Origin of the sequence: Arminella tubonensis, from assembly GCF_003240585.1 — a bacterium.
GTDB lineage: Bacteria > Pseudomonadota > Alphaproteobacteria > Rhizobiales > Rhizobiaceae > Rhizobium > Rhizobium tubonense.
The window spans coordinates 1-54,619 of the sequence record NZ_PCDP01000061.1 but is presented as its reverse complement, the minus strand read 5'-3'; the positions used below and the strand labels follow the sequence as shown (position 1 = coordinate 54,619).

General features: G+C 61.0%; 61 protein-coding genes and 2 tRNA genes (1 of these 63 cut by a window edge). 36 read left to right on the top strand and 27 right to left on the bottom strand.

Annotated elements, in window-relative coordinates; genetic code table 11:
- From CPY51_RS26960 to CPY51_RS26940, 5 genes are all read right to left on the bottom strand, one after another.
- On the bottom strand, positions 1-24 hold the start of the coding sequence (locus CPY51_RS26960; protein WP_111163301.1) for a DUF2442 domain-containing protein. Its footprint begins 387 nt before the window's first position; the window shows 24 of its 411 coding nt (coding positions 1-24); it begins with the start codon at positions 22-24; its stop codon lies beyond the left edge, outside the window.
- A complete protein-coding gene (locus tag CPY51_RS26955; protein ID WP_111163300.1) occupies positions 17-256 on the bottom strand; it encodes a DUF4160 domain-containing protein in 240 nt (79 codons plus the stop codon). Before CPY51_RS26955 ends, CPY51_RS26960 begins: the two co-directional genes overlap by 8 nt.
- A gap of 65 nt (positions 257-321) precedes the next feature.
- Complete coding sequence (gene tldD / locus CPY51_RS26950; protein WP_111163359.1) at positions 322-1,737, bottom strand: metalloprotease TldD; 1,416 nt, start codon at positions 1,735-1,737, stop codon at positions 322-324.
- A gap of 74 nt (positions 1,738-1,811) precedes the next feature.
- Complete coding sequence (locus CPY51_RS26945) at positions 1,812-2,516, bottom strand: invasion associated locus B family protein (protein WP_111163299.1); 705 nt, start codon at positions 2,514-2,516, stop codon at positions 1,812-1,814.
- A gap of 123 nt (positions 2,517-2,639) precedes the next feature.
- Entirely contained in the window at positions 2,640-3,251 is a 612-nt protein-coding gene (locus CPY51_RS26940) for an invasion associated locus B family protein (protein ID WP_111163298.1), read from the bottom strand.
- Between the two features lie 363 nt (positions 3,252-3,614).
- Between CPY51_RS26940 and coxB the strand changes: the two genes are divergently transcribed.
- The 9 genes from coxB (at position 3,615) to CPY51_RS26900 (ending at position 10,641) form a co-directional block, all read left to right on the top strand.
- Entirely contained in the window at positions 3,615-4,505 is an 891-nt protein-coding gene (coxB, locus tag CPY51_RS26935) for a cytochrome c oxidase subunit II (protein WP_111163297.1), read from the top strand.
- 17 nt (positions 4,506-4,522) lie between these two features.
- Positions 4,523-6,220 (top strand): cytochrome c oxidase subunit I, encoded by a 1,698-nt coding sequence (ctaD, locus tag CPY51_RS26930; protein ID WP_111163296.1) that lies wholly within the window; start codon positions 4,523-4,525, stop codon positions 6,218-6,220.
- Positions 6,221-6,282: 62 nt separating this feature from the next.
- Positions 6,283-7,239 (top strand): heme o synthase, encoded by a 957-nt coding sequence (locus tag CPY51_RS26925; protein ID WP_111163295.1) that lies wholly within the window; start codon positions 6,283-6,285, stop codon positions 7,237-7,239.
- Positions 7,239-7,373 (top strand): hypothetical protein, encoded by a 135-nt coding sequence (locus CPY51_RS33870; RefSeq protein WP_275540504.1) that lies wholly within the window; start codon positions 7,239-7,241, stop codon positions 7,371-7,373. The genes CPY51_RS26925 and CPY51_RS33870 overlap by 1 nt, the downstream gene beginning before the upstream one ends.
- Positions 7,374-7,385: 12 nt before the next feature.
- Entirely contained in the window at positions 7,386-7,997 is a 612-nt protein-coding gene (locus CPY51_RS26920; RefSeq protein ID WP_111163294.1) for a cytochrome c oxidase assembly protein, read from the top strand.
- A gap of 61 nt (positions 7,998-8,058) precedes the next feature.
- On the top strand, positions 8,059-8,937 hold the full coding sequence (locus CPY51_RS26915) for a cytochrome c oxidase subunit 3 (protein WP_111163293.1): 879 nt from the start codon (positions 8,059-8,061) through the stop codon (positions 8,935-8,937).
- A gap of 72 nt (positions 8,938-9,009) precedes the next feature.
- A complete protein-coding gene (locus tag CPY51_RS26910) occupies positions 9,010-9,504 on the top strand; it encodes a L,D-transpeptidase family protein (protein WP_111163358.1) in 495 nt (164 codons plus the stop codon).
- Positions 9,501-9,884 (top strand): DUF983 domain-containing protein, encoded by a 384-nt coding sequence (locus CPY51_RS26905; protein WP_111163292.1) that lies wholly within the window; start codon positions 9,501-9,503, stop codon positions 9,882-9,884. The genes CPY51_RS26910 and CPY51_RS26905 overlap by 4 nt, the downstream gene beginning before the upstream one ends.
- Positions 9,885-9,891: 7 nt before the next feature.
- Positions 9,892-10,641, top strand: a complete 750-nt coding sequence (locus tag CPY51_RS26900) for an SURF1 family protein (RefSeq protein ID WP_420820744.1) — start codon at positions 9,892-9,894, stop codon at positions 10,639-10,641.
- Between the two features lie 6 nt (positions 10,642-10,647).
- Here CPY51_RS26900 and CPY51_RS26895 read toward each other — a convergent pair whose 3' ends face one another.
- The gene (locus tag CPY51_RS26895; protein ID WP_111163290.1) at positions 10,648-10,941 is read right to left on the bottom strand and encodes a DUF2934 domain-containing protein; all 294 of its coding nucleotides are present in this window, start codon (positions 10,939-10,941) and stop codon (positions 10,648-10,650) included.
- A 236-nt stretch (positions 10,942-11,177) separates the two neighbouring features.
- Here CPY51_RS26895 and ispH point away from each other — a divergent pair, with 236 nt between their 5' ends.
- From ispH to CPY51_RS26875, 4 genes are all read left to right on the top strand, one after another.
- Complete coding sequence (gene ispH / locus CPY51_RS26890) at positions 11,178-12,185, top strand: 4-hydroxy-3-methylbut-2-enyl diphosphate reductase (protein ID WP_111163357.1); 1,008 nt, start codon at positions 11,178-11,180, stop codon at positions 12,183-12,185.
- Positions 12,186-12,235: 50 nt separating this feature from the next.
- The gene (locus CPY51_RS26885) at positions 12,236-13,204 is read left to right on the top strand and encodes a homoserine kinase (protein WP_111163289.1); all 969 of its coding nucleotides are present in this window, start codon (positions 12,236-12,238) and stop codon (positions 13,202-13,204) included.
- Positions 13,201-13,641: a ribonuclease HI gene (gene rnhA, locus CPY51_RS26880; RefSeq protein WP_111163288.1), complete on the top strand. Its 441-nt coding sequence runs from the start codon at positions 13,201-13,203 to the stop codon at positions 13,639-13,641. The genes CPY51_RS26885 and rnhA overlap by 4 nt, the downstream gene beginning before the upstream one ends.
- A 242-nt stretch (positions 13,642-13,883) precedes the next feature.
- Complete coding sequence (locus tag CPY51_RS26875; RefSeq protein ID WP_111163287.1) at positions 13,884-14,192, top strand: Dabb family protein; 309 nt, start codon at positions 13,884-13,886, stop codon at positions 14,190-14,192.
- Between the two features lie 45 nt (positions 14,193-14,237).
- Here the strand turns inward: CPY51_RS26875 and CPY51_RS26870 are convergent, their stop codons facing one another.
- The 3 genes from CPY51_RS26870 to CPY51_RS26860 are packed head-to-tail and all read right to left on the bottom strand — an operon-like array spanning position 14,238 to position 16,794.
- The gene (locus CPY51_RS26870; RefSeq protein WP_111163286.1) at positions 14,238-15,140 is read right to left on the bottom strand and encodes a metal ABC transporter solute-binding protein, Zn/Mn family; all 903 of its coding nucleotides are present in this window, start codon (positions 15,138-15,140) and stop codon (positions 14,238-14,240) included.
- 29 nt (positions 15,141-15,169) lie between these two features.
- Positions 15,170-16,042: a metal ABC transporter permease gene (locus CPY51_RS26865; RefSeq protein ID WP_111163285.1), complete on the bottom strand. Its 873-nt coding sequence runs from the start codon at positions 16,040-16,042 to the stop codon at positions 15,170-15,172.
- Positions 16,039-16,794, bottom strand: a complete 756-nt coding sequence (locus CPY51_RS26860) for a metal ABC transporter ATP-binding protein (RefSeq protein ID WP_111163284.1) — start codon at positions 16,792-16,794, stop codon at positions 16,039-16,041. The genes CPY51_RS26865 and CPY51_RS26860 overlap by 4 nt, the downstream gene beginning before the upstream one ends.
- A gap of 314 nt (positions 16,795-17,108) precedes the next feature.
- On the opposite strand from CPY51_RS26860, the gene CPY51_RS26855 reads away from it, so the two are divergent.
- On the top strand, positions 17,109-17,354 hold the full coding sequence (locus tag CPY51_RS26855) for a type II toxin-antitoxin system ParD family antitoxin (protein ID WP_111163283.1): 246 nt from the start codon (positions 17,109-17,111) through the stop codon (positions 17,352-17,354).
- A gap of 2 nt (positions 17,355-17,356) precedes the next feature.
- Complete coding sequence (locus tag CPY51_RS26850) at positions 17,357-17,665, top strand: type II toxin-antitoxin system RelE/ParE family toxin (protein ID WP_111163282.1); 309 nt, start codon at positions 17,357-17,359, stop codon at positions 17,663-17,665.
- Between the two features lie 5 nt (positions 17,666-17,670).
- Here the strand turns inward: CPY51_RS26850 and CPY51_RS26845 are convergent, their stop codons facing one another.
- Positions 17,671-18,156, bottom strand: a complete 486-nt coding sequence (locus CPY51_RS26845; RefSeq protein WP_111163281.1) for a peroxiredoxin — start codon at positions 18,154-18,156, stop codon at positions 17,671-17,673.
- A gap of 65 nt (positions 18,157-18,221) precedes the next feature.
- Positions 18,222-19,064: a protein-disulfide reductase DsbD domain-containing protein gene (locus CPY51_RS26840; RefSeq protein ID WP_111163356.1), complete on the bottom strand. Its 843-nt coding sequence runs from the start codon at positions 19,062-19,064 to the stop codon at positions 18,222-18,224.
- Positions 19,065-19,206: 142 nt separating this feature from the next.
- Here CPY51_RS26840 and CPY51_RS26835 point away from each other — a divergent pair, with 142 nt between their 5' ends.
- The 3 genes from CPY51_RS26835 (at position 19,207) to CPY51_RS26825 (ending at position 21,294) form a co-directional block, all read left to right on the top strand.
- A complete protein-coding gene (locus tag CPY51_RS26835) occupies positions 19,207-19,812 on the top strand; it encodes a YqgE/AlgH family protein (RefSeq protein ID WP_111163280.1) in 606 nt (201 codons plus the stop codon).
- 113 nt (positions 19,813-19,925) lie between these two features.
- Complete coding sequence (locus tag CPY51_RS26830; protein WP_111163279.1) at positions 19,926-20,117, top strand: CsbD family protein; 192 nt, start codon at positions 19,926-19,928, stop codon at positions 20,115-20,117.
- Between the two features lie 91 nt (positions 20,118-20,208).
- Positions 20,209-21,294, top strand: a complete 1,086-nt coding sequence (locus CPY51_RS26825; RefSeq protein WP_111163278.1) for a zinc-binding metallopeptidase family protein — start codon at positions 20,209-20,211, stop codon at positions 21,292-21,294.
- Positions 21,295-21,425: 131 nt separating this feature from the next.
- On the opposite strand, the gene CPY51_RS26820 is transcribed toward CPY51_RS26825, so the two are convergent.
- From CPY51_RS26820 to thrC, 4 genes are all read right to left on the bottom strand, one after another.
- Complete coding sequence (locus CPY51_RS26820; RefSeq protein WP_111163277.1) at positions 21,426-24,341, bottom strand: sensor domain-containing phosphodiesterase; 2,916 nt, start codon at positions 24,339-24,341, stop codon at positions 21,426-21,428.
- Complete coding sequence (locus tag CPY51_RS26815; protein WP_111163276.1) at positions 24,338-24,949, bottom strand: GNAT family N-acetyltransferase; 612 nt, start codon at positions 24,947-24,949, stop codon at positions 24,338-24,340. The genes CPY51_RS26820 and CPY51_RS26815 overlap by 4 nt, the downstream gene beginning before the upstream one ends.
- 65 nt (positions 24,950-25,014) lie before the next feature.
- Complete coding sequence (locus tag CPY51_RS26810; protein ID WP_111163275.1) at positions 25,015-26,310, bottom strand: M16 family metallopeptidase; 1,296 nt, start codon at positions 26,308-26,310, stop codon at positions 25,015-25,017.
- A gap of 17 nt (positions 26,311-26,327) precedes the next feature.
- Positions 26,328-27,728 carry a threonine synthase gene (gene thrC / locus CPY51_RS26805; RefSeq protein ID WP_111163274.1) on the bottom strand — a complete coding sequence of 467 codons (1,401 nt, stop codon included), beginning with the start codon at positions 27,726-27,728 and terminating at the stop codon, positions 26,328-26,330.
- A 320-nt stretch (positions 27,729-28,048) separates the two neighbouring features.
- Between thrC and CPY51_RS26800 the strand changes: the two genes are divergently transcribed.
- Positions 28,049-28,693: a hypothetical protein gene (locus tag CPY51_RS26800; protein WP_111163273.1), complete on the top strand. Its 645-nt coding sequence runs from the start codon at positions 28,049-28,051 to the stop codon at positions 28,691-28,693.
- Positions 28,694-29,037: 344 nt separating this feature from the next.
- On the opposite strand, the gene CPY51_RS26795 is transcribed toward CPY51_RS26800, so the two are convergent.
- Positions 29,038-29,736 carry an HAD family hydrolase gene (locus CPY51_RS26795; protein ID WP_111163272.1) on the bottom strand — a complete coding sequence of 233 codons (699 nt, stop codon included), beginning with the start codon at positions 29,734-29,736 and terminating at the stop codon, positions 29,038-29,040.
- A 190-nt stretch (positions 29,737-29,926) separates the two neighbouring features.
- Here CPY51_RS26795 and CPY51_RS26790 point away from each other — a divergent pair, with 190 nt between their 5' ends.
- The 3 genes from CPY51_RS26790 to CPY51_RS26780 all read left to right on the top strand — a co-directional run bounded on the left by CPY51_RS26790 (position 29,927) and on the right by CPY51_RS26780 (position 31,808).
- Positions 29,927-30,595: a GntR family transcriptional regulator gene (locus tag CPY51_RS26790; protein WP_111163271.1), complete on the top strand. Its 669-nt coding sequence runs from the start codon at positions 29,927-29,929 to the stop codon at positions 30,593-30,595.
- A 200-nt stretch (positions 30,596-30,795) separates the two neighbouring features.
- A complete protein-coding gene (locus CPY51_RS26785) occupies positions 30,796-31,386 on the top strand; it encodes a biotin transporter BioY (protein ID WP_111163270.1) in 591 nt (196 codons plus the stop codon).
- Entirely contained in the window at positions 31,383-31,808 is a 426-nt protein-coding gene (locus CPY51_RS26780) for a DUF1284 domain-containing protein (protein ID WP_111163269.1), read from the top strand. Before CPY51_RS26785 ends, CPY51_RS26780 begins: the two co-directional genes overlap by 4 nt.
- Here CPY51_RS26780 and CPY51_RS26775 read toward each other — a convergent pair.
- Positions 31,805-32,491, bottom strand: a complete 687-nt coding sequence (locus CPY51_RS26775; protein ID WP_111163268.1) for an ArsR/SmtB family transcription factor — start codon at positions 32,489-32,491, stop codon at positions 31,805-31,807. The two genes, CPY51_RS26780 and CPY51_RS26775, sit on opposite strands and share 4 nt — an antisense overlap.
- 107 nt (positions 32,492-32,598) lie before the next feature.
- Here CPY51_RS26775 and CPY51_RS26770 point away from each other — a divergent pair, with 107 nt between their 5' ends.
- From CPY51_RS26770 to CPY51_RS32390, 5 genes are all read left to right on the top strand, one after another.
- Positions 32,599-32,928 (top strand): NIPSNAP family protein, encoded by a 330-nt coding sequence (locus CPY51_RS26770; protein WP_111163267.1) that lies wholly within the window; start codon positions 32,599-32,601, stop codon positions 32,926-32,928.
- On the top strand, positions 32,925-33,272 hold the full coding sequence (locus CPY51_RS26765) for an antibiotic biosynthesis monooxygenase family protein (RefSeq protein ID WP_111163355.1): 348 nt from the start codon (positions 32,925-32,927) through the stop codon (positions 33,270-33,272). Before CPY51_RS26770 ends, CPY51_RS26765 begins: the two co-directional genes overlap by 4 nt.
- 673 nt (positions 33,273-33,945) lie before the next feature.
- Positions 33,946-35,076 (top strand): site-specific DNA-methyltransferase, encoded by a 1,131-nt coding sequence (locus CPY51_RS26760; protein WP_111163266.1) that lies wholly within the window; start codon positions 33,946-33,948, stop codon positions 35,074-35,076.
- Between the two features lie 297 nt (positions 35,077-35,373).
- Positions 35,374-35,949: a M12 family metallopeptidase gene (locus CPY51_RS26755; RefSeq protein ID WP_111163265.1), complete on the top strand. Its 576-nt coding sequence runs from the start codon at positions 35,374-35,376 to the stop codon at positions 35,947-35,949.
- Positions 35,950-36,128: 179 nt separating this feature from the next.
- Complete coding sequence (locus CPY51_RS32390) at positions 36,129-36,437, top strand: hypothetical protein (protein ID WP_146260176.1); 309 nt, start codon at positions 36,129-36,131, stop codon at positions 36,435-36,437.
- A gap of 131 nt (positions 36,438-36,568) precedes the next feature.
- Here the strand turns inward: CPY51_RS32390 and CPY51_RS26750 are convergent, their stop codons facing one another.
- The 3 genes from CPY51_RS26750 to mutY are packed head-to-tail and all read right to left on the bottom strand — an operon-like array spanning position 36,569 to position 38,633.
- Entirely contained in the window at positions 36,569-36,934 is a 366-nt protein-coding gene (locus tag CPY51_RS26750; RefSeq protein WP_111163264.1) for a nuclear transport factor 2 family protein, read from the bottom strand.
- A gap of 4 nt (positions 36,935-36,938) precedes the next feature.
- Positions 36,939-37,553: an HAD family hydrolase gene (locus CPY51_RS26745; RefSeq protein ID WP_111163263.1), complete on the bottom strand. Its 615-nt coding sequence runs from the start codon at positions 37,551-37,553 to the stop codon at positions 36,939-36,941.
- Between the two features lie 36 nt (positions 37,554-37,589).
- Entirely contained in the window at positions 37,590-38,633 is a 1,044-nt protein-coding gene (mutY, locus tag CPY51_RS26740) for an A/G-specific adenine glycosylase (RefSeq protein WP_275540503.1), read from the bottom strand.
- Between the two features lie 136 nt (positions 38,634-38,769).
- On the opposite strand from mutY, the gene CPY51_RS26735 reads away from it, so the two are divergent.
- The 6 genes from CPY51_RS26735 (at position 38,770) to ppdK (ending at position 47,769) form a co-directional block, all read left to right on the top strand.
- On the top strand, positions 38,770-39,267 hold the full coding sequence (locus CPY51_RS26735) for a DUF721 domain-containing protein (protein ID WP_111163262.1): 498 nt from the start codon (positions 38,770-38,772) through the stop codon (positions 39,265-39,267).
- Positions 39,268-39,331: 64 nt separating this feature from the next.
- On the top strand, positions 39,332-39,607 hold the full coding sequence (locus CPY51_RS26730) for a type II toxin-antitoxin system ParD family antitoxin (RefSeq protein WP_111163261.1): 276 nt from the start codon (positions 39,332-39,334) through the stop codon (positions 39,605-39,607).
- A complete protein-coding gene (locus tag CPY51_RS26725; protein WP_111163260.1) occupies positions 39,597-39,914 on the top strand; it encodes a type II toxin-antitoxin system RelE/ParE family toxin in 318 nt (105 codons plus the stop codon). Before CPY51_RS26730 ends, CPY51_RS26725 begins: the two co-directional genes overlap by 11 nt.
- 154 nt (positions 39,915-40,068) lie before the next feature.
- Positions 40,069-40,758, top strand: a complete 690-nt coding sequence (locus CPY51_RS26720; protein WP_111163259.1) for a DsbA family protein — start codon at positions 40,069-40,071, stop codon at positions 40,756-40,758.
- A gap of 207 nt (positions 40,759-40,965) precedes the next feature.
- On the top strand, positions 40,966-44,427 hold the full coding sequence (locus CPY51_RS26715) for a chromosome segregation SMC family protein (protein WP_111163258.1): 3,462 nt from the start codon (positions 40,966-40,968) through the stop codon (positions 44,425-44,427).
- 675 nt (positions 44,428-45,102) lie between these two features.
- A complete protein-coding gene (gene ppdK, locus CPY51_RS26710) occupies positions 45,103-47,769 on the top strand; it encodes a pyruvate, phosphate dikinase (protein ID WP_111163257.1) in 2,667 nt (888 codons plus the stop codon).
- Between the two features lie 12 nt (positions 47,770-47,781).
- On the opposite strand, the gene CPY51_RS26705 is transcribed toward ppdK, so the two are convergent.
- Positions 47,782-48,063, bottom strand: coding sequence for a hypothetical protein (locus CPY51_RS26705; RefSeq protein ID WP_111163256.1), 282 nt, complete (start codon positions 48,061-48,063; stop codon positions 47,782-47,784).
- 104 nt (positions 48,064-48,167) lie between these two features.
- The gene (locus CPY51_RS26700) at positions 48,168-48,581 is read right to left on the bottom strand and encodes a hypothetical protein (protein WP_111163255.1); all 414 of its coding nucleotides are present in this window, start codon (positions 48,579-48,581) and stop codon (positions 48,168-48,170) included.
- A gap of 260 nt (positions 48,582-48,841) precedes the next feature.
- Between CPY51_RS26700 and CPY51_RS26695 the strand changes: the two genes are divergently transcribed.
- Positions 48,842-49,759: a DUF1499 domain-containing protein gene (locus tag CPY51_RS26695; protein WP_111163353.1), complete on the top strand. Its 918-nt coding sequence runs from the start codon at positions 48,842-48,844 to the stop codon at positions 49,757-49,759.
- Positions 49,760-49,952: 193 nt separating this feature from the next.
- On the opposite strand, the gene CPY51_RS26690 is transcribed toward CPY51_RS26695, so the two are convergent.
- Together CPY51_RS26690 and CPY51_RS26685 are read right to left on the bottom strand one after the other, a co-directional pair.
- Complete coding sequence (locus tag CPY51_RS26690) at positions 49,953-50,867, bottom strand: MBL fold metallo-hydrolase (RefSeq protein WP_111163254.1); 915 nt, start codon at positions 50,865-50,867, stop codon at positions 49,953-49,955.
- A gap of 17 nt (positions 50,868-50,884) precedes the next feature.
- Positions 50,885-51,181: a cupin domain-containing protein gene (locus CPY51_RS26685; RefSeq protein WP_111163253.1), complete on the bottom strand. Its 297-nt coding sequence runs from the start codon at positions 51,179-51,181 to the stop codon at positions 50,885-50,887.
- A 161-nt stretch (positions 51,182-51,342) separates the two neighbouring features.
- Here CPY51_RS26685 and CPY51_RS26680 point away from each other — a divergent pair.
- Positions 51,343-51,416 (top strand) — tRNA-Gln (locus tag CPY51_RS26680).
- 186 nt (positions 51,417-51,602) lie between these two features.
- Positions 51,603-52,718 carry a glycosyltransferase family 4 protein gene (locus CPY51_RS26675; protein WP_111163252.1) on the top strand — a complete coding sequence of 372 codons (1,116 nt, stop codon included), beginning with the start codon at positions 51,603-51,605 and terminating at the stop codon, positions 52,716-52,718.
- Between the two features lie 174 nt (positions 52,719-52,892).
- Here the strand turns inward: CPY51_RS26675 and CPY51_RS26670 are convergent, their stop codons facing one another.
- The 3 genes from CPY51_RS26670 to CPY51_RS32910 form a co-directional block, all read right to left on the bottom strand.
- Positions 52,893-53,693, bottom strand: coding sequence for a methyltransferase, TIGR04325 family (locus tag CPY51_RS26670; RefSeq protein ID WP_111163251.1), 801 nt, complete (start codon positions 53,691-53,693; stop codon positions 52,893-52,895).
- 349 nt (positions 53,694-54,042) lie between these two features.
- Positions 54,043-54,118 (bottom strand) — tRNA-Val (locus CPY51_RS26665).
- 214 nt (positions 54,119-54,332) lie between these two features.
- On the bottom strand, positions 54,333-54,619 hold a 287-nt coding region (locus CPY51_RS32910; protein ID WP_195909631.1), incomplete at its 5' end, for a hypothetical protein.

Below are 54,619 nucleotides of genomic sequence, written 5' to 3'. Positions count from 1 at the left end.
GGCGATGTCGGTGAGATCAGCCATGAATATTCCTCCACCGAGCTAGAAACTCTTCCTGATGGTCCTGAACAATCGCCATAGCGCGACGCACATCGCTTCGTTTGAGCGCGTCCGCCCAGACAAGTTCGGGGGCGCCGTTCATTCCGATCAGGTTGATTTTTGCCTCCCCATCCCCGAAGACATGGACGTGAGCAGGCTCGTGATCATCACTGAAGATCACGACTCGAAATCCGCCTGAACGAAAAATCGTGACCATATAGCAGAATAACCCATCGCGATGGGTTATTCAAGCCGAATACTTCGAATCCGAAGTCGGCGCCCCTACGCCTTTGTCCCGCCCACGGTCACCTGGTCCATCCGCAGATGCGGCTGGCCGACGCCGACGGGGACCCATTGGCCGCCTTTGCCGCAATTGCCGATGCCGGTATCGAGCTTCATGTCGTTGCCGATCATCGAGACGCGCTTCATCGCATCAGGGCCATTGCCGATCAGCATCGCGCCCTTGATCGGGGCGCCGATCTTGCCGTTTTCGATCATGTAGGCTTCGGTGCAGCCGAAGACGAACTTGCCCGAGGTGATGTCGACCTGCCCGCCGCCGAAGGATACGGCGTAGACGCCCTTCTTCACCGAGGCAATGATCTCTTCCGGCGTCTTGTCGCCGCCGAGCATGTAGGTGTTGGTCATGCGCGGCATCGGCACATGCGAATAGCCCTGGCGACGGCCGTTCCCGGTCGGCTTCATGCCCATCAGTCGGGCGTTTTGCCGATCCTGCATATAGCCGACCAGCTTGCCGTTCTCGATGAGCACGTTATAGGCCGACGGCGTTCCCTCGTCGTCGACGGTGATCGAGCCGCGACGGTTTTCGATCGTACCGTCGTCGACCACGGTAACGCCGGCGGCGGCGACCATCTGGCCAAGCAGGCCCGCGAAAGCCGAGGTCTTCTTGCGGTTGAAATCGCCTTCGAGGCCGTGGCCGACCGCTTCGTGCAGCATGACGCCCGGCCAGCCGGACCCCAGCACGACATCCATCGTGCCGGCCGGCGCATCCATGGCGTCGAGATTGACCAGCGCCTGGCGCAACGCCTCGTCGGCGCCGAAATGCCAGTTCTCCTCGGTGATGAAATCTGCAAAGCCGACGCGACCGCCGGTGCCGTAGGAACCGCTCTCCTGCCGGTCGCCGTCGCCGACCATGACGTTGATGTTGATCCGCGTCATTGGCCTGACATCACGGACGCGGTGGCCATCGGCGCGCAATATATCAACCACCTGCCAGCTGGCCGCAACCGAAGCCGTCACCTGCCGGACCTTGCCGTCCTTGTCGCGGAGATAGGAGTCGATCTGCTGAAGCAGCTTGGCCTTGTCCTCGAAACTTGGGCTCCCGATTGGGTTCTCGTCGCTGTAGAGCACCTTGTTCGTGCGCTGCGGGGCCGCCGCATAGGAGCCGGCATAGCCGCGTGTCACCGCGCCGACCGCATCCGCCGCCCGGCGAAGTGCTGCTTCCGAGAGATCGCCGGCATGGGCATAGCCGACCGCCTCGCCGGCGACGCTGCGCAGGCCGAAGCCCTGCTCGGTGTTGAAGCTGCCGCCCTTCATTCGCCCATTGTCGAAGGTCAGCGATTCCGCCTGGACATGCTCGACGAACAGTTCGCCATCGTCGGCCCCGGCTAGTGCATCGGAAACGATCCCGCGCAGCTTGGTCTCGTCGGTGTCGAACAGGGTGAGGAGATCGGTATTCATGAAATTGGTGCTCCGTTCAAAGCGGATGTAAGGCTCGGGGTTCGACAGAGCAAGCCCCGCCATCGGGACCGGTATCAGGGCAGGGCGTCGTAGCCCTGGGCAAACCCCTTGAGATCGACCGGGATGCCGATGCCTTCCTCCTGGGTCTGGAACACGGTGAAGGTCGCGCTCGAGCCTTTGCGCAAGGTGCCGAGAAGCGCATCCTCCAGCACGACTTCGGCATAGCATCCATCGGAAAAGCAGCGGGCAAAATAGGCGTTGCCTATATCGGCGCCGTCGACATAGAGGCCGAGGCCGTTTGGCAACAATACGCTCAGCGGCGCCTGCACGCGCAGAAGGCCCGACTTGCCGCCCGGCATCTTCGACACCGCGACGGAAAGCTGCATTTCCGGACGTTCCTGCGAGACCACGCTCTGCATCAGGACGCAGCGCTTTTCCGAGCCGCCGTCCGGCGTGCCGCAGACGACGGTCCAGGCGCCGAAGGCGGTCTTGGTCGGCTGCGCACTCGCGGGCGCACCCGGTTGCGCAGGTGAGGCCGGAGCTGCGGGAGAGGGCTGTGCGGGGGTGGCGGCCGTTGCCGGCGTTGACGGGGCGGCGGGCGTTGCTGGAGCCGCCTGTTGCGCGGGAGCTGCTGGTGCCGCCGGTGCTTGCTGCACGGCTGGTGCCGGGGCCGCCGGGGGAGTAGCCGGATCCTCCGCCAGAGCCAGAGCGGGCAGCATCAGAGAGGCTGCGACAGCCGCGCGACCGATCCTAAATCCTTCAGAAGAACGAAACCCCATTTACGCCTCTTGAAAAGGAACCCTCCTTCATAAAAGGTCGGGCGCCGCGCCGTTCACTCTCCAACGCATTGAAGTCCGTACGCTACAATAGTGCGCAACCGCCGTTTCGACAGTGCTACCTTATCACGGCAGCGCGTCGTAGCCGTCGCCGAACCCTTTGAGGTCGACCGGGATGCCGATCTTATCCTTATCCGCTGCCTCGCGCACCGAAAAGACCGCCGTCGTCCCTGCACGCAACATTTTCAGAAGATTGTCGTCAAGGGCCACTTCCGCGTAGCATCCATCGGCAAAGCAACGGACGAACTGGGTCTTGCCGAGATCCTTGCCGTCGACGATCAGGCCGAGGCCGCCGTCGGTTGGCTGAAACGGATTGAGAAGCACGCCGAGCGGGGCAAGGACGCGCAGGATCTTCGCCTTGCGATCGGCGGTCTTCAGAACGACGACGGAAAGGCCTACCTCAGGCCTGTCCTCCGCAATGACGTTCTGCATCAGCGCGCATTGATTGGTGGCAGCACCTGCCGGCTTGTCGCAGACCACGGACCATGCGCCATGCATTGACTTGACGCTACCGGGCGGCTGTTGTGCCGAGGGAACCTGCTGCTCGTCGGCAGGCTGCGTCTGGGCTGGCTGCTGCGCAGGGGCTGGTGCCGGCTGTTGCGCAAAAACCGTTGGCGAGGCCGCGACGGCGATACTGGCGGTCAGCAGCCAAAACCGCGCGAGGGAACGAAAACCCATGAAAACCCCTAGATTCGAATCAGTGGGCCATTGTTTAGACCCAAGCCGGGAAATGAAAAGCCCCGGTAGCTGGATTCCAATTCGAGTGCGGCGGAAATAGGACTTACCAGTCATTTTGTCCCCCGTTCCGGTTGGACCTCGCCGATATTATCCGTATGATGATGAAAACCCTTGTCTTGTTCTGGCAATCGAAGTCTTGTTCAGGCAATCGGACGGCAGTTCTGGTTTGCGCAAAAATGCCGCATAGACAAATGCGGTGAGTTGTTGCGGACCACGTCAAACTGTGGTTTGAAACGGTGAGGATTGTAGGGATTCTGCGTTTGTGACTGATCCGGATCAAACGCCTGAGGGAGATAATTTGTGATGAAGAGGGCCAACGCAGTTTTGGCGTCGACCGCCTGTCTGCTTTTCGCGACGGGCTGTTTTGCCGATCAACCAAAGCCGTGGCAGATGGACTTCCAGCCGGCGGCAACGCCGATCATGAGCCAGGTCCGCTGGTTCGAGCATTATACGCTCTGGTTCATCGTGCCGATCACGCTATTCGTCCTGGCGCTTCTGATCACCGTCATGGTCAAGTTCCGCGCCAGCAAAAATCCCGTGCCGTCGCGCACGAGCCATAACACGCTGATCGAAGTTGCATGGACCATTGGCCCGGTTCTCGTGCTTCTCTTCCTCGCCGTCCCGTCTTTCGACCTTTTGACCGCGCAGCTGACATTTCCGCAGAACCCTGACGTAACGATCAAGGTGACCGGCACGCAGTGGCAGTGGAACTATGAATATGAAAATGTCGGCGACACGCCGCTGGCCTTCGATAGCTATCTGCTGAAGGAGCCGGACCGCGCAGCTGCGGGCAAGGCCGACATGGCGGTCTACCCGCGCCTTCTCGCGGTCGACAACGAGCTCGTGCTGCCGGTCAACAAGACTGTTCGTGTCCTCGTCACTGCAGCGCCGACCGATGTTATTCATTCCTTCTCGATGCCGTCCTTTGGCGTCAAGACCGATGCCGTTCCGGGACGCCTGAACGAAACCTGGTTCCGCGCAGAGCGCGAGGGCCTGTTCTACGGGCAGTGTTCGGAGTTGTGCGGCAAGGACCATGCGTTCATGCCGATCGCCATCCGTATCGTTTCCGAAGACAAGTACAAGCAGTGGCTGACAGTAGCCGCGAGCGACCTCGGCAAGGCCAACAAGGCCCTGATGGCTGAGGTCGACCGGCCAGCGCCGACCGTCGATGTCGCCGCGAATGTCGCACAGTAATTAGGGGAGAGGATACAATGGCTGGATCCGCAGCTCACGACGATCATACGCATGATCTTCACGACGCAACGCACGCACATGACGATCACCACGTCCACAAGCCGAGCTTTGCCGATCGCTGGCTGTTCTCGACGAACCACAAGGACATCGGAACGCTCTACCTGATCTTCGCGATCTGTGCGGGTCTCGTCGGCGGTGCGCTTTCGGTGGCGATGCGCATGGAGCTGCAGGAGCCGGGGATCCAGATCTTCAGCGGCCTCGCCTCCATGGTCTACGGCTTTTCCGGCGATGCCGCGATCGACGGCGGCAAGCAGATGTACAACGTCTTCACAACGGCGCACGCGCTGATCATGATCTTCTTCATGGTCATGCCGGCGATGATCGGCGGCTTTGCCAACTGGATGGTGCCGATCATGATCGGCGCCCCCGACATGGCATTCCCGAGGCTCAACAACATCTCCTTCTGGCTGATCGTTCCGGCGTTCCTCCTGCTGCTGACCTCGATGTTCGTCGAAGGCCCGGCAGGCGCCTATGGTGCAGGCGGCGGCTGGACGATGTATCCGCCGTTGTCATCTAGTGTCGGCAACCCCGGTCCGGCGGTCGACCTTGTGATCTTTGCCCTGCACATCGCCGGCGCCTCGTCGATCCTCGGTGCGATCAACTTCATCACCACGATCCTCAACATGCGTGCTCCCGGCATGACGCTGCACAAGATGCCGCTGTTTGCCTGGTCGGTGCTGATCACCGCCTTCCTGCTGCTGCTGTCCCTGCCGGTGCTTGCTGGTGCCATCACCATGCTTCTGACGGACCGCAATTTCCACACGACCTTCTTTGCGCCTGAAGGCGGCGGCGACCCGATCCTGTTCCAGCATCTGTTCTGGTTCTTCGGCCACCCCGAGGTCTACATCCTGATCCTGCCCGGCTTCGGCATGATCAGCCACATCGTCTCCACCTTCTCGAAGAAGCCGATCTTCGGCTATCTCGGCATGGCCTATGCCATGGTGGCGATCGGTGCCGTCGGCTTTGTCGTCTGGGCTCACCACATGTACGCCGTCGGCCTGTCGCTCGATACGCAGCGCTACTTCGTCTTCGCGACGATGGTCATCGCAGTTCCGACCGGCGTGAAGATCTTCTCCTGGATCGCGACGATGTGGGGCGGTTCGATCTCGTTCCGCACGCCGATGATCTGGGCGATCGGCTTCATCTTCCTGTTTACCGTCGGCGGCGTGACGGGTGTACAGCTCGCCAATGCCGGCCTCGACCGTCCGGTGCACGACACCTACTATGTCGTCGCCCACTTCCATTACGTTCTGTCGCTCGGCGCCGTCTTCGCCATCTTCGCTGCCTGGTACTACTGGTTCCCGAAGATGAGCGGCTACATGTACAACGAGGCGATCGGCAACCTGCATTTCTGGGTAATGTTCATCGGCGTGAACATGGTATTCTTCCCGCAGCATTTCCTCGGCCTCGCCGGCATGCCGCGTCGCTACATCGACTATCCCGACGCTTTCGCCGGCTGGAACTTCGTCTCGTCGATCGGTTCCTACGTCTCGGCCGTCGGCGTGCTCATCTTCCTCTACGGCGTCTACGATGCCTTCGCCAAGAAGCGGCTGGCAGGCAACAATCCATGGGGCGAGGGCGCAACGACGCTCGAGTGGCAGCTTTCCTCGCCGCCGCCGTTCCACCAGTGGGAACAGCTCCCGCGCATCAAGTAATCAGATCCCCAGGCGCCGAACAACATTTCGGCGCCTGGCCTCAAATCAAACTGGACTTAGTAATGGCGGTTATCGAAAATCATGAGGCGCGCGCGGCCGAAGGCGAGATCGGCCTTTCGAAAGCCAGCGCGCGCGATTTTTTCGAGCTCTTGAAGCCGCGCGTCATGTCGCTGGTCGTCTTCACGGCCTTTGCGGGTCTCGTGCTCGCGCCCGGCCATATCAATCCCGTCCTGGCGCTGATCTCCATCCTGTGCATCGCAGTCGGTGCCGGCGCATCCGGCGCGCTGAACATGTGGTATGACGCCGATATCGACGCGGTCATGACCCGCACCGCCAAGCGCCCCATTCCCTCCGGCCGCGTTACTCCGGCCGAAGCGCTCGGCTTTGGCCTGGTGCTGTCAGGCTTTTCGGTGACGATCCTGGCTCTCGCGGTCAGCTGGCTGCCGGCCGCGATCCTCGCCTTCACCATCTTCTTCTACGCGGTCGTCTACACGATGTGGCTGAAGCGCTCGACGCCGCAGAACATCGTCATCGGCGGCGCTGCCGGCGCTTTCCCGCCGATCATCGGCTGGGCCTGCGTCACGGGCACAGTGCCCATGGAAAGCATCGTCCTCTTCCTCATCATCTTCTTCTGGACGCCGGCGCATTTCTGGGCCCTGGCGCTGTTCAAGATGAAGGACTACGAGGCTGTCGGCGTGCCGATGCTGCCGAACGTGTCAGGCATTCCGACGACGAAAAACCAGATCGTCATCTATTCGGTCCTGACGGCGGCAATCGGCGTCGTGCCATGGCTCATGGGCTTTGCCAGCCTCGGCTACGGGCTCGTCGCCGGCTTGCTCGGCGCCCTCTTCGTCTACTGTTCCATCGCCGTCTGGCGGATGCCGGACGGCGATGCGAAGATGGTGCCGGCCAAGAAGATGTTCGCCTATTCGATCTTCTATCTGTTCGCGATCTTCTCTGCATTGATGCTCGACCGCCTGGCCTCCGTGCTTGTCTCAGGCGCGGGAGGAGGGTTCTGATGGACCTGATCAAGCTTACCGAAGCGCAGAAGAAATCACGGCGCGGCCGCAACGTCGCGCTCGGCCTGGTGCTGGCCGGCCTGGTCGTCATCTTCTACGCGATCACCATCATCAAAGTCGGTACCGGACACTAGGGAGTGGACTTGATGGCCGAAGTGACACCAGACGGAGCGCAGAAGGTCGGCCGCAACAACGGCATGATCGTTCTCATGTGCGTCAGCTTCGTCGTCGGCATGGGCGCAATGAGCTATGCGACCGTGCCGCTCTACAGGATGTTCTGCCAGCTGACAGGCTTCAACGGCACCACGCAGCGCGTCGAGCAGGCCTCTTCAGTCATTCTCGACAAGCCCGTCGAGGTGAGCTTCGATGCCAATGTCGCGCCCGGCTTGCCCTGGGATTTCAAGCCGATGCAGAAAAAGGTCAATCCGAAAATCGGGGAGACCATCGAGATCAAGTTCTACGCCGAGAACAAGTCCGACCAGCCGACGCGCGGGCAGGCGATCTTCAACGTCTCGCCGGTCGAGGCAGGGGTCTATTTCAATAAGGTGCAGTGCTTCTGCTTCAACGAGACGGACCTGGCACCGGGCGAAAAGCGCGAGATGCCTGTCGTGTTCTACGTCGATCCTGATATCACCAAGGCGCCTGAGACCAAGGACATCACGGCTTTGACGCTGTCCTACACCTTCTACCCGCGGGATGGCTCAAAGCCGGTTGCCCTGAACGCGGATCCAACGCCGGTCACGGCAAAAAAACTTTGATGGAGATGTCTTCGGCGTTGCCGGAGGCAATATGGGAAAAAGTAATTCGGGGATTGCTGACATGGCCGAAGCGCATCAGAAAAATCATGACTACCACATCATAGACCCAAGCCCGTGGCCGATCATCGCGGCCTTCGGCGCTTTCGTCATTACCTTCGGTGGTGTCGCCTATATGCGCTACCTGAGCGGCGGCTCGTTCAAGGTGTTCGGCATCGAGTTCGCCGGCCCATGGCTGTTCTACATCGGCCTCGCGGTCATCCTCTATGTCATGTACGGCTGGTGGTCCGACACGATCAAGGAAGCGCATGAGGGTGCGCATACCCGCGTCGTCTCGCTGCACCTGCGCTACGGCATGATCATGTTCATCGCCTCGGAAGTGATGTTCTTCGTCGCCTGGTTCTGGGCCTATTTCGACGCCAGCCTGTTCTCCAGCGAGCCGATCCAGGCCTCGCGCGTGCTCTTCACCGGTGGTCAATGGCCGCCGAAGGGCGTCGAGGTTCTCGACCCCTGGCACCTGCCGATCTACAACACCGTCATCCTGCTGCTGTCAGGCACGACGGTCACCTGGGCGCATCATGCTCTGCTGCACAACGACCGCAAGGGCCTGATCCAGGGACTGACGCTGACGGTGCTGCTCGGCATCTTGTTCTCGTCGGTCCAGGCCTACGAATATGCGCACGCACCATTCGCCTTCAGGGACTCGATCTACGGCGCCACCTTCTTCATGGCGACCGGCTTCCACGGCTTCCACGTGCTGATCGGGACGATCTTCCTCCTGGTCTGCCTGGTCCGCTCCATCAAGGGAGATTTCACCCCGACGCAGCATTTCGGCTTCGAAGCCGCCGCCTGGTATTGGCACTTCGTCGACGTGGTCTGGCTCTTCCTGTTCTTCTCGATCTACATCTGGGGCGGCTGGGGCGCCCCGCTCGCGGCGGGTTGAGTACCCAGGAACCAAGTTAGAGGCGGCTGCAGCGATGCAGCCGCTTCATTCATTTCAGGACAGATCATTTTGATACGTTTTCGATCAAGCTTAAGACTGATTGCCTTTCTCCTGCCGGTGGGATCGCCCGCCCTGGCAGCGGAACCTGTAACGTTGGTCGTTGTCCACAAAGCGGAACGAGTTCTCGAGCTTAAGAGCAACGACACGACGCTGCACCGTGTTGCTTTCGTCCTCGGTGGCTCACCGGTCGGCCGTAAGGAGCGGGAGGGTGACGGGCGCACGCCGGAAGGTCGCTACGTCCTTGACTGGCGAAACAGCGCCAGCGGCTACCACCGCTCGCTCCATATATCCTATCCGAATGCTGCAGATCTGGCGCAGGCAAAGGCCGCTGGCTACGATCCCGGCGGTATGATCATGATCCATGGCCAGCGCAATTATTTCGGCTGGCTGGCGCCCCTGGTCCAGTATTTCGATTGGACCAACGGGTGCATCGCCGTCGCCAATTCCGATATGGATACGATCTGGGACATGGTGTCCGACGGTACGCCCATAGAGATTGAACCATGATCGAGGACAGCGCACGGTTTCCACCGGTTGATCCCGTAAAGGTAGGCCTGAAAGGCTGCTGCCCGCGCTGCGGCGAGGGGAAGCTGTTCGATGGCCTTCTTTCGCTGAAGCCGCGCTGCGCTGCCTGCGGGCTCGACTACGCCTTCGCCGATTCGGGCGATGGCCCGGCCGTCTTCGTCATCCTGATCGTCGGTTTTATCATCATCGGGTCGGTGCTCTGGCTGCAGGTAAATTACGGCCCGCCGATCTGGGTGCATGCGCTGTTGTTCGGGCCGCTGACGATCGTCTTGTCCCTGTTGTCGCTGCGCTGGTGCAAAGGCATCTTCGTGGCGCTGCAATATCGTCACAACGCCAGCGAGGGGCAGATCAGCAGTGACTGACGCTTCAATCCAGACCCGCCGCGCTCACCCCGTTTGGCAAGTCGCCAAGGCTGTGCTTCTGCTCGTGGTGCTCGGCATTCTGCTGTCGCTCGGCACCTGGCAGGTTCAGCGGCTGCATTGGAAGGAAGGCCTGATCGCGGATATCGAGGCGCGGCGCACGATGCCGCCGGTCCCGCTTGCCGACATCGAGGCCATGGCTAAAAGCGGCGGTGATATCGAATACCGAAACGTCACGGCGCAAGGCCAGTATCTCAACAATCGCGAACGCCACTTCTTCGCCACCTACGACGGCGCACCAGGCTTCTATGTCTATACGCCGCTGCAGCTAGCCGACGGCCGCTATCTCTTTGTCAACCGCGGTTTTACGCCCTACGAGGCCAAAGAGCCCGAAATGCGCATGCAGGGCCAGCTGACCGGCGAGCAGACCGTCACCGGCCTTGCGCGGGCAAAGCTTACCGGCAAACCATCGTCGATGGTCCCCGACAATGACATCACCAAGAATATCTTCTATTGGAAGGACCTCGACGTCATGGCGTCGAGCGACGGGCTGGAGAAGGACAAGGTCGTCCCGTTCTTCGTCGATGCCGACGCCACGCCCAATCCGATGGGATTGCCGATCGGCGCGGTCACAATCATCGACCTGCCGAACGACCATCTCCAATATGCCGTCACATGGTACGGCCTCGCCGCAGCACTTGTCGCCATCGTCGCGATGTCGTGGCTGCGCAAGCGCGATCCGAATGCCACGGCGCAATAGCCTCGATCAAGGCTGTTCGCGCGTTCCGGCGGACGACGTTCTCTGGTCGTCGTCCTCGAGGTCGGTCGCGACGAGATATGTATCTCCGTGTTGCCGCGCGGCCTCCCGCATCGCCCGCGGATTGGCGAGATCGTCACCGTCGATCGTATCGCCGTCGGTGCCGGCCGAATTCTCGTTCTCAGGTCCAAGCTCTTCTTCCGCCCGGCGCCAATGATCGAGATCGGCGCCTTCGGGACGTCCTTCACGCTCCCAGATAGCGTGAGCAGCGCGTTTCAGCTGTTCTTCTCTGTCGATACCCATGATGTTCTCCTTGATGTCAGGTGCAGATGAACTGACAGGAAGCCCCTGTGTTCCCGATCTGGCTGCCGTTACGCAAATGTGATCGCCTGCTTCAGCTCATTCTATGCATGTGAGCTGTCAGAGCGATGACAACGGCATGGGCTATCCGACCGCTGCCTTGAATTTTGCTGGCTTTGCCGGACCCGACATCTTATATGGCTTTTGAACCACCGCCCTTCGGCATGTGCAGGATGACGATGAACATAGCCGTTTCCAAACCTAGCTTGACCATCCGGCTCTGCGGCCCGCGCGGCTTCTGCGCCGGCGTCGACCGGGCGATTCAGATTGTCGTGCTGGCGCTGAAGGCCTATGGCGCGCCGGTCTATGTCCGCCACGAGATCGTCCACAATCGCTACGTGGTCGAGGGGCTGGAGGCCAAGGGCGCGATCTTCGTCGAGGAACTTGGCGAAATCCCGCCGGAGCACCGCAAGCAACCCGTCGTCTTTTCAGCCCATGGCGTGCCGAAATCCGTGCCGGAGGATGCGGACAGCCGCAATCTCTTCTATCTCGACGCGACCTGCCCGCTGGTCTCGAAGGTGCACAAGCAGGCCATGCGCCATAATCGCCTCGGCCGCCACGTCGTTCTCATCGGCCATGCCGGCCACCCCGAGGTGATCGGCACGATGGGCCAGCTGCCGGAAGGCACGGTGTCGCTGGTCGAGACCATCGAGGATGTCGACGCCTATATGCCGGCCGATCCTGATAATCTCGGCTACGTCACGCAGACGACGCTGTCGGTTGACGATACCGCTGGCGTCATTGCCCGGCTGCAGCAGCGGTTCCCCAACCTGACCGCGCCATCGGCTGATTCGATCTGCTATGCGACGACGAACCGCCAGGAAGTGGTGAAGGAAGCCGCTCCCGGCTGCGACCTGTTCATCGTCGTCGGTGCGCCGAATTCGTCCAATTCGAAGCGCCTAGTCGAGGTGGCTCTGCGGGCTGGTGCAAAAAAATCCATTCTCGTCCAGCGGGCGTCGGAAATCGACTGGGATGACATCGGCGATATCTCTACGGTGGGCCTGTCGGCAGGCGCGTCGGCGCCGGAGGTGATCGTCAACGAGATCATCGAGGCATTTCGCGCCCGCTACGATGCCGAGGTCGAGCTGGCTGAGACAGTCAAGGAAACCGAGAATTTCCTCGTCAACCGCGAGCTGCGCACGATCGAGCTGACGTCCGCCGATATGGCCTTCGTCAACGGCGAATAAGATACCGACGAATACGCCAACCCCAATTTTTCCTAATCCAGGGACCGCTCGTGGCAGTTTATACCGACATCACCGAAGACGACCTCAAGCGCTTCCTGACCCAATACGATGCCGGCGAACTGACCTCCTACAAGGGCATCGCCGAGGGTGTCGAAAATTCAAATTTCCTGCTGCATACGACGCGCGAACCGCTGATCCTGACGCTCTACGAAAAGCGCGTCGAAAAGAACGACCTGCCTTTTTTCCTCGGCCTGATGCAGCATCTGGCCAGCCACGGCCTGTCCTGCCCGCTACCGCTGCCGCGCCGCGATGGCGCGCTGCTCGGCGAACTTTCCGGGCGCCCGGCGGCCGTGATCTCCTTTCTCGAAGGCATGTGGCTGAGGAAGCCCGAGGCGAGGCATTGCCGCGAGGTCGGCAAGGCGCTGGCCCAGATGCATGTAGCGGGAGAGGGGTTTTCGATCGCCCGGCCGAATGCACTGTCGCTGGAAGGCTGGCACACTCTCTGGGACAAATCGGAAGCCCGTGCCGACGAGGTCGAGCCCGGCCTCCAGGACGAAATCCGCAACGAGCTGGAATTCCTGGCGGCACATTGGCCGCGGGATCTGCCGGCCGGCGTCATCCACGCCGATCTCTTCCCCGACAACGTCTTCTTCCTCGGCGATCATCTTTCCGGCCTGATCGACTTCTATTTCGCCTGTAACGATCAACTCGCCTATGACGTCTCGATCTGCCTCAATGCCTGGTGCTTCGAAAAGGACGGCGCCTATAACATCACCAAGGGCAAGGCGATGCTGGACGGCTACCAGAGCGTTCGCCCGCTGAGCCGGGCCGAGCTTGACGCCCTGCCGACCCTTTCGCGCGGTTCGGCGCTGCGGTTTTTCCTGACAAGGCTCTACGACTGGCTGACGACACCGGCCGGCGCAATGGTGACGAAGAAGGACCCGCTCGAATATCTGCGCAAGCTGCGCTTCCACCGCCAGATAGCCACGTCTGCCGAATACGGATTGCTGCACTCATGAAGCATGTCGATGTTTTCACCGACGGTGCCTGCTCGGGCAACCCGGGACCGGGCGGCTGGGGCGCGGTGCTCCGCTACGGCGATGTCGAAAAGGACCTCTCCGGCGGCGAGGCCGATACGACCAACAATCGCATGGAGCTGATGGCGGCAATCTCTGCGCTCTCGGCCCTGAAGACCCCCTGCGAGGTCGATCTTTATACCGATTCCAAATACGTCATGGACGGCATCTCGAAATGGATTCACGGCTGGAAGAAAAACGGCTGGAAGACCGCCGACAAGAAGCCCGTGAAGAACGCCGAACTCTGGCAGGCCCTCGATGAAGCCCAGAACCGTCACAAGCTGACTTTGCATTGGGTCAAGGGCCATGACGGACACCCGGAAAACGAACGCGCCGATGAGTTGGCGCGCAAGGGCATGGAGCCGTTCAAGAAGCGGTGACTGAAGAAAACCCCTCCCCAACCCTCCCCACAAGGGGGAGGGGGTTAGTATGCCGCGCCGTCCGCATAAATTTGTTTTGCCCGCATGCTTGCGACGGGTAGCTCCCTCCCCCTTGTGGGGAGGGTTGGGGAGGGGTTTTTGCGTCATTACATCGGGCGAGGGTCCTTCTTTTCGCATCCTTTCCACCCTTGCCCCATCCCGCTTTCCCTCTATTCTGCGCGTCGACCAAAGGGAGGTTTCGAATGATCCAGCATTGCGTATTCATGCGCCTGAAGGCGGCGATCACGCCGGTTGAAAAGCAGTCCTTGTTTGATGGCATTGTTGCCCTGAAACAGGTGATCCCGGGGATACTGGACGTGAAACACGGTCCCAATGTTTCGCCCGAAGGCCTTCACGGCGGCTTTGTCGACGGTTTCATCGTCACGTTCGACACGGTCGAGGCGCGTGACACCTATCTGATCCACCCGGAGCATGTCGCCGTCGGAGAGCGCATCGTGTCCTCAAGCGACGGCGGGCTTGCCGGATTGCTGGTTTTCGACCTCAATACCTGACATTGCGAGACCGCGGGTCTTGCCCCGCGGTCTCGGCTTATTTGGTTAGCTCGATTTCGCCATCGCTGCAGCAAGCAGATCAACGTTATAGCGGAACATCTTTTCGTATGTCGGAGCCGGGCCGTTGGCTTTCGACAGAGACTCGACGTAGAGCTCGCCGCCCGGCTCGGCGCCGGTCGCCTTGGCAACCTGCTTGACCAGCCGCGGATCGTTTGAATTTTCGAAGAAATAGGCCTTCACGTGCTCGGTCTTGATCTGCTCGATCAGCTTGGCGACGTTTGCGGCCGAAGCCTCGCTTTCCGTTGAGAAACCGAGCGGAGACAGGAAGGTGACATTGTATTCGCGGCCGAAATAGCCGAACGCATCATGGCTGGTCAGGATCTTGCGGCGATCCTCGCTCACCTTGTCGAACTTCCCATGAGCATAGGCATCGAGATCGGTCAGCGTCTTGGTATAGGCCTCGGCATTGGCCTTGAAGTCGGCGGCGTCTGCGGGATCGGCCGCAGTCAGGGCCTTCTCGATGTTGGCCACCCAGACCTTGACGTTCACCGGGCTGTTCCAGACATGCGGATCGGTGACCGTCTTGCCGTCCTCGACCATTGAGCGCGTGTTGATGCCATCGGAGACGACGACAGGGGCGCCCTTGTATCCGGATGCACTGATCAGGCGATCCATCCAGCCTTCCAGCCCTTCGCCGCTGACAAAGGTGACTTTCGCGGCCTTGAGCTTCTTCGCGTCGGCAGGCGAAGGCTCGAACTCATGGGGATCGCCGTTGGGGCCGACAAGGCTCGACACCTTCACGTGGTCCCCGCCGACATGGGCAACGACGTCGGCAAGCACGGTGAACGAGGCAACGACATTCAAGGTTTCGGCGGAAGCCGGAGCGGCGATACCGAGCGCAAGCAGCGTCGGCAGCGCGGCGGAGAGAAGCAGTCTGCGGTGGTTCATTTGGATCTCCTTTTGGGGACTTGAAAACGCTAGCCCTTGAGATGCGGGCTCGGAACGAACCGCCTGACGACGCCAGACGGTGCGAAGAGGATGGAAAACACGTAGATCACGCTCGCCGTGATGATGATCGTCGGGCCGGATGCGAGCTCGAACTGGTAGGACGCGACGAGGCCGATATAACCGGAAGCGGTCGCAGTCGCGGCGGCGATCGCCATCATCGACGGCAGGCTGCGTGACCAGAGCTGCGCGATCGCCGCCGGCAGCATCATCAGGCCGACCGCCATCAGCGTCCCCAGCGCCTGGAAGCTGGCGACGAGATTGAGCACGACCAGAAGCAGGAACAGGAAGTGATAGACTGGCCCGCGACCGCCGATGGCGCGCAGGAAGCCTGGATCGAAGCATTCCATGACAAGCGGCCGATAGATCAGCGCCAGCGCCAGAACCGTGACCGTGGTGATCGCGCCGATCTGGTAGAGAGCCGGTGCATCGATCGCGAGGATCGTCCCGAACAGCACGTGCAGCAGGTCGATGTTCGATCCGCGCAGGGATACGATGAGCACGCCGAGCGCCAGCGACGTCAGGTAGAAGCTGGCAAAGCTCGCATCCTCCTGCAGCACGGTGGTGCGGCTGACGAAACCGGAAAGCAGCGCGACGGAAAGACCGGCGACAAGCCCACCGAGACCCATGGCGGTGAGCGAGAGCGAGCCGGCGATGAGATAGCCAACGGCAGCGCCGGGCAAGACTGCATGGCTCATGGCATCGCCGACGAGGCTCATCCGCCGCAGCATCAGGAACACGCCGATCGGCCCGGAGCCGAGCCCCAGGCAGACGCAGGCAATTAGTGCCCGGCGCATGAAGCCGTAATCCGCGAACGGCGCCAGGAAAAGGTCGTAGAGCATCACCCGACTGCCTCCGGCTCTGGCAGGCAGGCCTCCGCGTCTTCGTCCCAGCTTTCCGCCATGGCACGCGCACGGATGAGGTTCGCGGCAGACATGACCTCGTCGGTGCGTCCCCAGCCAACAAGCTCGCGGGCGATCAGGAGAGTCTCCGGGAAATGGCTCCGAACCTGGTCGAAATCATGCAGCACCGCAATGACGGTACGGCCGTCGCCGTGCCAGCGAAGAATGATGTCGAGAAGATCGCGGGTGGTGCGCTGGTCGATGGCGGTGAAAGGCTCGTCGAGCAGGATGATGCGGGCGTCCTGCAGCAGCAGCCGTGCAAACAGCACACGCTGAAACTGCCCTGCCGACAACGAGCCGATATGCCGCCTCTCGAAACCGGCAAGTCCGACAGCGGCCAGCGCTTGCCTTGCCTGCCGCATGTCATCCTGCGAAAAGCCTCCGAACGCGCCCGAATTCTTCCAGGCTCCCATCATTACGGTGTCGGCAACGGAGATCGGGAAGCGACGGTTGATTTCCGCCGCCTGCGGCAAATAGCCGAAATCCGTCCGCTGGAACGAGCCGCGATCGATCGAGCCCGTGGCCGGTTTCAATTCACCGATGATCGCCTTCAGCAGTGTCGATTTCCCGGCCCCGTTCGGACCGGCAATCGCCGTCAAGCTGCCTTTCCGAAAGATACCGGAGAGATGATGAACCGCCGGATGGCGCTCATAGGTGATGGTGACGTCGTTGAGCCTGATCAGCGGCGCACTCATGGAAGAACGACCGCCCAGCCGATCGCCGCCCAGAGCAGAGCGATCCCCATCGCTACGCAAACGATGCGTATCAAGGCGGAGCGACCGATAAGGGAGGAAGAAAAGGGATCACTTCGAAACGCCATGCTGCAACCCGACTATTAATGTAATAACATTACGTCTTAAAAGAAATGATTGCGGCGGAAAAGAGGCGGCGGCGGATTTGATCCCCAAGCTTCGACATTCTTGGATTTGAGATTTTCGCACTTCGATGCTACTCTCTGCGCACATATTGACATCCTAATAGGTTCTGAAGCTAAACAGGAGCACCCGAAATGAACGTCTCCATCGGCAAGCGCTGGGAAGAATTCGTGGAAAAGACGGTCGAAGAGGGACGATACAGCTCCGCGAGCGAGGTCGTGCGCGAGGGATTGCGGCTGGTCGAGGAGCGGGAGGCGAAGATTGCTGCGCTTCGAAAAATGATCGAGGAATCTATCTCGGAAGGTGGCCACGTGACACAGGAAGAGATGGATGCGGCCCTGGATGAGGTGACGATCGAGATGAAAAATGAAGGCTATTGAAAATGCCGCGACTTAAGTATCTTAAGAAGGCCAAGATTGATTTAATTAATATTCATAAATACTTATCCAGAACGAGCGGAGATGCTGAAATCGGGCGGGCATTTGTCGCTAAGATTCAGCGAAAATGTGACGAACTCGCCGCGCTGCCCGGCAAGATGGGTAAAACCAGACCCGAGTTCTCTCCGGATGCTCGCAGTTTTGCCTTCGGCGAGTATGTCATTTTTTTCCGCTACATCGGCGACAGCTTCGAAGTCATAAACGTGATCGAAGGCCACAGAGATTTCAGCGGTGGCGCCGCTTCATTTGAATGAATTTCTCATAGCTGCTCGATCATCGCCGCGGCGCCCGAAACCGTCGCCTGGCCGGGGCTTTCCTCGACATTCAGCGACTTGACGACGCCGTCTTCGACAAGCATCGAATAGCGCTTGGAGCGCACGCCGAGGCCGCCGGCGGAAAGGTCGACCTCGAGGCCTAGCGCCTTGGTGAAGGACGCGTCGAAATCGGCAAGGAAGTGGATCTTTCCCATTCCACCAGACGATTGTGCCCAGGCGCCCATGACATGCCAGTCGTTGACGGCGACAACGGCGATGTCGTCGACGCCCTTGGCAAGGATCGCGTCGCGGTTTTCGAGATAGCCCGGAAGATGGTTCAGCGAGCAGGTCGGCGTGAAGGCGCCGGGAACGGCAAACAGCACCACGCGCTTGCCCCTGAACAGCTGCTCCGTGGTGATTTCGACAGGACCGTCCGAGGTCTTTTCCTTGAAGGTGGCAGGGGGAAGTTTTTCGCCGACAGCGATGGTCATGGACGTTTCCTCACGGGTTTTCGGCGGCAAGCTCGTTGCCGGTCGGGTGGGACTATAAAACCGGGTCAGTCGAAAGCAAGTGTCGTTTCCATGGCGCGCTTGCCTTGAACAACCACAAGGCCCCAGCTCTTGCCGTGGATGGTATAGGTTTTTGGCAACCTGCCGATGGCAATGTCGACGTCGAAACGCTTGCCGTCATGCTTCGCGTCGGCCTGTTTGAAAAACACATACCCGCTTGGCCCGGTAACATAGATTTCCGGCGCGGCGCCATCGGGATCCGGGAGCGCAAGCGTCAGCGACAGAACCTTGCCGTCGGCCGAGAGCGCATGGTTCTCGACGGAAAAATCGGGCGAGGGCGCTCGGGGAAGCGACGCGGTTGCGGCGTCGAGAACGGCCGTTTCTTCCGGCCCGGCAGTGCCTGCTTGCGGCAGCGGCAGCGAAAAATTCCCCTGGAAGGGAATGCAGATATCGCGGCACATGCCGATGAAGGCCGTCAGATCGAGCTTGGCGGATTTGCTTCCATCGGTCACCTTGAAATCGAGCGGCAAGGTGACAGCACTGTCATAGCCGAGTTCCTCGATGGAGCCGATCATCAGTGGCTTCGGAACAGGATAGGCAATTGCCTGGAGCGCTACGTTGCCGCCGTCGGCGACCGTCAGCTGCGGCGGGATTCCGCTTTCGCCCGGCTCGCGCCAATAGGTGATCCAGCCGGGCTTCGGCTCGATCTGCAACGCCGCCCTGATATTTCCGCCGGCATCCGGCGACAGCGCGACCACGCGCATCCGCCCTCCCTCGCTCAACGCCCAATCACTGGTTGCGGAAAACGCCGGAGACGCTGCAAATTCTGCCGCGGCAAATGTCGCGACGAGGGCGAGGCTGGTTCCAAATCTCAGCAAATTTATCAACATGGAACAAGGGTTTACCGGATGCCGGCCGGCTGTGCCAGAACGGCGCTCAAATAAATCGATCATTTTCAGTTGATTGATTTATGACATTGCCCCATCTTTCTCCTTGTCGAGGCGCGGTTGCACGCTGAAGTCAGGAGGAATCATGTCCTTATCGACTCTGAAAAATAGGCGTGAGCGCGGCTTTCTCGACGGTCAGTTCCTGATCGCGATGCCGGGGATGGCCGACAGCAATTTCGCGCGCACGGTGATCTATATCTGCGCCCATTCGGATGCCGGTGCCATGGGCTTCGTCATCAACCGCCCGCAGAGCCTGACCTTCACCGACGTGCTGCTGCATCTCGAGATGATCAAGAGCGATGACGCGATCATGCTGCCGCGGGCGGCACGGGAATTCCCGATCCAGACCGGCGGCCCTGTCGAGAGCGGCCGCGGCTTCGTGCTGCATTCCGACGATTATCTAAGCGATAGCAGCATCCCCGTCAGCGATGACATCAGCATGACGGCGACACTCGATATCGTCCGTGCGATCTCGAAAGGCGGCGGGCCGAAAAGGGCTACCATGCTGCTCGGCTATGCCGGCTGGGGTGCCGGCCAGCTTGAAGCTGAAATCGGCAATAATGGCTGGCTCAATTGTGCTCCGAACGAGGAACTGATCTTCGATCGTAGCCTTGACGACAAGTATGAGCGGGCACTTGCGCTCCTCGGGGTCACCCCCGCCATGCTGTCCAGCGAAGCCGGCCACGCCTGAAAACATAGGCATTCAGATCGATAAATTCGCTCGGAACGAATTCCGAAGAGCTACGTTTTCTCCTCACAACGACGGACAACGGTGTGCGTCGCTGAACAAGGAGATACCCTGATATGGGCAGCACCAGCGATAAGATTTCCGGTAAGGCGAACGAAGTTACCGGCAAGGCAAAGCAAGCCGTGGGCAAGGCCGCCGGCGACAACGAGATGCGCGCCAAGGGCGCTGTCCAGGAAGCCAAGGGCAAGGCCCAGGTCGCTACCGGCAAGGCCAAGGCCAAGGTCAAGGACATTGTCGATCGGGCCTGATCTGCTCGAAATTCTATAAATGGAGCCTGCCGCGCTTTGCGTGGCAGGCTCTTTATTGGTTGAGACTGCCATTCGATAGGGGCCATGCATCATGCGGCTGTTCGACTGCGATCACTGTGGCCAATCGGTCCATTTCGACAATCGCCAATGTGTGCGCTGCGGCTATCGCCTGGGCTTCGTACCCGACCGGCTTGCGATGTTCTCGCTGGAACCCGCTCAGGAGCCGAACTGGCACCTTGTTGTCGAGCCCGCCCGCTCCGTTCGCTTCTGCTCCAACGCGGCGCTGGACATCTGCAACTGGATGGTCGATGCCAACGACGGTCATGACTTCTGCATCGCCTGCCGTCATAACCGCCTGGTTCCGAATGCCGACACGCAGGACGGGATCGACCGCTGGCGGCGCATCGACCAGGCGCAACGTCATCTTTTCTATTCGCTATTGCGTTTGCGGCTTCCGCATCCGGACCGCGAGCAAGATCCTAGAGGCGGTCTTGTCTTCGATTTCCTCGAGGACAAGGTCAACAGCATGGGTATGATCGAGCCGGCGATGACCGGCCACGAGGAAGGCCTGATCGCCATTCGCGCCGCAGAGGCCGATGACGTCACGCGCGAGATGGCGCGCATGTCCATGCGTGAGCCATATCGTACGCTGCTCGGTCACTTCCGGCACGAGACCGGGCACTTCATCTGGGACAAGCTGGTGCGGGACCGCAACGATTTCGATGGGTTCCGAGCGGTCTTCGGCGACGAGCGCGAGGACTACGACGCAGCTCTGCAGCGCCACTACGAGAACGGCGCCCGACCCAACTGGCAGGCGGACTTCATCAGCACCTATGCGAGTTCCCACCCATGGGAAGACTTCGCCGAATGCTTCGCCCACTATCTCCACATCGTCGACACGCTTGAGACCGCCCGCGCTTTCGGCATGGCGATCGATCCGCGTGGCCATGGAGAAATGGCAACCGAGGTCGACTTCGATCCCTATCGGGCAAACAATGCCGAACAGCTCGTCAGCGCCTGGGTCCCCTTGAGCGTTGCGGTCAACAGCATCCAGCGCAGCATGGGTCAGCCGGATTTCTACCCCTTCGTCCTGTCTCAACGAGTCGTCCGGAAGCTCGAATATTTGCATCGGCTCATTCGGAACGCGGCAGAGGCGGCTGAGATGAAGGCGGCTTGAACTCTCCACCTCCCCCTTGATGGGGGAGGTCGCGCGAATGCGCGGGTGGGGGTGATTGTTGGGTGTCGCAAGGGATCACCCCACCCCGGAGCTTCGCTCCGACCCTCCCCCTCAAGGGGAGGGTAGGAAAATCAAGCTCGCTTGGTCAGCGGGAAACGTTCCTTCAGCAATCTCAGCACCGAATCCGATCCCATGGGCGGGCCGAAGATGAAGCTTTGGCCGTAGGTGCAGCCCATCTTTGCAAGCTCGAGAGCATCCTCCTCGGACTCGATGCCCTCGGCAACGACCTTCATGCCGAGTTCGCGGGCCATCGAAATCACCGAGCGCAGAAGGATCGCCTTCTTGTCGCTTTCGTCGCGAACCATGCTCTTGTCGAGCTTGACCGTGTCGAAGGGGAAGCGCGTCAGGTAGGCGAGCGAAGAATAGCCCGTACCGAAATCGTCGAGCGAAAGGCCGAGGCCGATTTCTCGCAATTTGTCGAGCACAAGCCGGGCCTGTTCCGGGTTTTCCATCACCATGGATTCCGTCAGTTCCAGCTTGATGCGGCTCGGGTCGCAATGGGTCTTTGCCAATAGCGCGCGGACGTCGTCGTACAGCTCCTTGTTGAGAAGCTGCGCGCTCGAAAGGTTGATCGAGACGAACATCGGTAGTTCGCCGGTCTGCCGTTGCCACGACATCAGGTCGTTTGTCGCCTGTTCCATGGCAAACATGCCAAGCGGCCCGATGATATCGGAAGCCTCGGCAATCGGAATGAATTCGATCGGCGGTATGCTGCCGCGCTTTGGATGCTCCCAGCGCATCAGCGCCTCGAAGCCCGCGACTTCGGCATCCTCCAGCCGGACGATCGGCTGGTAGACCAGCGACAATTCCTTGCGCTCGATGGCGCGGCGCAGGTCCGTTTCCAGCTGCAGGCGATCTGTCCCGAAACTGCGGAAGGCCGGGCGGAAGGGCTCGACGCGATTGCCGCCGGCGCGCTTGGCCCGGTACATCGCAAGCTCGGCATCGCTGAGCAGTGCCGGAGCGCTTTCCTGCTGGTCGACCCAGGAGGTAAGCCCGATCGAGGCCGTCAGGATGATCTCGCGATTGGCGAAATTGAGCGGCACCATGATCGCCTTGCTGACGGCATCGGCAAAATCCGCCACCTTTGCCGGATCCCGTTCGGAAACGAGGATCAGGCCGAACTGGTCGCCGGAGAGGCGCGCCAGCGTGTCCTGCGGCTTCAGCAGGCGACGCAGGCGACGGGTCAGCGCAATGAGGATGTTGTCTCCGGCAGCGACGCCCAGCGCATCGTTGACGAGCTTGTAGCGGTCGATGTCGATGACCATGACCGTCGGGCGAACCATGTCGCCGCCCGGCGCCAGTGTCAGCACGGCCTGCAAGCGGTCGAGGAAGATCTGGCGGTTCGGCAGGCCGGTCAGGTTGTCGTGCAGCGCCTCGTGCAACAGTCGTTCGATCGAGTTCTTCTGCTCGGTAACGTCGACCACAGTGCCGACACAGCGGATGATTTCGCCGTTGGAACCGAGCACGGGGCGGGCGCGGATCGAAAGCCAGTGGAAATGCCCGTCTTCCGCGCGGATGCGGAATTCATGGTTGAGCCTGCCGCGGCGGTGTTCGAGCAGCACGTCGAGCGTTGCGCGGAAACGGTCGCGGTCGTCGGGATGGAGCCGCGGCAGCCAGTTGCGCACAGCCCCGTGCATGCTGCCCGGCGAAAGTCCGAGCTTGTAGGAAATATCCGGAATGGTGACGACACGATCGCGCGCCACGTCCCAGTCCCAGACGGTATCGCCGGACCCGGTCAGCGCCAGCGATTGCCGCTCCAGATCGGAGAACAGGCCCTGCTGGAACGCGCCGCCGGCAAAGGCGTGCTGCATGACGGTGAAGCCGATCAGAAGCACGATGAGCACGAGGCCGCCACCGAGCGCCGGCTGGATGATGTCGTTGTCGAGCTTGCCGGTGATCGTCATCCATGCCCCGAACAGCCAGACGATGATCAGCACCCAGGCAGGCACGAGCAGGATGGCACGGTCGTAGCGATTGAAGCCGAGATAGATGATGAGAAGAATGCCGGCAGTTGCAGTCAGTGCCAGCGAAATGCGCGCGATACCGGCGGCGATCGATGGGTCATAGATCGCAACGCCAAAGAGCAGCGCCAGGCCGAGTACCCAGGCAAGGGTGACGTAGCCGAGATGCGCATGCCATCGATTGAGATTGAGATAGGTGAACAGGAAGATCACCAGGCTGGAGGCGAGCGCCACCTCCGCGCAGGCCCGCCATATTCGCTGGTCTCCCGAGGTGATGCTGATGAGCTTGCCGAGAAAGCCGAAGTCGACGCAGATATAGCCGAGTACCGCCCAGGCGAGCGCCGCCGTCGCCGGCAGCATCGACGTGCCCTTGACGACGAAGAGAATGGTCAGGAACACCGCAAGCAGGCCGGCAATGCCAAGCACGATACCGCGATAGAGTGTGAAGGCGTTGACCGTGTCCTTGTAGGCGTTCGGTTCCCAAAGGTAGATCTGCGGCAGGTCGGGCGAGGAGAGTTCGGCGACGAAGGTGATGACGGAGCCGGGATTGAGGGTGATGCGGAACACATCGGCCTCGTCGCTCGGCTGCCGGTCGAGCGCGAAACCCTCGCTCGGGGTGATGGCGATGATGCGCTGCGAGCCGAGGTCCGGCCAGAACAGCTTCGAATTCACCAGCCGAAAATGCGGTGCGACGATAACGCGCTCCAGCTGTTCTTCCGAGACGTTGGCGAGCGCGAAGACCGCCCAGTCTCCCTGGTGGCCCGGCGAACTGGAGCGAACCTCGATCCGCCGGCGGATGCCGTCGGCGCCGGCCGCCGTCGAGACCTGGAAGGCTTCGCCCTGGTTGGCATAGATCTCGGTGGTCGCGGTGAGGTCGAGCGCGGTATCGTCGCGGGAAATCTTCACGGGCTCTGCCGCACTTGCCGTCCCGGCCCAGGCAAAGGCGAGCATCGCCATCAAGGCAAAGACGATCGCGACGAAAAACCGTCCGGCCGGAAGGGTGGTCGATATGCGATCGGTGGTCATGGGGTCTCGGTTTTCCTGATCGGATCTGTGTCCGTTGCCAATCGGGAAAACATCACGTGATCACGCCATTGACCGTTGATTTTTAAATATCCGCGCAAATAACCTTCCCGCTGGAAACCGGCCTTTTCCAAGAGCCTCATACTACGTTCATTGTCCGGAATACAGGCTGCCTCGATACGGTGCAACTCAAGTCCTGAAAAGATGTACGGTATAACCATTTCAAGTGCGGCGAACATGTGGCCCTGGCCCGAATGGCGCTCGCCCATCCAGTAGCCGATCATGCAGCTTTGCGCGGCACCGCGCCTGATATAGCCGATGGTGAGGCCGCCGAGTAACGTGCCGTCCTTGTCGAAGATGAACAGCGGAATGGCCTGGCCGGAATTGTATTCCTGCTTGCCGCGAATGACGCGGGCGCGATAGGAGCCCTCCGTCAGTTCGTCATGCCGCCAGGTCGGCTCCCAGGGCTCGAGGAAGCGTCGGCTCTCGGCGCGAAGCTTGTGCCATTGGTTGAAGTCGGAATAACGGGGCAGGCGAAGAATATGGTTGACGCCGTCGAGTTCCAGGGTGTCCGGCTGCCGTGACAGAAACCGAAAAACCGACTTTGGCATCCGTCCATTTCTCCCGGAAAGGTTGAAGTCGTGGTTGGCCGATCCCGTCGGTCGCTGGCTGTAGATCAGCCGTGCGCTTTTCTGGCGGTCGTCGGCATCGAAAGAGAGGTGACGATATCTTCCATCGGGGCAAGCTGCTCCAGCGGGCCGATTGCCGAAAGCGTCGGCACGGTATCGAAGAACAGCCGGCCCGCAAGGTCGGTCAGCCGCTCGATGGTGATCCCTTCAAGCCGCTCCATCATCTCCGGATTGGGGATCGGGCGGCCGTAAAGCATCATCTGCCGTGCGATCTGGCCGGCACGTGCCGCAGGACTTTCCTGGCCCATCAGCAGTTGCGCGCGGATCTGGGCGCGGGCGCGCTCGATTTCCTGCTGCTCGATATTGTGCGAGGACTTGCGCAGTTCCTCGACGATAACAGGCAGCAGTTCCGGCAGGTTCTCACCGCCGGTCGCGGCATGAATGCCGAAGATGCCGGTGTCGGAAAAGCCCCAGTGGAATGCATAGACCGAATAACAGAGGCCGCGCACTTCGCGCACCTCCTGGAACAGCCGCGAGGACATGCCGCCGCCGAGAATGTTGGCAAGGATCTGCGAGCAGTAGAAGTCGCGGGCATGATAGGCGCGACCCTCGAAGCCGAGCAGGATCTGCGCGTCCATCAGGTCGCGGGTCTCGCGCACGCTGCCGCCGATATAGCGGGCGGTTTCGATGACGGGCGGGGCGGACGGCGCGGTGGGCAGGCCGGCAAACCGCTTCTCGACCTCGCGCACGAAGCTGTCGTGGTCGACTGCACCGGCGGCAACCACGAACATGCGGTCGGTCGTATAATTGCGGCTGAGATAACCGCGGATCTGCTGCGGCGTGAACGAGACCACCGTCTGCGGTGTGCCGAGGATCGCCCGGCCGAGCGTCTGGTCACGATAGGCGACTTCGGAGAACTTGTCGAAGACGACGTCGTCGGGCGTGTCGTTGGCTGCGTTGATTTCCTGCAGGATGACCTGCTTCTCGCGCTGCAGCTCGTCCTCGTCGAATGCGCTTTCGATCAGGATGTCGGCGAGGATGTCGACGGCAAGCGGCACGTCCTCCTTGAGAACGCGCGCATAGTAGGATGTCGTCTCGGTCGATGTCGCGGCATTGACTTCGCCGCCGACATTCTCGATTTCCTCGGCGATCTCGCGGGCGGTACGACGGGCTGTACCCTTGAACGCCATGTGCTCGAGCAGATGGGCGATGCCATGCTCGGCCTCAGTCTCATTGCGCGAACCCGATTTTATCCAGACTCCGAGCGCAACGCTTTCAAGATGCGGCATCGTCTCGGTTACTACTGTCAGCCCCGAATTAAGCCGGGTGCACTCAACTGTCATCGCTCGTCTTTCTGCGCTTAGCGCCCCTTGGCCCGGGCATGCTTGCCGATGAAGCTTTCAACGGCTTTGAGCTCGGGATCGAGGATATCGAAGCGCTCCTCCCTGTCCATCAGATCAGCAAGCCACGTCGGAAGCGCCGGGTCAATACCGCATGCCGATTTTACTGCGGCGGGGAATTTTGCCGGATGCGCGGTCGAAAGCGTCACCATCGGACTGCTCGCCTTTTCGTTTTTCTTGGCGACGAAGACGGCAATGGCCGTATGCGGATCAAGGAGATAGCCGGCCTCGGCCAATGTCTGCCGGATGGTCTCGAAGACCTGCCGTTCGCTGGCGCGGCCGGCGCGGAAATCGCGCTTGATAAATTTTAGCGCTTCCTCACCGATCTCGAATCCGTTCGACTGTTTCAGGCTGTCCATCGCGGCCCTGACCTTCGATGCATCGCGCCCGTAGGCCTCGAAAAGCAACCTTTCGAAATTGGACGAAATCTGGATATCCATCGACGGCGAGGTGGTCGCCTTGACCTCGCGCATCTCGTAGCGCCCGGTCTTCAGCGTCCTGGCGAGAATGTCGTTTTCATTGGTGGCGACGACGAGCCGGTCGATCGGCAGGCCCATGCGCTTGGCGACGTAGCCGGCGAAGATATCGCCGAAATTCCCGGTGGGGACCGTAAAGGAAATCTTCCGGTCCGGTCCGCCAAGCGCCACGGCGGTGGTGAAATAATAGACCACCTGCGCCATGATGCGGGCCCAGTTGATCGAGTTGACGCCCGACAGTCTGACCCCGTCGCGAAAGGCGGTGTCGTTGAACATCGCCTTCACGAGGTTCTGGCAATCGTCGAAATTTCCCTTGATCGCCAGCGCGTGCACGTTCGAAGCCGTCGAGCTGGTCATCTGCCGCTGCTGCACCGGCGAAACCTTGCCGTGCGGAAACAGGATGAAGATGTCGGTTCGGTCGCGGCCGCCAAAGGCGTCGATCGCGGCCCCGCCGGTATCGCCCGACGTCGCGCCGACGATCGTCGCCCGTTCGCCGCGTTTTTCCAGCGCGTAATCCATCAGCCGCGCCAGCAGCTGCATGGCCACATCCTTGAAGGCGAGCGTCGTGCCGTGGAAAAGCTCCATGATGAAGCTGTTCGGGCCGGTCTGCACCAGCGGCGCGATGGCCGGGTGGCGGAAGGTGCCGTAGGCCTCGTCGATCATGCCGCGGAAGATGTCAGCCGGTATCTCGTCGCCGACGAAGGGCGAAAGCACCGAAAAAGCGATGTCCTGATAGCTCTTGCCGCGAAAGCCGCGGATTTCCTTCTTGCTGAGCTGCGGCCATTCGCGCGGAACATAAAGCCCGCCGTCACGCGCAAGTCCTGCCAGAAGGGCGTCGCAAAAGCCAAGGGCAGGGGCCTCTCCCCGCGTTGAGATGTAGTCCACGGTCTTGTACCTCGATATCGGAAATGGAATTTGGGGAAGTCGTCGAGCGGTTAATTCTAGGGCGAAGAAGGGTGCGACACCCGGTCTCTTTGCGCCAAATCAACGGCGCCGTTTTCGTAAGCGCACAACTTGGCCGCCGGTATCTGAGCCAGGCGGCGGTTTGCGGCAATCCGGTAGCGTTGAAAAGTGAACCAAAACGGTGCTTACCCAATCGATTTTTCGTAGCGCCGCTGGTATAGACCATCGCCAAGTGTCATGAAAGGCCCCGCGAACCGAGCAGGGACCGCTAAAATACATAACGGCCAGAGGGTGGAATAATCGTGTCAGGCAGAGTTTCGCGTCTTCTTATTTCCGCATCGTTCATGGCCGTCCTGGCCGGTTGCAGCTCTCTCGGTTTCGGTGGCGACAAACAGCCGGCAACGCAGGTAACCGTGCAGCCGCAGGCCGATGACGGCTCCGCCGCCTCGCCGGTTGGCGCGCAGGCCCAGGCTGCTCCCGCAATGCCGGCCGCCCCGGGTCCCGCCTATGTCGCAGGAAAGTGCCCCCAGGTCGTCGTTCGCGACGAGGGCGCGGTCCATCAGGTCTACAAGGGTGCCAAGACCGACCCGCAGCAGCTTTCCTACCAGGCTTCGCTCGTCCAGGCGACGCGCCAGTGCACGACCAACGGCTCCAGCCTCAACATAACGGTTGTCGCGCAGGGGCGTCTCGTCTCCGGCCCGGCCGGCATGCCTGGCAGCGTCAACCTTCCCATCAAGGTCGAGGTCATGGATGGCGAGAACGTCCTCTACACCGATACCACGAGCTTCCCCGTCACCATGCCCTCCGGCGAGAGCACGACGCAGTTCCTCTATACGGACAGCAAGGTGACGACCACGGGCGGTTCCGGCGGCTTTACCCAGGTCGTCGTCAGCTTCGACGAAGGCCATGCCGACAAGGCGAAGCCCGTTCGTAAGAAAAAGAAGTAGGCAGTTTTAACACCCTCCCTTGATGGGGAGGGTCGGCACGCAGTGCCGGGGTGGGGTGATCTCTTGTGACACCCAAAGTTTACCCCCACCCGCGCGTTCCGCGCGACCTCCCCCATCAAGGGGGAGGTGGAGATGCCACTAAACTCACGGCAAGTACATCCATCCATTTAAGGCGGAAACAGCAGACATTCCGGGTTTCAAAGCGATCGCCGCTGCAACACCCTCCCCTTGATGGGGAGGGTCGGCACGCAGTGCCGGGGTGGGGTGATCCCTTGAGACACCCAACAATCACCCCCACCCGCGGCTTCGCTGCGACCTTCCCCATCAAGGGGGAGGTGGGTGCCTCAGGCGACGCCGGACCATTCGGCAAGGGCTGCAACGACGCCGGGAAGATCGTTCATCCGTGAGATCACGGTTTCCGCGCCTGCATCCGTCAATTTGTCCGCATGCGATGGATAGGTGTGCGACGCGCCGGTGAAGCCGATGACCCGCATGCCCGCAGCCTTTGCCGCGTGGACGCCGTGGACGGAATCTTCAACCACGACGACCTGCGAGGGCGGAATATCGAACTGGGCGGCACCATGCAGGAAGATGTCGGGCTTCGGCTTGACGCGGTCCGGCCCGAGGTCCTTGGCGGAATAGATATGCGGCGCGAACAGCTTCTTCAGCCCGACCTTGGTCAGCATCACATCAAGTCGCTCCGAGCTCGAATTCGAGCAGACGCAACGCGGCAAGTCGATGCGCGAGAGGGCGAATTCGACGCCCGGTATCGCTTTGACCTCATTTGCAAGCCGGATATCCAGAAGCTTTTCCGATCTGGTCAGCAACGTCGCCGAGAGCGGAATGCTCGCCTCGCGCTCGACCTGGAACAGGATGTTTTCCCAGGTCATGCCGGCGAACCGCTCGGCCAGTTCCTCGGCGCCGATCGGATAACCCGCTTCCGTCAGGAGCTGGGACTCGACATCTGCCGCGATGATTTCCGAATCGACCAGCACGCCGTCGCAGTCGAAGATGATCAGGTCGAAGCCGCTATTGATATTCATGGAATGAAATGCCTCTGAAAGGGGATGGTGCGGCTTTACACGATGGGCCCCAAAAGCTCAACCGGCGGCCGGGCATGTCTGTCCTGCACGCAACGGGCAGCTATCCCCCTGCCGAATAGGCAGCTATCTCTATCGGCGAATAGGCAGCTATTTTCTCGACAAGCTCAAAACCCCTCTTTAAGGATCGCGCATGGCCGTACAAAAGGATGACACCATCGCCAGTCGCATAAGCCGGGTGCTTGCCGAGCGCATCGTCCGTGGCGAACTCGCGCCTGACAGCAGGCTGCGCCAGGACCACATTGCCGAGGAGTTCGGCGCCAGCCACGTTCCGGTGCGCGAGGCCTTCCGCCTGCTGGAGGCGCAGGGCCTGGCGATCAGCGAGCCACGCCGCGGCTTCCGCGTCGCCTCGTTCGACCTGAAGGAGGTCCGGGAGGTCGCGGAAATGCGGGCCGCACTCGAATGCCTGGCGCTGAAACACGCAGCGCAGCACCTGACAGCCGCGATCCTCGATGCGGCGGAAGAGGCGGCGAGGCAGGGCGATTTGGCCTCCGACGTCCATACATGGGAAGAGGCCAATCGCAGCTTCCACCGGCTGATCCTTGCGCCCTGCGGCATGCCACGGCTGCTGGCGACCATAGACGACCTGCATGCGGCGAGCGCCCGCTTCCTGTTCTCGGCCTGGCAATCCGGCTGGGAAAAGCGCACCGACCACGACCACCGCGCCATTCTCACAGCGCTTCGCAAGGGGCGAACCGAGGAGGCTGCCGCGATTCTTCAAAAGCACGTGCAGTGGATCGGCAAAGCACCAGTTCGCACATCATCCGGCGCGACCCGCGAAACGTTTGTGATCGTCGGTTAAATAAGCCCCAAATTATAGATAACTCAGCATCGCAGAAGCACGGCTCTTTCGATCCTATTTTGGGTCGTGTGGCTGCGCGAGAGTCGATGCTTGGCATTTTTATCCGGAAATTCTCAGCGGTCGGCTTGCGTCATCCATTTCCCTTCGCCATAAAATAGATGGTGCTCATAAATTATCTATAATTCAACCAGGAGAACTTCATGTCCCTCTTCGACGCGCATCAGGTGGATGCTTTCGACCCCCTGCGCCTTGGTCAACGCTCCCTCGCCATCAAGGCCGTTTTCGTGGTCGCAGGTACGCTGGCCTTGGCCTTGGCCTCCCAAATCAGCGTGCCGATGGTGCCGGTGCCGATCACCATGCAGACCTTCGCCATCACCATGATCGGCGCGCTTTATGGCTGGCGGCTCGGTGCACTGACGATCCTTGCCTGGCTCGGTGAGGCGATGCTCGGTTTCCCGGTTCTGGCGGGCGGGGCAGGCGGCCTTGCGCCCTTCGTGGGTCCGACTGCGGGCTATCTCGTTTCGTTCCCGATCATCGGTGCGCTGACCGGCTGGCTTGCCGAGCGGGGCTGGACAGGCGATCGCGTCATCCGCAGTTTCGCATCGCACCTGGTGGCCAATATTCTTTGCCTCGTCATCGGCGGCGGCTGGCTGGCCGTTCTGATCGGCGCTGAAAAAGGCTGGCTGCTGGGCGTCGCGCCCTTCATCCTCGGCGCCGTGCTGAAATCGGCGCTCGCCGCGGCCGTGCTCATGGGTGCGAAGATCTATCTCGGCAGGGCACGCCTGAATTGACCGTCAGGCTTCGCGCCCACCATCTGCTTTGCATGCTGACATTCGTCGGTGAGGGCTACAATCCTGCCTTCACCGAGAACTACCGCAGCATCGCCAGGCGCCTCTCGGCCGGAGAGGAAATCGAACTCGTCTCCGGCCCCGACGATATCTGCGCGCCCCTGATGGAGGGTGGAGACCCCCACTGTCTCAACGCGAGCGTCATCGAACGCGACGCGCTCGCCAGGCAAGCCGTCGCACGACTATTCGGCAACGAGATCAAGCCGGGGTCGATCATCAGGCCGGAAGCGGAACTGCTGAGGGATCTTCGTCGAAACTTCACGTCAGGCGCCATCCGGCAAGCTTGCAGCGGCTGCGAATGGGAAGGTCTCTGCACGACGATCGCCGGCGGCGACTATCAGGGAACGTTCGTGACGCGGCCTTAAGCCTCGACGGGAAAAAGCCTCAGAAACTGCCGGTCGCCTTCCGGTGTGAACAGGATCGACCGGCTGTTCTCCGACCGTCGCGCCCAGCCCTTGTCGAGGAAATTCGCAAGCAGCGCCTTCCCCAGACTTCCCGCCAGATGCGCGCGCCGCTCGCTCCAGTCGAGGCAGGATCGGCATAGCGGCCGGCGAGTGGATTTAAGCCCGGTCACATCGATGCCGATCGATTTCAGATGGCCTTCGCCGTTTGCTGTCAGGCTCAACGCTTCGTCTACCTGCGAAATGGCGCCACCGGCGATCAGGCTGTCGAGCATGCGCACGCCGTAGTCGCCGGCAAGATGATCATAGCAGATGCGCGCCTTGCGCAGCGCCGGCTCCTTCGGTCCCGGCTGATGGCGCAGATGCCCGCGGCTGGCAGCAAAACCCATGATGCTTTCCAGCAATTTTCCCACCGCGTCGTCGGAAAGCGTGAAATAGCGATGGCGACCCTGCTTGCGTTGGGTCAGCAACCCGCCGCCTTCGAGCTTGGCCAGATGCGTGCTCGCCGTCTGCACCGTTATGCCGCCGGCCTCGGCAAGTTCGGTTGCCGTCAACGCACGACCGGCCATCAGCGCGGTCAGCATGTTTGCCCGGGCCGGATCGCCGATGAGCGCACCGATCTGCGCGATATCAGGACCTTCTTTCATGTCTTGTCCTCCCGCATACTTCGCCCGCCATCATACTTCGAGCGTAACCGAAGCATCGCCGTCGGGCAATATGCGAAAACGTCGCTATCCAATCAAGGGAGCCGACCATGATCACCTGTTTCATCCGTTACGAGATCGACCCGTTCAAGAAGGAGGCCTTCGCCGAATATGCTGGCAATTGGGGACAGGCGATCCCCCGGTGCGGCGCCGATCTCATTGGCTATTTCGGCCCGCACGAAGGCTCGGCGACAACGGCCTACGGTGTCTACAACATCGAGAGCCTGGCCGCGTACGAGCAATACCGCGCCCGCCTGACAGCCGATCCGCTCGGCAAGGAGAACTACGAATTCGCGAGACGCGAGCGCTTCATCCTGAAGGAGGACCGCCTGTTCCTCAAATGCGTCTCGACGCCGCACGCCCCGAAGGTGGCGCCATGATCGCCGTCATCTTCGAGGTCGTCCCCTATCTCGGCGAGCGCCACAACTACCTTGATCTCGCCGGATCGCTCAAATCCGAGCTCGAGACGATGGATGGTTTCATCTCCATCGAGCGTTTCGAGAGCCTGACCTTGCGCGGCAAGATCCTTTCGCTCTCCTTCTGGCGCGACGAGGCGTCCGTGAAGGCGTGGCGCAACACCGAAGCCCATCGTGCCGCCCAGAAAGCCGGCCGCAACGGCATCTTCGCCGACTACCGCCTTCGGATTGCGCATGTGGTCCGGGACTATGGGCTGAACGAACGCGACGAGGCACCGGGGGATAGCCGGGAGGTGCTTGGTGGCTGAATGGCTGCTTATCGCGTGCGCTTGACTGCCGTTGGCCGCCGATGCCCGCCCTCGTCCTTCGAGGGTCGCTCTGCTCCCGCCTCTGGATGAGGGCTAGCGCTGCCCGTGCCGCAGATGGAAGGGTTAGTACTGCAGACAAAGGGCTACCGCTGGCCAACGCCGGATGTGGAGCACTGCCGCCGCCCGCGCCGCGGCCTCCCTCTTCTCCCCTCGGGGAGAAGTGCCGAGCACAGCGGGGCGATGAGGGGGCGGCACGGCGAGAGGGCGCTTGTTGAATTCTAGTTTTGGACGCCTGGAGTGAATTGCGAAAGCCCCCTCATCCGCCCTTTGGGCACCTTCTCCCCGAGGGGAGAAGGGGGGGCGGCGGCCACGATTTCCGAAAATCGCCTGGCGCCCCATCCCTCATGGTGAGGCGCGATGCTGCCGAGCGAAGGCGGAGGTGGCGAGCCTCGAACCACGAGGGGTGGCCACTAATACCCGCCCTCAGCCGCGGATGCAGGCCGTCCCCGCATCCGCCCATGCGGCTATATCCTGCATCTGCCGACGTTTTTCCATGGCATGGAAAATGCGATTAATTTCCCAATTTCATCCGTGCTTCAGTCTTTGGTAACCAACTTAGGTAACCATACCGATCAGTTAAAGCGTAATGCGTAAGCGTAACAGCGAGTATCAGATGGCGTCGGTTTTTCCTCTTGCAGACCTGAAGACATCCACCAATCCCGGCTCCTGGATCGACACGATCATCAAGGGCGATTGTGTCAGCGCACTCGAGGCGCTGCCGACCCATTCCGTCGACGTCATCTTCGCCGACCCACCCTATAATCTGCAGCTCGGCGGCGCCCTGCATCGCCCGGACCAGTCCCTTGTCGACGCGGTCGACGACGAATGGGACCAGTTCGCGTCTTTCGAGGCCTATGACGCCTTCACCCGGGCCTGGCTGCTCGCCTGCCGTCGCGTCTTGAAGCCCACCGGCACCATCTGGGTCATCGGTTCCTACCATAATATCTTCCGCGTCGGCGCGATGATGCAGGACCTGAATTTCTGGATCCTCAACGACATCGTCTGGCGCAAGACCAACCCGATGCCGAATTTCAAGGGCCGCCGTTTCCAGAACGCCCACGAGACGATGATCTGGGCCAGCCCGAACGCCAAGACCAAGGGCTACACCTTCAATTACGATGCGATGAAGGCGTCGAACGACGACGTCCAGATGCGCTCCGACTGGCTGTTCCCGATCTGCAGCGGCAACGAGCGCCTGAAGGACGATGCCGGCAAGAAAGCCCACCCGACGCAGAAGCCGGAAGCGCTTCTCGCCCGCGTCATCATGGCCTCTTCGAAGCCAGGCGACATCATTCTCGACCCCTTCTTCGGCACGGGCACGACAGGCGCCGTCGCCAAGCGCCTCGGCCGCCATTTCGTTGGCATCGAGCGCGAGCAGGAATACATCGATCACGCATCTGCCCGCATCGCCGCCGTCGACACCCTCGGCAAGGCGGAACTGACCGTGATGACCGGCAAGAAGGCCGAAGTTCGCATCGCCTTCAACGTGCTGGTCGAAAACGGCATGATCAAGCCCGGCCAGGTGCTGACCGACGCGCGCCGGCGCCATAGCGCGATCGTCCGCGCCGACGGCACGGTCGCATCCGGCGGCGACGCCGGCTCCATCCATCGCCTTGGCGCCAAAGTCCAGGGCCTGGACGCCTGCAACGGCTGGACCTTCTGGCACTTCGACGACGGCAAATCCCTGCGCCCGATCGACGATCTCCGGTCCATCATCCGCAGTGATATGGCGAAGGCGGAGTAACCCAAATCCTCGTCAGGATCGCACAGCCACCTTTCTCCGGTTCTGTACCTTCAGTTGCGGAAGAAGGCATGAAAAACGTCCAGGGTTACAAGCCTTGGGCGTCTTTGCGTTTTGGATGGTGCAACTCGATTTCAAACCGCTGCAATCGAAATGCAAGCAATACGTTTAAATTATATTGACAAAGCATCCTGCCGCTGCTCTGTTGTCAGCGTAATCCGACAATTGAAGTATGTATATTAGAATATAGATGGCCTCGTTCAGGCAATAAATTACTATTGTTGTTGAGGAATAATCCCGATGAAGATTGCGCCTGCATTCGCGGCATCTCTGGCTGTCCTTTGCCTGATTTTCAGTGTCGCTACCTCGCCTGTGGTTGCCGGTGATAAGGCGATAGAGGGATACCCCCTGACCACCACTATATGGCCGCTCGCGCCAATCCCGACATGTTGGGATATGCAGGTACAAGCGTTCAATGGTTATGCTGCGCAACGGGAAATTGTCAGGAAAGCAGTCGCAGAGACATGGGAAGCGGCATCGCTGATCCGCTTTGCAGGGTGGGGCGCATGCACGGGCAAAAAAAACGAGGGCCTGACGATTGTTGTGAATAGCGACGGACCTGCCACTTATGGGTTGGGAACGCAGTTGCGAAACTTAAGTCCCGGCATGCGCCTGAATTTCGAGTTCACTAAATGGAGTGAGAGCTGCCAACAAACAAAGGACGAATGCATCCGAAAAATTGCGGTGCATGAATTCGGACATGCACTTGGCTTTGCGCATGAGCAGAACAGAGCGACACCCCTCCGGGAGCATGCGACCACGATCCGGACGCGCAACGCATCAATGGCGATTTATATGTCGGCGCGTGGGATCTGAGTTCCGTCTTGAATTACTGCAATCCGGCCTGGGTCGGCAACGGTAGACTGAGCGCAACCGACATCGTCATGGTCCGGCGATTTTATGGAGATTCGAGCCTAGGGATAAACTTGAATCCAATTCTCTTTGTTCTCTGGTAGATCTAGATATTCACAAATAAATTGATTTGGAGAGTTAAAATGAAGAAATTCGTATTCTTACTTTTTATTCTGTTTCAGTCAGCGCCTGCATTTGCTGAAGTTAAAAGCATTTCGGCAGTTCCCACGGCATGGAAACTGGAAGACTACATGGGTGGATCTGTAGTGCTATGGTTTACTCCCTCGGAATGCACAAGCGGGCAGCTGCTTTTGCCGGCCACCGCAAGCACGGAACAACGGAATAGACTTTGGTCAACTATTCTGTCCGCCAAGCAAACGCAAAAATCAGTATTTGTATATTATAATAGCATTTCTTCACAGTGTATCATAAGTAGCTACGGGGCCGATTAGTTTCACGATGTTCTGCGGCGACTTTCCTCAACGTAGCGGCCGTCAGCAACGATACTAAGTAACCACGGCATCCATTCGTGAAGAATTTAGACGGAGAGGGAGCGGGGTAGTTTCGGATACGCCATGAAGAGCTAAAACGCCTGATAGTCCGTCACATCCACGCTCACCACCTCGCCGTCATCGTTAAACGTAATCGTCTCCTCCCCCTCGCGCACCAGCGGCTTGCCGGTTCTCGCGTGCGTCGCGCGAACGGACCAGACGGCGCGGCCCGAGAGCGGAGTGAGCGTCTCGACCAGGTTGTTGACGGCGGTCTGGTCAGGATAGACCTCGAAATAGAGCCGGATGGCGGAGAGGATTTCCTCGCGGCCGGAGAGGCTGCCGACCCCGTTCGAGACATAGGTCGCGTCCTTCGCGAAGAACCTTTCCATGGCCTCGAAGTCCATGCTGTTGACGGCGTCATGGAAAAGCACGATGCGCTCTGCGGGGTCGAATGTCATGGCGTCAGACCTCTATGCCATAGCTTGAAAGATCGGCGCGCAGCTTGTCGGCGCCGGTGAAATGAACAGCCTTCCAGCCCGCGGCCCTCGCTCCCTCGACGTTCGCAAGCGAGTCGTCGATGAAGATGGTCGAGGCAGGGTCGAGACCGAATTCTTTGGCATGCGTCTCGTAGATTGCCACGTCAGGCTTGATCAGCCCGATATCGCCGGACACGGTCACGCCGCGCGTCCGCGACAGGAATGGAAACCGCTCCTGCGCCTCGCGGAACGTGTCCGAGGCGAAGTTCGTCAGAAGCGTCACGTCGCGGCCCTCGGCAATCAGCTTCTCCATGATGGCGACGCTGTCCTCGTAGTGATGCGGGACCATCGCGTGCCAGTTCTTGCGGAAAGCGCGAATCTGTTCCGCGCGCTCGGGATGCTCGGCGATCAGTAGCTCTTCGGCTTCTTCCCAGGTACGGCCGCGGTCCTGCTCGATATTCCAGTCGTGGGTGCAGACATTGGCAAAGAACCAGGCGCGCTCGGCCTCATCGGGAATGACCTTGGCGTAGGGCAGGTTCGGATCGTAGTGAATGAGAACTTTGCCGATATCGAAGACAATATGCTGGATTTCCGTCGTCATAAACTGTCCTTTGGAGTCTGACCCTCGAAAACCGGGTCACTGATTGAACGCACGTGGAATAGCCTGAGCGATCGCTTTTTTCATGACTGTCGGCAAGGCCTGAGCTTCAAGATTTGTAACCGGTTCCCACCATCCGTCATCCGCACAGGGACGGCCAACAATAGCCGCGCGAAAAATTGCAAGCCGCAGTTCGAAATGGGTGAAGACGTGGACAACGATGCCGCAGGTCTGCCAGTCCGCCGCAAACGGGGCAGCTCCGGCGGTCGCGTCACCATCGATCCGCGCCGTCCAGCCCGTCGTCGGCACCTCCGTCATTCCGCCTAGCAGGCCGCTGTCGATGCGCCGCCGAAGCAGCATCTCGCCGGCCTCGTTGACAGCGATGAAAGCCGCACCGTGCCGCACCGGCCTGTCCTTCTTGGCTGCCTTGACCGGAAAATGCTCGGGATCGTGCAGTCGCAGCGCCACGCAATTGTCGCGAAACGGACAGAGCGAACAGGCCGGCCGTTTCGGCGTGCAGATCGTCGCGCCGAGGTCCATCATCGCCTGCGCGAAGTCCCCCGGCCGCTCCGAGGGCGTCAGCAGGGCGACCTTTGCCTTCATCATCGGCTTGGCCGCCGGCAGCGGCGTGGAGATTGCATAGAGCCTGGAGATGACCCGCTCGACATTGCCGTCCATCACGGCGGCTGGCCGATCGAAGGCGATCGCCGCGACAGCCGCCGCCGTATAGTCGCCGATCCCCGGCAACGCCTTCAGCACTTCCTCGGTATCGGGGAACTGTCCGCCATGGTCGCGCGCCACGGCTTCAGCGCATTTCTTCAGGTTGCGGGCGCGGGCGTAGTAACCGAGCCCCGCCCACGCGGCCATCACGTCGTCCGTTGGTGCCTCGGCCAGCGCCTTGACGGTGGGCCAGCGCTCGAGGAATTTGGCGAAATATGATTTGACCGCCGGCACCGTCGTCTGCTGCAGCATCACCTCGGACAGCCAGATATGATAGGGGTCGGGACGAACCCCGCGGGCCGCCATAGAAGGCGATACCCGCCACGGCAGGTCGCGATGATGCCGGTCGTACCAGGATAGCAATGGCGCTGACGAAGGAGGCTCGAGGGTCTTTTGTGCATCATTTGCCGCGTGGAGGGGATGTGATCTATACTTGTCCGAGCCGCGCCGGTCGATCAAGGTCCGAAGCGTAGAACGAGGGCCGAGAAACGCAATCCCGATGAGTTATCCCCGCTACGGCGTCAAGCAGATTTCGGAAGTGGCAAACGGGCTGATCGATCCCGTGCTCGCCCGCCGTGCCGGGATAAACACGTCGCTGCTCGGTTCCTGGGACGAGATCGTCGGCGAGGATTTCGCCGATTGCACGCGCCCGGAGAAGATTGCCTGGGCAAAGCGCGGCGGCAATGGCGAGGATGGCGGCTATCAGCCCGGCGTGCTGACGATCGCCTGCGAAGGCGCCCGCGCGCTGTTCCTGAGCCACGCCCAGGGCGAGCTCATCCAGCGCATCAACGGCTTTTTCGGCTTCCCGGCCGTCCACCAGATCCGCATCGTCCAGAAGCCGGTATCGCAACTGGCCAAGCGCTCGCGCAAGCCGGTCCCGCTCAAAGGCGAGGCGGCCCGCAAACTGGAAACCATGATCACCGGCATCGAAGGCGACAAGCTGCGTCTGGCCCTGGAGCGGCTGGGGACGGCTGTCATGGGGAAAAGCGGGCGGTAAACAAAGCCGTTTCAATTTCTATGACACTGTCATACTATGGACGCTCAAAACATCGGAGCTTGAGATGCGAAGCAGCCGCCCAATTACAGTGACGCTCGGTAGTCAGCAACGCAGTGTGGACGCTCGCCTTAATTCCGGGATGTATAGCTCCGCGAGCGAAGTCATGCGGGCTGCCTTGCGGGCACTCGATCGCGAAGAAGAAGCCCTGGATGAGATTATGCGGGCAAAAATACAGCAAGCGCTCGATGATCCCCGACCGGGGAAGGATGCCAAGGACGTGTTCGACCGTCTTGAAAGATTGCATGATGAGCGCATGAAGGTGACGCGTAGTGGGATGTAGGGTAATTCTTCACCCGCTTGCCGAGGATGACCTTTTTTCCATCTATGAATTCATCGCACAGGATAGCCCGACCCGGGCGATCGCTTTCTCACGAAAAATCAGGTCCCATTGCTTCTCATTGGAGACAATGCCGGAAAGAGGCACTCTTCGTGAGCGCCTGGGATCGGGAATTCGAATAGTTATCATTGAAGGTAAGGTGAGCGTTATCTATCGGATCGAGGATGACGTCGTGAACATTCTGCGGATATTCTATGCGGGCCAGAACATCCCAGACAACCTGGCTGAACGACCGGAAAATCCCGAATAGACGCAATGACCGGTGCCGCCGACATCAATTTCGTGCTTTTGTCTTCGCCAGGTCACAATTCTTTGAAGAAAGTTGGTCAACCTTGCCTTGTTAGCGGCCTCAAGCCGTTATATCGCATGGGTTTACCAGACCATTCTCTCAACAAGGGTGATATATGCCGATATCCGACATGCTGATAACCAAACGCCACCTGCTTGGCGGCGTTGCGCTGACGGCCTTTGCCGCGGCGGTTGCTTCGACCAGCGGAACAGTCTTTGCGGCTGAGGGTGACGTTCCGAAGTCGGACGGCGAGGTCGAGATGTCCGATGTTCTGAAGCCCGGCCCATTGCCGGAGATGGCGCTCGGCGATCCGAACGCCAAGGTCAAGATCGTCGAATACATGTCGACGACCTGCCCGCATTGCGCCCATTTCGCCGCGACCACCTTCGACCAGATCAAGACCAAGTATGTCGACACCGGCAAGGTCTATTTCATCATCCGCGAATTCCCGATCGATCCTCAGGATCTTCCTGCCTATGCCGCATTCATGCTCGTGCGTTGTGCGCCGAACGGCCCGTCGGTTCCGCTGCTCGAAACATTCCTCAAGCAGCAGGAAAACTGGGCGCGCGTCCAGGATGTGCGCGGTGCGCTGCTCCAGATCTCCAAACTTGCCGGTTTTACACAGGAGAGCTTCGAAGCCTGCTTGACGAACCAGAAACTTGTGGATGATGTCAATTCCGTGCGCGACCGCGGCTCCAAGGAATTTGGCGTCAGTGGTACGCCGACCTTCCTGATCAACGGGAAGCGTTACGCAGGGGACATGTCGGTTGAGGCCATGTCGACGATCATCGACGGAATGCTCTGACCCGCGCTCTTTCATGAGAGCGGGCAGCGGGAGAAACCGTGCGCTGGTTTTTGTCGATTTAGCTTGCCGAGAGACACCCCCCTCTGTCCCGTTGGGACATCTCCCCCACAAGGGGGGAGATAGCTGGAGCAAGCTCTCGCCTCACATTGATCTCCCCCCTTGTGGGGGAGATGTCGGCCCGGCCGACAGAGGGGGGTCTTTCGCCCCATGAAGTTCAACAAACTGCGCCTTGTCGGTTTCAAGTCTTTCGTCGAACCATCTGAATTCGTCATCGAGCGCGGCCTGACCGGCGTCGTCGGGCCGAACGGCTGCGGCAAGTCCAACCTTGTCGAGGCCCTGCGCTGGGTCATGGGCGAGAATTCCTACAAGAACATGCGCGCCTCCGGCATGGATGACGTCATCTTCTCCGGCTCCGGCAATCGCCCGGCCCGCAATACCGCCGAAGTTGCGCTCTATCTCGACAATGCCGACCGCACGGCACCTGCCGCCTTCAACGACAGCGACGAGATCCAGGTTACCCGCCGCATCGAGCGCGAGCAGGGATCGCTCTATCGCATCAACGGCAAGGAGGCGCGTGCCAAGGACGTGCAGCTGCTGTTCGCCGACGCCTCTACCGGCGCGCGCTCGCCGTCGATGGTCGGCCAGGGCCGCATCGGCGAACTGATCCAGGCTAAACCCCAGGCGCGCCGCCAGCTGCTTGAAGAAGCCGCCGGCATTTCCGGCCTGCATTCCCGTCGTCACGAAGCCGAGCTCCGGCTCAGGGCAGCGGAAGGCAATCTCGAGCGGCTGGAGGATGTCACCTCGCAGCTCGATAGCCAGATCGAAAGCCTGAAGCGGCAGGCGCGGCAGGCAAACCGCTTCAAGCAGCTGTCCGCCGATATCCGCGCCCGCGAGGCGATGCTGCTGCACATTCGCTGGGTGCAGGCGAAGGAGGCCGAGGGCGAGGCCGATAGCGCCCTCAACCAGGCAACCATCATCGTCGCCGAAAAAGCGCAGGCGCAGATGGAGGCTGCCAAATCCCAGGGGATCGCCGGACTGAAGCTGCCGGAACTGCGCGAGGAAGAGGCAAAGGCCGCGGCCGGCCTCCAACGGCTGCAGATCGCCAAGTCGCAGCTGGAGGAGGACGTCAGCCGCATTCTTCGTCGTCGCGACGAACTCACCCGCCGCCTGGCGCAACTGGGGGAAGACATCAGCCGCGAACAGCGGATGGTCGCCGACAACGCGGCAATCCTTGCGAAGCTCGACGCCGAAGAAGGTGAGATCGCCGAGATCCTCGCCGACAGCGGCCGCTTGGCCGAGGAAACCCGCGAGGTTTTCGAGGATGCGGCTGCGAAGCTTGCCGATAGCGAGCGCATTTTCATGGGCCTGACGGCCGAGCGCGCCGAGGCCGCAGCCGCCCGCAACGCGCTCGAGCGCGCTATTCGAGACCTCGCCGATCGAAAGATGCGGCTTGAGCGGCAGATGGTCGACGCCAACAATGAGCTTGGCGGCATCGACGAAAAGATGGCGAGCCTTCCCGACCCGGACGAGAAGCGCGCCGTGGTGGAGGCGGCAGAGATTGCCGTTGCCGATGCGGAAACCGCGGTTCAGGCTGCTGAAGCCGTGCTCGCCGATGCGCGCGCGACAGAGGTCCTGTCGCGGGCGCCGGTCGACCAGGCGCGGTCGCGGCTGAACGAGCTCGAAACTGAAGCGAGGACCATCTCGCGCATGCTGGCATCCGGCGCGGCCTCTGGAGCCTTCTCCCCGGTTGCTGAAGAACTCCGCGTCGATCGCGGCTTCGAGACGGCGCTCGGCGCGGCACTTGGCGACGATCTCGAATCGCCGCTGAATAGCGAGGCGCCAGCCTATTGGGCCGGCAACGGCGACGGCGGCAATGATCCTGCCTTGCCCGAAGGCGCGGTGCCGCTGATCTCGCATGTCGGCGCACCCGCAGCCTTGACCCGCAGCCTCAAGCAGATCGGCCTCGTCAGCGCAGCCGATGGTGAGCGGCTGATGCCCGCCCTGAAGCCCGGCCAGCGGCTGGTAACGCGGGAGGGCGCGGTATTCCGCTGGGACGGCCATGTGACCGGAGCTGATGCGCCAAGTGCTGCGGCCCTCCGCCTGTCGCAGAAAAACCGTCTTGCCGAATTGCAGGCCGAAGTCGAGCTTGCGCGCGACATCCTCGCAGAGGCCGAAGACCGACTTCAGATCGCCGCCGATGCGATCCGCGCGGGCGAGGGACGCCTTTCCGACGCCCGTGACATGAGCCGGCTTTCCGCTCGCCATCTGGGCGAGGCACGGGAGGCCCTGGCCGCCGCCGAGCGAGCCTCTGGTGATCTGATCCGCAGGCGCGCTGTGGTCGCCGAGGCTGCCAGCCAGCTGCAGGCCCAGATCGAGGAAGTGTCGATCCAGGACGAAAATGCCCGTATCGAGCTCGAAGACGCGCCGGATCTTTCCGCGATCGAGGCGAAGATGCGCGACCAGCAACTGGATGTCGCCACCGATCGCAGTGCGCTCGCGGAAGCGCGCGCCCGCCACGAGGGGCTCAACCGCGAAAACGAAGCGCGCAAGCGCCGCATTCTTGCGATAGGGCAGGAGCGGGACACCTGGCATCAGCGGGCCGAAAGCGCCGAAGACCATATCCAGACGCTGCGAGACCGCGAGGAGGAAGCCCGCGACGAGGCGGCACAGCTCGAATTGGCGCCGGATGAATTCGACGACAAGCGCCGGGCGCTGATGAATGAACTGCAAAAGATGGAGGATGCGCGCCGTTTTGCGGCCGATCGCCTGGCTAACGCCGAAACCGTGCTGCGCGAAGCGGATCGCCATGCGGTCACTGCGCTCTCTGCGCTTGCCGAAAGCCGCGAGAAGCGCGGCCGTGCCGAGGAGCGGCTGGTGTCAGCACGCGAAAAGCGCCTCGAAAGCGAATTGCGCATCCGCGAAGCACTCAATATCGCGCCGCATGAAGCGCTGCGGCTTGCCGGCACACAGGAGCACCAGCATGTCCCTGATCTGCGCGAGGTCGAGCGTGACGTCGAGCGGCTGAAGATCGAGCGCGAGCGACTGGGCGCGGTTAATCTGCGCGCCGAGGAGGAAAGCAAGGAACTGAGCGATCGGCTCGCAGCGCTGATCAAGGAGCGCGACGATATCATCGATGCCATCCGCAAGCTGCGCGGCGCGATCCAGAGCCTGAACCGCGAGGGTCGCGAGCGGCTGATTGCAGCCTTCGATATTGTCAACGTCCAGTTCCAGCGGCTCTTCACCCACCTGTTCGGCGGCGGTACGGCGGAGCTGCAGCTGATCGAATCCGACGACCCACTTGAGGCTGGCCTCGAGATCCTCGCCCGCCCGCCGGGCAAGAAGCCGCAGACCATGACGCTGCTGTCAGGCGGCGAACAGGCGCTGACTGCGATGGCGCTGATCTTCGCCGTGTTCCTGACCAACCCGGCGCCGATCTGCGTGCTCGACGAAGTCGACGCACCGCTCGACGACCACAACGTCGAGCGCTATTGCAACCTGATGGACGAGATGGCGGCGTCGACCGAAACCCGCTTCGTCGTCATCACCCACAACCCGATCACCATGGCCCGCATGGATCGCCTGTTCGGCGTGACGATGTCGGAGCAGGGCGTCTCGCAACTGGTCTCCGTCGACCTTCAGGCCGCCGAGCGCCTGCGCGAACTCGCCTGAACCGGGCAGCAACGCTTCATTTCACAATTTGGTGAACGCCAAGCCGTGAATTTCCTGCTTCGCGAAGGCGCCATAGCCCGTTTTACCTCCAAATGGGTAATGTCGCGGAACAATATCTGCACTAAACTGTTTCCCAAGCGTAAGGAGCCTCGCCCTGCCGAGGCGGAGTTGTGTCTGTAGGGTTAAGGTCGTCGCTGGTGGACCTTCAATGCGGCGGCCTGTTCCAACCCCCCGTCCGGTTTTTCCTGGCCGGACGGAAATGGCTTTGCGGGATCGTTGCCACGATCCCGCAAAGCTTTTTTTATGCATGTCTCCAGCCCCATGCGCAGCATTTGAAATCCCACAGGTCATCGTACCTCCCGTAGTCAGACACCAAACCTGAAAGCCTGATGACGTCTTGCGAGGCGAGGCCAGCCTCAAGACAGTACCGGGACCACCGTTTTCTACAAGAACGGCAGTGCGCAGATCACGCCTCCCAAGCTCCGCACCGGCCTCATCCTGACGCCGATAAGCTTTACCCCCAAGCCGTAGGACCGGGTCGTTTGTCGATAAATTGTCCGAGGCACGCAAGTTCCCCGGACAATTCATTGTGCAGCGCAACATTCCGCCGCATTTGTCGATTTTCATTTGCCCCGCAATCATCTAGGTTCAGCCCTGGGAGTTGGGCGGGGGAAAATGAAGAAGTGGATCTACACATTCGGTGACGGACGCGCTGAGGGGCGGGCCGGAGACCATGAGCGTCTTGGCGGCAAGGGCGCCAACCTCGCTGAAATGTGCAGCCTTGGATTGCCCGTTCCTCCCGGCCTGACGATCGTCAGCGACGCTTGCGCGTTCTATTTCAAAAATGGGCGCAGCCTTCCCGCCGAGCTGAAATCGCAGGTCATGCAGGGCATGCGCGAGATGGAGGCAGTAACCGGCCGCCGCTTCGGCGATACGGTGCGCCCGCTGCTCGTCTCGGTCAGATCAGGTGCTCGCGCCTCGATGCCGGGCATGATGGACACCGTCCTCAACCTCGGCCTCAACGACGCGACGGTGAAGGCCCTTGCCGAGGATTCGGGCGATGCCCGCTTCGCCTGGGACAGCTATCGCCGCTTTATCCAGATGTATGCCGACGTGGTCATGGGCCTCGACAACGAGATCTTCGAGGAAATCCTCGAGGACGAGAAGGCGCGGCACGGCTATGAGTTCGACACCGATATGTCCGCCGCGCAATGGCAGCGGATCGTCGCGCTCTACAAGGCCATCATCGCCGACGAGATCGGCGATGGTTTTCCTGAGGACTGCGAAGTCCAGCTCTGGGGCGCGGTCCACGCGGTCTTCGCCAGCTGGCAAAACCCGCGTGCGGTCACCTATCGCCACCTTCACAATATTCCGGAAGCCTGGGGAACGGCCGTCAATATCCAGGCGATGGTCTTCGGCAATCTTGGCAACACATCCGCGACCGGCGTGGCTTTCACCCGCAATCCATCGACCGGCGAAAAGGAGCTCTACGGCGAGTTCCTGGTCAATGCGCAGGGCGAGGACGTCGTGGCCGGCATCCGTACGCCGCAAAGCATCACCGAAGCTTCGCGCATCGCCTCCGGCTATGAGCGGCCATCGATGGAAAAGCTGATGCCGGAGGCCTTTGCCGAGTTCCGCAGCATCTGCACCGAGCTCGAGCGCCATTATCGCGACATGCAGGATCTCGAATTCACCATCGAGCGCGGCAAGCTGTGGATGCTGCAGACCCGCTCCGCCAAGCGCACCACCAAGGCGGCGATGAAGGTCGCCGTCGATATGGTCGATGAAAAGCTGATCACCGAGGACGAGGCCGTCTCGCGCATCGAGCCGTCGACGCTCGACCAGCTGCTGCATCCGACGATCGATCCGCGCGTCTACCGCGAGGTCATCGGCTCGGGCCTGCCGGCATCGCCGGGCGCTGCGACCGGCGAGATCGTCTTCACCGCCGAAGAGGCGGTCGTTGCCAATGAGGAAGGCCGCAAGGTCATCCTCCTGCGCATCGAGACCAGTCCCGAAGACATCCACGGCATGCACGCGGCCGAAGGCATCCTCACGACGAGAGGCGGCATGACCAGCCACGCGGCGGTCGTCGCCCGGGGCATGGGCATTCCCTGCGTCGTCGGCGCCGGAACCATGCGTATCGATCTGCGCGGCGAGCGCCTGATCGGCATCGGCGTCACCCTCAAGAAGGGCGACATCATAACCATCGACGGTTCCGCAGGGCAGGTGCTGAAGGGCGAAGTGCCGATGATCCAGCCGGAGCTGTCGGGCGATTTCGGCCGTATCATGGAATGGGCCGACCGCTCGCGCCGCATGGCCGTGCGCACCAATGCCGACACGCCCGCTGATGCTCGCGCCGCGCGCTCGTTCGGCGCCGAGGGCATCGGCCTCTGTCGGACCGAGCACATGTTCTTCGAAGGCGACCGCATCCACGTCATGCGCGAGATGATCCTTGCCGAAGGCGAGGAAGGACGGCGTGCCGCCCTGACGAAACTTCTGCCGATGCAGCGATCCGACTTCACAGGCCTGTTTGCGATCATGCATGGCCTGCCGGTAACCATCCGCCTGCTCGATCCGCCGTTGCACGAGTTTCTTCCGAAGACCGACGAGGAAATTGCCGAAGTGGCGGTTGCCATGGACATGGAGCCGCAGGTCCTGCGCCAACGCGTCGATGCGCTCCACGAATTCAACCCCATGCTCGGTCATCGCGGCTGCCGGCTGGCGATCTCATATCCGGAGATCGTCGAAATGCAGGCCCGCGCCATCTTCGAGGCTGCAGTCGAAGCGGCGCGCGAGACCGGCGCTGCCGTCGTGCCCGAAATCATGGTGCCTCTGGTCGGCCTCCGCTCCGAGCTCGACTACGTCAAGGCCCGCATCGACGAGGTGGGAGATGCCGTCATGGCAGAGACCGGGATGCGGATCGACTATCTCGTCGGCACCATGATAGAGCTACCTCGGGCGGCACTCCGGGCGCACATCATTGCCGAAGTTGCCGAATTCTTCTCCTTCGGCACCAACGACCTGACGCAGACCACCTTCGGCATGTCGCGCGACGATGCCAGCGCCTTCATTCCGACCTACCAGCGCAAGGGCATCATCGAGCACGACCCCTTCATCTCGCTGGATTTCGACGGGGTGGGGGAGTTGATCCGCATCGCCACCGAGCGCGGCCGGCGCACCCGCAACGACATGAAGCTCGGCATCTGCGGCGAGCATGGCGGCGACCCTGCCTCCATCCATTTCTGCGAGGAGATCGGCCTAGACTACGTCTCGTGCTCGCCGTTCCGCGTGCCGATCGCAAGGCTTGCCGCAGCACAGGCGGCAATCAAGGCCCGCCTCTGATCGTCCTTCAAGTCAGTGCCAGTGACGGTGTCCGCCATAGTAGCCGCCGCCGACAATGACGGTCGGCCCGCCCCAGAAGAAATCGTCATTGCTGTCGCGGAAGCTGCGCGCATCCGCCCGCCGGTCGAGGTCGAGCCGCAACAGGCAGTTGGCGAAACCATCGCTGCCCCGCTTGAAGCCGTAGCCGCTGCAGGTCTGTACGTCGCGGGTGCGCTGCTCTTCCGGTGTGATCGTCTGGCAGGCCGAAAGCGCCAGGGCAAGCGCAATGGATGGAAGGACGGCTTGGACGCGCATGATGGTCTCCCTGGAACTAAAGCATATTCCAATGGAAGATGGGCAACGCACTGCACTCGTCAATCCATCGACGCACAGATGCTAATCACGATTTAAGGTTGAGATCAAGAGTCCCGCAACTGCTCGGGCAGGCGCTGTATGACATCGACGAACGCGTCGGCGAAACGAACCAGATGCTCCGTCGTTTCATCGGGTTCATGCAGGTGGATTTCAGCACGGTCGTCGTCCAGCATCGCCAGAACGACCCGCATCGTGTCGCCCTCGGCCGGAATGCGGATGACGGCAAGCCGGTGGCAATCGGCTACAAGGCCTTCAGCGGGAAGATCGAACAGGAAGTCGCCCCCGACCTCGGTGGCGGCTTTGCGGACGGCCTCGCGAAAACCCTGTTCGCCGCCCTCGAATCCCTCGAGCGACAACTCCAGTTCCAACAGCTCCAGAGGCAGATGCGGGTTGTCCGCATCGCCGGTCGGCGCGGCGCTGGCAGGCTTCTGCGGTACGGCTAAGTCCTGAGAAAGCATCGCTGGTTCTCCTCAAGTCCCTCAAAGGCCAAGTAAAACGCCGTCAGAATGACCCTTTTTGGACATTTAAGCAAGTTCTCATGTAATGAGCGCCCGAGCGCTCGCTATTGTTGCCGACGATCGCCGTAGTCGCGCCCCGAGACAATCGTTTTGTTTTCGTCCGGTCTTGCACTAAACAGAGTGTGTTCCATCCACGAGATTCTCTTGTGCGGCGAGACCGTCTCGTGCGGAATGAGAGCCGCCGCGCCGACGAGCCCTTGATGACCATTCGTTTCGATCGTCCCGTTTCGCATGCCGCGCGCGCCTCGCGCCTGGTTGCGGCTTTCGCGCTGGTCCTGTGTATCGTGGTGCTGCTCGGCCATCGGTTCGGCCCGCTTGAAACGCCCTATTTCGTGCTGTTCTTGCTGATATCGGCAGTTGTCGCCGCGCTGGCCGTATTGCTCGCGCTAGCGGGCCTCATGCAACTGTGGCAGCGCGGCGCCGAGGGCGGCGTTTCGGCCTTCAAGGCGCTGGTCTATGCGGCACTGCCGCTGGCGCTCGTCGGTTATGGAGTGGAGCGCTACGTCACGCGCCCGGCGATCTATGACGTCTCGACCGATCTTGCCGATGCGCCGCCATGGCTCGTGCCGCCGCATGCCGAGCAGATCTGGCTGCCGCACGACCAGAACATCAGCGCCAGCGTTCGGGAGATGCAGGCCGAGGCCTACCCGGCGCTGACAGGCCGCCGCTATGAAGGGGCGATGGACCGCGTGCTGGAGGCCGCACGCGAGGTGGCCAAGGAAAACGGCATCAGGATCACCAAGGTCGACGGCGCCGCCAATGATGAACCAGAGGCCAAGCCGGCGAAGCGGGTGAAGCCACGGGCGACTGACGAAAGCGGTGTCAGCGACGCGCCCGATATCGTGCCCATCCCCACCCCGCGCCCCGCCGTCGAGGACGAAGTGGCGTCGCTGATCCAGCAGAACTCCGACGTCACGCTGCAGGGCGAGAAGCGCACCACAATTCTAGGCCTCCACTTCGACGTCGTTATCCGCCTGCGCGAAGAGGCCGAAACCACCCTGGTCGACATCCGCGTCGCCTCCCGCTACGGCCCCCACGACCTCGGGCTCAGCGCCGGCATCGCCGAGGCCTATCTGAAGGCGCTCGATGCAGAATTGATGGGTATCTCCGGCGGGTGACGCCTGTGTTCCATTTCGCCTCGCACCCAGGCGCCCCCCTCTGTCAGCTTCGCTGACATCTCCCCCACAAGGGGGGAGATTTGGAGTTTGCCGCGCCCTCGGCATCTTAATCTCCCCCCTTGTGGGGGAGATGTCGGCCCGGCCGACAGAGGGGGGTGCCTGGGCGAGAGGCAACTGCTTTCCGCCTAGAACCTCACCCCACCGGCCGATACACCCCCGTCAGCGCCGGCGGGCCGTCGGTCTCGACGAGGTCCTTCTCCACGAGGTCCTCGATATGCGCAAGGACAGACAGCGCCGCCGCGCCGTGCAGCCGTGGATCGGTGTCGCGGTAGATCGCCTTGACCATGTCGGGGATCAGCCGGTCGCCCGCCTTGATCCGCTCCAGTATCGCTCGCTCGCGCATCCGCCGGTGGGTTCTGAGGCCCCGCATGAAGGAGGAGGGGTCCTTCACCGGTCCGCCATGGCCTGGAAAGAAGATGCGGTCGTCGCGCGCAAGCATGCGTTCGAGCGAGGCCATGTAGTCGGCCATCGAGCCGTCGGGCGGCGCCACGATCGAGGTCGCCCATGCCATGACGTGGTCGGCGGAAAAGACGATGCCCGTATCGTCGAGCGCGAAGGCTGCATGGTTCGCCGTATGCCCCGGTGTCAGCAGTGCGGTCAGCTGCCAGCCGTCGCCGGCGATGCTTTCGCCGTCGGCAAGCGCGATGTCGGGCATGAACCCGGTATCGGCGCTCTCGGCAAACGGGTTGACCTCCCCTTCGTGCAGCGGGCGGGAGGCACGGTGCGGACCCTCGCCGACGGTGAGCGCGCCGGTCGCTTGGCTCAGCCTTCGGGCGAGGGGCGAGTGGTCGACATGGGTATGGCTGACGAAGATATGCGACACCTGCCGGCCGGCAAGCGCTGCCGTAAGGGCTTGAAAATGCGCCTCGTTCTCCGGCCCGGGATCGATCACCGCGACTGAAGAGCCACTGCCGACGATATAGCTGTTGGTGCCGTGAAAGGTGAACGCGCTCGGGTTGTTGACAGTCATTCGCTCGACGCCGCGCGCCACCGGCACGGCGCGGCCGTAGCAGGGCTCGAAGCTCAGGTCGAATTGGGGGACGCTCATGGACAAGGGCATGCCTGCTATTTGTATTCGATCTCGATGAAGGACATCGGCTCCGTGCCCGCATTGACGACGTTGTGCTCGACGCCCGCCTCGCGCCGGTAGGCCGCGCCCTTTAAAACATCGACCCGCCGCTCGCCATTCGCCTCCTCGAGCAGAAACTGGCAATCCGTCATCGGCACGACGACATAGCCGAGCCCGTGCACATGATGGCCGGTATCGGCGCCCGGCTCGAAATCCCAGCGGGTGACGCGAACGACCGCATCGTCGATCAAGGTCGTGGGAATGGCGGGCGGGCGGGCGCGATACTGGCTCATCCTGTCTCCAGAGCGGTGTTGAAGCCTCGAGACCTAGCATAGCGACTGGAATGCCGCACAGAAATATACACCGCTGCAAAACTTAGTGATTGTGACCGCAGGCGACCTTTGCTAATCAGGCGTCGATTTGGCAGCACAAGTGCTCAGCCAAAATCTCCCGGTGGGGCGTCGCCAAGCGGTAAGGCAACGGTTTTTGGTACCGTCATCCCTGGTTCGAATCCAGGCGCCCCAGCCACGGTATAATTTTTCAATATTTCTTCTGCCTGAGTGACACAGGCTACTATTTTCCGCGCTTCTGTTTATATCGGCTTCGGCAACTCCCCTGGAAGCGGGGCGTATCACAGAGGCGGCGTCCGGATTGCTACGTCGACGAGAACTGAAGCCTGGTATCGGACATCAGATACTCCGGCATGGGAGCAAAATGCGGGTTCTACATTTCTTCAAGACATACTGGCCTGACACCTTCGGCGGAGTCGAGCGGACCATCAATGCGATCGCAAGAAGCACCGTCGAACATGGGATAGAATCGGACGTTCTTTCTCTCAGTAAAACTCCGGAAGAAAGCACCGTCGAGCGTGATGGTCACATGGCCCATAAAGCCACGCTCGACTTTGAATTTGCGTCCACAGGCTTTTCGCGCGACGTCTTCAGCCGGTTTCGGGAATTGGGCAGCAAGGCCGACATCATCCACTATCACTTTCCCTGGCCGATGATGGACATTGTTCATCTTGCCATTCCTCCGGGGAAGCCGACTGTTGTGACCTACCACTCGGACATCGTGAAACAGAAATATCTGCTCAAGCTCTACAAGCCGCTGATGCATCGCTTCCTTGGCAGCGTCGACGCGATTGTGGCGACCTCTCCCAATTACTTGGCGACAAGCGAAGTATTGCAGCGCTACAGACAGAAGACGACTGTCATCCCGCTCGGCCTTGATGAAGCCGATTATCCGAGGGCAGGGGAGCAGGACAAGGCGCGCTGGCGAGCGCGTTTCCCCAAGCCGTTCTTCCTCTTCGTCGGCGTCTTGCGCTACTACAAGGGCGCCCACATCCTTCTGGAGGCGGCAAAGCAGACGAACCTCGATATCGTCATCATAGGCAGAGGGCCGATGGAGGCCCAGTTGAAAGCTTACGCGAGCGAACATAACCTGACCAATGTCTTCTTTCTCGGCGCGTTGTCGGACACCGACAAGACAGCGCTTCTGGAACTCAGTATCGGTCTCGTCTTCCCATCCCACCTCCGCTCCGAGGCATTCGGCCTGTCGCTGGTCGAGGCGGCCATGTCAGGCAAACCGATGGTTTCATGCGAGATCGGTACGGGCACGAGTTTCGTCAATCTGGATGGAAAGACCGGACTGGTTGTGCCGCCCAACGATCCAACGGCACTCGCGGCCGCGATGACCAGGCTTGGGCATGATCGCGAAATGTCAGATGTGTTCGGAGCCGCCGCTCGCCTGCGATACGAGGAGCACTTTACGGCGGAACGTATGGGAAGCGCCTATGCGGGGCTCTATCGAGAATGCTGTCCGGGCCGATAGCGACGACGCGATCTCCGCAGTATCCCAAACGCACTTATACCGTTTCACGGCCGCGCCGCGTCTTGCGAACGGAATTGCCCGCGACGATCAGACCCGCAACCGCCTTCCCGTCATGCCGCTGCGATCATGATCCCTGTCCACCGCAGGGCGCCAATTCAACACCTTGTCGCGAGGCTACGAACCGGAGCGGGCAAAGTAGAATCCCAAATAGCCTTCGACGGTGCCGTGCGAATGATATGGGACGATCAACTTCCTTGTATCCCGCCACCCGTCGACGAGCCGATAGCCAAGTTCGCCCATTTCGGCAATGAAGCGATCCTCATTTTCGATCCGGTATGGCACGGCCTTGCTACCGATATTCTGCACGGTGTAGTACCTGTCTACACGGCTTTGCATGGGCACTCGGCTGATGAACACATCGGAAGGCAAGCGATCGAGTGTTTGCAGAAGCTCCGGCAAGGTCGGCTCCAGATACTGCAGCGCTCCGCAGCTGAGAAACAGGTCCGCCTCCCCATCGATTTCGGTCGTGAAGCTGAGGCCGGGATAGTCACCCTGCTCAAGCATCTTCTGTCCTTCCGCAACGACCTCGGGAACCTCGCAAATGCGCCATTCGACGCCATCCGGTATTTGGATCAACTCCCTGTAACTGCAGTATTCCTTCGCCAGGCTTCCGCCGAGATTGAGAATTTTGGTATCGGGTCGCAATAGGCGCTGCATATGGACAAGAATGGGATAGTCACGTTCCCGAAGAGGGTGGATGCGCACCCCTTTGGGCGCGCGAAACGTCACGATATCCGTCGTTTTGCGCAGCGGATGCTTGCTCTCTGAAGCTGTCTTCGCCTCCCGCCAGGTGTCATATATGCCGCGGCAAGTCGCAAGCGATTTGGGAAATACGTAGTGATAGCGCCATGCATTCGCTATCGGCAGAGAAAGAAGAGAAAGATGATGTATAAAGTGATGTATAAGCCCGAGCATCGCATACCTGCATCTGTTCACGGAAGCGTGATCGGCAATATAGCAAGCCGGATCGCGGTCTGGCTAATTGTTCAATCGGGGGGTGACGGTTACCGATTTTGGATAGGGTGCTTTTCCTGTTCGGAACGCCATGCTGAAAAAAGGCGGAAGCAAGCGCTAGGCTCTCAGGAGGCCGATGTTCCCCATGCCGCGACCTAACGCGGAGGGCGTGGGCCCTGATACCATCGATGTCTGGACCTGGAACCTGAACGTAGACTTCAGGAGATAGGTCGGATCAAGCAAGACAAATGTCTCACTCGGATGGCCCACCGGCGAAATCCAAGGTCAAAGTCTTTGATTTTAAAGGGAATGGTGGGCGATGAGAGACTCGAACTCCCGACATCCTCGGTGTAAACGAGGCGCTCTACCAACTGAGCTAATCGCCCTTCGCTGAAACGGTGCGTTTTCGCCCGTCGCGTTCGGTGGCCGTGATTTATGCGCAACCGCAAAAAACCGCAATAGCATTTGTGACGATTTTTGATTTTTTTGGCTGCCGATTATGTTGACGCAAATGCGGGACGCCGGGGTTCTTCAAGTAAATATCGGGCATTTTGAGCAAGGGATGCAAATGGCTCGAGTTTCAGCATCTCAGTCGAGCGTTCAGGAATTGCCCTGAGCGCTCGAACCACCGCCGACGGCAACGTTGCGGCCATACACAATGAACCGTGCATCCCTGGCGATGGGATGGTAGGCCGCAAGCACTGCTGCAAAGCGCGCCTGCCCAAGCACGTGGTCGGTCCAGAGCGGCTCGTCCTGCTGGACGATAATCAGATCGTAGTTGTATTTGGCGAATTCGGCGTATTTCGCGTCCAGATAGGCATCAGACTGTTCCAGGAAATGCGCTGCATTCGCCGCGTTTCCCTGTGCCGCTGCCTGCTCGGCCCGAA

Bases quoted from the DNA above. Each gene is read 5' to 3' on its own strand.
- CPY51_RS26755 (WP_111163265.1), top strand. From the start codon at position 35,374: ATGAAGATTGCGCCTGCATTCGCGGCATCTCTGGCTGTCCTTTGCCTG.
- CPY51_RS26720 (WP_111163259.1), top strand. From the start codon at position 40,069: ATGCCGATATCCGACATGCTGATAACCAAACGCCACCTGCTTGGCGGC.
- CPY51_RS26870 (WP_111163286.1), bottom strand. From the start codon at position 15,140: ATGAACCACCGCAGACTGCTTCTCTCCGCCGCGCTGCCGACGCTGCTT.
- CPY51_RS26825 (WP_111163278.1), top strand. From the start codon at position 20,209: ATGCGGCTGTTCGACTGCGATCACTGTGGCCAATCGGTCCATTTCGAC.
- CPY51_RS26705 (WP_111163256.1), bottom strand. From the start codon at position 48,063: ATGCGCGTCCAAGCCGTCCTTCCATCCATTGCGCTTGCCCTGGCGCTT.
- CPY51_RS26810 (WP_111163275.1), bottom strand. From the start codon at position 26,310: ATGACAGTTGAGTGCACCCGGCTTAATTCGGGGCTGACAGTAGTAACC.
- ctaD (WP_111163296.1), top strand. From the start codon at position 4,523: ATGGCTGGATCCGCAGCTCACGACGATCATACGCATGATCTTCACGAC.
- CPY51_RS26795 (WP_111163272.1), bottom strand. From the start codon at position 29,736: ATGAATATCAATAGCGGCTTCGACCTGATCATCTTCGACTGCGACGGC.
- CPY51_RS26770 (WP_111163267.1), top strand. From the start codon at position 32,599: ATGATCACCTGTTTCATCCGTTACGAGATCGACCCGTTCAAGAAGGAG.
- CPY51_RS26925 (WP_111163295.1), top strand. From the start codon at position 6,283: ATGGCGGTTATCGAAAATCATGAGGCGCGCGCGGCCGAAGGCGAGATC.
- CPY51_RS26685 (WP_111163253.1), bottom strand. From the start codon at position 51,181: ATGAGCCAGTATCGCGCCCGCCCGCCCGCCATTCCCACGACCTTGATC.
- CPY51_RS26695 (WP_111163353.1), top strand. From the start codon at position 48,842: ATGACCATTCGTTTCGATCGTCCCGTTTCGCATGCCGCGCGCGCCTCG.
- CPY51_RS26830 (WP_111163279.1), top strand. From the start codon at position 19,926: ATGGGCAGCACCAGCGATAAGATTTCCGGTAAGGCGAACGAAGTTACC.
- CPY51_RS26845 (WP_111163281.1), bottom strand. From the start codon at position 18,156: ATGACCATCGCTGTCGGCGAAAAACTTCCCCCTGCCACCTTCAAGGAA.
- CPY51_RS26730 (WP_111163261.1), top strand. From the start codon at position 39,332: ATGCGAAGCAGCCGCCCAATTACAGTGACGCTCGGTAGTCAGCAACGC.
- CPY51_RS26945 (WP_111163299.1), bottom strand. From the start codon at position 2,516: ATGGGGTTTCGTTCTTCTGAAGGATTTAGGATCGGTCGCGCGGCTGTC.
- CPY51_RS26745 (WP_111163263.1), bottom strand. From the start codon at position 37,553: ATGACGACGGAAATCCAGCATATTGTCTTCGATATCGGCAAAGTTCTC.
- CPY51_RS26675 (WP_111163252.1), top strand. From the start codon at position 51,603: ATGCGGGTTCTACATTTCTTCAAGACATACTGGCCTGACACCTTCGGC.
- CPY51_RS26920 (WP_111163294.1), top strand. From the start codon at position 7,386: ATGGCCGAAGTGACACCAGACGGAGCGCAGAAGGTCGGCCGCAACAAC.
- CPY51_RS26750 (WP_111163264.1), bottom strand. From the start codon at position 36,934: ATGACATTCGACCCCGCAGAGCGCATCGTGCTTTTCCATGACGCCGTC.
- CPY51_RS26860 (WP_111163284.1), bottom strand. From the start codon at position 16,794: ATGAGTGCGCCGCTGATCAGGCTCAACGACGTCACCATCACCTATGAG.
- CPY51_RS26760 (WP_111163266.1), top strand. From the start codon at position 33,946: ATGGCGTCGGTTTTTCCTCTTGCAGACCTGAAGACATCCACCAATCCC.
- CPY51_RS26820 (WP_111163277.1), bottom strand. From the start codon at position 24,341: ATGACCACCGATCGCATATCGACCACCCTTCCGGCCGGACGGTTTTTC.
- CPY51_RS26690 (WP_111163254.1), bottom strand. From the start codon at position 50,867: ATGAGCGTCCCCCAATTCGACCTGAGCTTCGAGCCCTGCTACGGCCGC.
- CPY51_RS26940 (WP_111163298.1), bottom strand. From the start codon at position 3,251: ATGGGTTTTCGTTCCCTCGCGCGGTTTTGGCTGCTGACCGCCAGTATC.
- CPY51_RS26670 (WP_111163251.1), bottom strand. From the start codon at position 53,693: ATGCTCGGGCTTATACATCACTTTATACATCATCTTTCTCTTCTTTCT.
- CPY51_RS26785 (WP_111163270.1), top strand. From the start codon at position 30,796: ATGTCCCTCTTCGACGCGCATCAGGTGGATGCTTTCGACCCCCTGCGC.
- ispH (WP_111163357.1), top strand. From the start codon at position 11,178: ATGAACATAGCCGTTTCCAAACCTAGCTTGACCATCCGGCTCTGCGGC.
- tldD (WP_111163359.1), bottom strand. From the start codon at position 1,737: ATGAATACCGATCTCCTCACCCTGTTCGACACCGACGAGACCAAGCTG.
- CPY51_RS26790 (WP_111163271.1), top strand. From the start codon at position 29,927: ATGGCCGTACAAAAGGATGACACCATCGCCAGTCGCATAAGCCGGGTG.
- CPY51_RS32390 (WP_146260176.1), top strand. From the start codon at position 36,129: ATGAAGAAATTCGTATTCTTACTTTTTATTCTGTTTCAGTCAGCGCCT.
- CPY51_RS26815 (WP_111163276.1), bottom strand. From the start codon at position 24,949: ATGCCAAAGTCGGTTTTTCGGTTTCTGTCACGGCAGCCGGACACCCTG.
- CPY51_RS26955 (WP_111163300.1), bottom strand. From the start codon at position 256: ATGGTCACGATTTTTCGTTCAGGCGGATTTCGAGTCGTGATCTTCAGT.
- CPY51_RS26840 (WP_111163356.1), bottom strand. From the start codon at position 19,064: ATGTTGATAAATTTGCTGAGATTTGGAACCAGCCTCGCCCTCGTCGCG.
- CPY51_RS26775 (WP_111163268.1), bottom strand. From the start codon at position 32,491: ATGAAAGAAGGTCCTGATATCGCGCAGATCGGTGCGCTCATCGGCGAT.
- CPY51_RS26735 (WP_111163262.1), top strand. From the start codon at position 38,770: ATGAGTTATCCCCGCTACGGCGTCAAGCAGATTTCGGAAGTGGCAAAC.
- CPY51_RS26700 (WP_111163255.1), bottom strand. From the start codon at position 48,581: ATGCTTTCTCAGGACTTAGCCGTACCGCAGAAGCCTGCCAGCGCCGCG.
- CPY51_RS26835 (WP_111163280.1), top strand. From the start codon at position 19,207: ATGTCCTTATCGACTCTGAAAAATAGGCGTGAGCGCGGCTTTCTCGAC.
- ppdK (WP_111163257.1), top strand. From the start codon at position 45,103: ATGAAGAAGTGGATCTACACATTCGGTGACGGACGCGCTGAGGGGCGG.
- CPY51_RS26715 (WP_111163258.1), top strand. From the start codon at position 40,966: ATGAAGTTCAACAAACTGCGCCTTGTCGGTTTCAAGTCTTTCGTCGAA.
- rnhA (WP_111163288.1), top strand. From the start codon at position 13,201: ATGAAGCATGTCGATGTTTTCACCGACGGTGCCTGCTCGGGCAACCCG.
- CPY51_RS26855 (WP_111163283.1), top strand. From the start codon at position 17,109: ATGAACGTCTCCATCGGCAAGCGCTGGGAAGAATTCGTGGAAAAGACG.
- CPY51_RS26875 (WP_111163287.1), top strand. From the start codon at position 13,884: ATGATCCAGCATTGCGTATTCATGCGCCTGAAGGCGGCGATCACGCCG.
- CPY51_RS26905 (WP_111163292.1), top strand. From the start codon at position 9,501: ATGATCGAGGACAGCGCACGGTTTCCACCGGTTGATCCCGTAAAGGTA.
- CPY51_RS26850 (WP_111163282.1), top strand. From the start codon at position 17,357: ATGCCGCGACTTAAGTATCTTAAGAAGGCCAAGATTGATTTAATTAAT.
- CPY51_RS33870 (WP_275540504.1), top strand. From the start codon at position 7,239: ATGGACCTGATCAAGCTTACCGAAGCGCAGAAGAAATCACGGCGCGGC.
- CPY51_RS26765 (WP_111163355.1), top strand. From the start codon at position 32,925: ATGATCGCCGTCATCTTCGAGGTCGTCCCCTATCTCGGCGAGCGCCAC.
- CPY51_RS26915 (WP_111163293.1), top strand. From the start codon at position 8,059: ATGGCCGAAGCGCATCAGAAAAATCATGACTACCACATCATAGACCCA.
- coxB (WP_111163297.1), top strand. From the start codon at position 3,615: ATGAAGAGGGCCAACGCAGTTTTGGCGTCGACCGCCTGTCTGCTTTTC.
- CPY51_RS26895 (WP_111163290.1), bottom strand. From the start codon at position 10,941: ATGGGTATCGACAGAGAAGAACAGCTGAAACGCGCTGCTCACGCTATC.